Annotated in this window: 49 protein-coding genes and 2 pseudogenes (2 of these 51 running past the window's edge); 33 read left to right on the top strand and 18 right to left on the bottom strand. The window is 63.2% G+C overall.

Annotated elements, in window-relative coordinates:
* The 3 genes from NCR93_RS22465 to NCR93_RS22455 all read right to left on the bottom strand — a co-directional run.
* On the bottom strand, positions 1-2,867 hold the 5' portion of the coding sequence (locus NCR93_RS22465) for an efflux RND transporter permease subunit (RefSeq protein WP_250532285.1). Its footprint begins 349 nt before the window's first position; only the first 2,867 of its 3,216 coding nucleotides appear in the window; its start codon is at positions 2,865-2,867; its stop codon lies beyond the left edge, outside the window.
* A 43-nt stretch (positions 2,868-2,910) separates the two neighbouring features.
* Positions 2,911-4,173, bottom strand: coding sequence for an efflux RND transporter periplasmic adaptor subunit (locus tag NCR93_RS22460; RefSeq protein ID WP_008348475.1), 1,263 nt, complete (start codon positions 4,171-4,173; stop codon positions 2,911-2,913).
* Between the two features lie 536 nt (positions 4,174-4,709).
* Entirely contained in the window at positions 4,710-6,119 is a 1,410-nt protein-coding gene (locus tag NCR93_RS22455; RefSeq protein WP_175981168.1) for an aminotransferase-like domain-containing protein, read from the bottom strand.
* Between the two features lie 280 nt (positions 6,120-6,399).
* Between NCR93_RS22455 and NCR93_RS22450 the strand changes: the two genes are divergently transcribed.
* The 8 genes and pseudogenes from NCR93_RS22450 (at position 6,400) to NCR93_RS22415 (ending at position 16,044) form a co-directional block, all read left to right on the top strand.
* Positions 6,400-7,827 (top strand): amino acid permease, encoded by a 1,428-nt coding sequence (locus NCR93_RS22450; RefSeq protein ID WP_175981166.1) that lies wholly within the window; start codon positions 6,400-6,402, stop codon positions 7,825-7,827.
* Positions 7,827-9,059, top strand: coding sequence for an NAD(P)/FAD-dependent oxidoreductase (locus NCR93_RS22445; RefSeq protein WP_175981268.1), 1,233 nt, complete (start codon positions 7,827-7,829; stop codon positions 9,057-9,059). The genes NCR93_RS22450 and NCR93_RS22445 overlap by 1 nt, the downstream gene beginning before the upstream one ends.
* 11 nt (positions 9,060-9,070) lie before the next feature.
* Complete coding sequence (locus NCR93_RS22440) at positions 9,071-10,222, top strand: branched-chain amino acid ABC transporter substrate-binding protein (RefSeq protein WP_008348467.1); 1,152 nt, start codon at positions 9,071-9,073, stop codon at positions 10,220-10,222.
* Positions 10,219-11,598, top strand: coding sequence for an ethanolamine ammonia-lyase subunit EutB (locus NCR93_RS22435; protein WP_175981164.1), 1,380 nt, complete (start codon positions 10,219-10,221; stop codon positions 11,596-11,598). Before NCR93_RS22440 ends, NCR93_RS22435 begins: the two co-directional genes overlap by 4 nt.
* Positions 11,598-12,365: an ethanolamine ammonia-lyase subunit EutC gene (gene eutC / locus NCR93_RS22430; protein WP_175981162.1), complete on the top strand. Its 768-nt coding sequence runs from the start codon at positions 11,598-11,600 to the stop codon at positions 12,363-12,365. Before NCR93_RS22435 ends, eutC begins: the two co-directional genes overlap by 1 nt.
* 127 nt (positions 12,366-12,492) lie before the next feature.
* Positions 12,493-12,798: a DUF485 domain-containing protein gene (locus tag NCR93_RS22425; protein ID WP_086969236.1), complete on the top strand. Its 306-nt coding sequence runs from the start codon at positions 12,493-12,495 to the stop codon at positions 12,796-12,798.
* Positions 12,795-14,456, top strand: coding sequence for a cation acetate symporter (locus NCR93_RS22420; RefSeq protein WP_008348460.1), 1,662 nt, complete (start codon positions 12,795-12,797; stop codon positions 14,454-14,456). Before NCR93_RS22425 ends, NCR93_RS22420 begins: the two co-directional genes overlap by 4 nt.
* A gap of 131 nt (positions 14,457-14,587) precedes the next feature.
* Positions 14,588-16,044 (top strand): annotated as a pseudogene (locus tag NCR93_RS22415) (NAD-dependent succinate-semialdehyde dehydrogenase).
* A 13-nt stretch (positions 16,045-16,057) separates the two neighbouring features.
* Here NCR93_RS22415 and NCR93_RS22410 read toward each other — a convergent pair.
* From NCR93_RS22410 to NCR93_RS22400, 3 genes and pseudogenes are all read right to left on the bottom strand, one after another.
* The gene (locus tag NCR93_RS22410) at positions 16,058-16,504 is read right to left on the bottom strand and encodes a universal stress protein (protein ID WP_008348456.1); all 447 of its coding nucleotides are present in this window, start codon (positions 16,502-16,504) and stop codon (positions 16,058-16,060) included.
* Between the two features lie 245 nt (positions 16,505-16,749).
* Positions 16,750-19,491, bottom strand: a complete 2,742-nt coding sequence (locus tag NCR93_RS22405; protein WP_175981160.1) for an MGH1-like glycoside hydrolase domain-containing protein — start codon at positions 19,489-19,491, stop codon at positions 16,750-16,752.
* Positions 19,492-19,590: 99 nt separating this feature from the next.
* Positions 19,591-20,427: pseudogene (locus NCR93_RS22400) on the bottom strand (cation:dicarboxylate symporter family transporter); the annotation flags it as partial.
* Positions 20,428-20,520: 93 nt separating this feature from the next.
* Here NCR93_RS22400 and NCR93_RS22395 point away from each other — a divergent pair.
* Together NCR93_RS22395 and NCR93_RS22390 are read left to right on the top strand one after the other, a co-directional pair.
* Positions 20,521-20,871, top strand: coding sequence for a UTRA domain-containing protein (locus NCR93_RS22395; protein WP_239294853.1), 351 nt, complete (start codon positions 20,521-20,523; stop codon positions 20,869-20,871).
* Between the two features lie 305 nt (positions 20,872-21,176).
* The gene (locus NCR93_RS22390; protein WP_008348449.1) at positions 21,177-22,112 is read left to right on the top strand and encodes a LysR substrate-binding domain-containing protein; all 936 of its coding nucleotides are present in this window, start codon (positions 21,177-21,179) and stop codon (positions 22,110-22,112) included.
* On the opposite strand, the gene NCR93_RS22385 is transcribed toward NCR93_RS22390, so the two are convergent.
* The 3 genes from NCR93_RS22385 to NCR93_RS22375 are packed head-to-tail and all read right to left on the bottom strand — an operon-like array spanning position 22,109 to position 25,306.
* Positions 22,109-23,287 carry a CaiB/BaiF CoA transferase family protein gene (locus NCR93_RS22385; RefSeq protein WP_175981158.1) on the bottom strand — a complete coding sequence of 393 codons (1,179 nt, stop codon included), beginning with the start codon at positions 23,285-23,287 and terminating at the stop codon, positions 22,109-22,111. The genes NCR93_RS22390 and NCR93_RS22385 overlap by 4 nt on opposite strands.
* 12 nt (positions 23,288-23,299) lie before the next feature.
* On the bottom strand, positions 23,300-24,463 hold the full coding sequence (locus tag NCR93_RS22380) for an acyl-CoA dehydrogenase family protein (RefSeq protein WP_175981156.1): 1,164 nt from the start codon (positions 24,461-24,463) through the stop codon (positions 23,300-23,302).
* Between the two features lie 27 nt (positions 24,464-24,490).
* A complete protein-coding gene (locus tag NCR93_RS22375) occupies positions 24,491-25,306 on the bottom strand; it encodes an HTD2 family dehydratase (RefSeq protein WP_175981154.1) in 816 nt (271 codons plus the stop codon).
* A gap of 214 nt (positions 25,307-25,520) precedes the next feature.
* On the opposite strand from NCR93_RS22375, the gene NCR93_RS22370 reads away from it, so the two are divergent.
* Positions 25,521-26,387, top strand: a complete 867-nt coding sequence (locus tag NCR93_RS22370; RefSeq protein WP_175981153.1) for an NmrA family NAD(P)-binding protein — start codon at positions 25,521-25,523, stop codon at positions 26,385-26,387.
* Here the strand turns inward: NCR93_RS22370 and NCR93_RS22365 are convergent.
* Positions 26,378-27,499: an MBL fold metallo-hydrolase gene (locus NCR93_RS22365; RefSeq protein WP_175981151.1), complete on the bottom strand. Its 1,122-nt coding sequence runs from the start codon at positions 27,497-27,499 to the stop codon at positions 26,378-26,380. The genes NCR93_RS22370 and NCR93_RS22365 overlap by 10 nt on opposite strands.
* A gap of 95 nt (positions 27,500-27,594) precedes the next feature.
* On the opposite strand from NCR93_RS22365, the gene NCR93_RS22360 reads away from it, so the two are divergent.
* The 3 genes from NCR93_RS22360 (at position 27,595) to NCR93_RS22350 (ending at position 29,348) form a co-directional block, all read left to right on the top strand.
* Entirely contained in the window at positions 27,595-28,239 is a 645-nt protein-coding gene (locus tag NCR93_RS22360; RefSeq protein WP_008348435.1) for a TetR/AcrR family transcriptional regulator, read from the top strand.
* Between the two features lie 164 nt (positions 28,240-28,403).
* Entirely contained in the window at positions 28,404-28,670 is a 267-nt protein-coding gene (locus NCR93_RS22355) for a hypothetical protein (RefSeq protein WP_175981149.1), read from the top strand.
* 117 nt (positions 28,671-28,787) lie between these two features.
* A complete protein-coding gene (locus NCR93_RS22350; RefSeq protein WP_175981146.1) occupies positions 28,788-29,348 on the top strand; it encodes a ProQ/FinO family protein in 561 nt (186 codons plus the stop codon).
* A 171-nt stretch (positions 29,349-29,519) separates the two neighbouring features.
* Here the strand turns inward: NCR93_RS22350 and NCR93_RS22345 are convergent, their stop codons facing one another.
* Positions 29,520-30,674, bottom strand: coding sequence for a porin (locus tag NCR93_RS22345; protein WP_175981266.1), 1,155 nt, complete (start codon positions 30,672-30,674; stop codon positions 29,520-29,522).
* A 484-nt stretch (positions 30,675-31,158) separates the two neighbouring features.
* On the opposite strand from NCR93_RS22345, the gene NCR93_RS22340 reads away from it, so the two are divergent.
* The 4 genes from NCR93_RS22340 to NCR93_RS22325 all read left to right on the top strand — a co-directional run bounded on the left by NCR93_RS22340 (position 31,159) and on the right by NCR93_RS22325 (position 33,610).
* Positions 31,159-31,776, top strand: coding sequence for a hypothetical protein (locus NCR93_RS22340; RefSeq protein ID WP_175981144.1), 618 nt, complete (start codon positions 31,159-31,161; stop codon positions 31,774-31,776).
* Between the two features lie 38 nt (positions 31,777-31,814).
* Positions 31,815-32,096, top strand: a complete 282-nt coding sequence (locus tag NCR93_RS22335) for a hypothetical protein (RefSeq protein ID WP_235366229.1) — start codon at positions 31,815-31,817, stop codon at positions 32,094-32,096.
* An 87-nt stretch (positions 32,097-32,183) separates the two neighbouring features.
* Positions 32,184-33,044, top strand: a complete 861-nt coding sequence (locus tag NCR93_RS22330) for an oxidoreductase (protein ID WP_008348423.1) — start codon at positions 32,184-32,186, stop codon at positions 33,042-33,044.
* A 2-nt stretch (positions 33,045-33,046) separates the two neighbouring features.
* Positions 33,047-33,610 carry a M48 family metalloprotease gene (locus tag NCR93_RS22325; protein WP_239294852.1) on the top strand — a complete coding sequence of 188 codons (564 nt, stop codon included), beginning with the start codon at positions 33,047-33,049 and terminating at the stop codon, positions 33,608-33,610.
* 255 nt (positions 33,611-33,865) lie between these two features.
* Here the strand turns inward: NCR93_RS22325 and NCR93_RS22320 are convergent, their stop codons facing one another.
* A complete protein-coding gene (locus tag NCR93_RS22320; RefSeq protein WP_175980852.1) occupies positions 33,866-34,033 on the bottom strand; it encodes a hypothetical protein in 168 nt (55 codons plus the stop codon).
* A gap of 293 nt (positions 34,034-34,326) precedes the next feature.
* Here NCR93_RS22320 and NCR93_RS22315 point away from each other — a divergent pair, with 293 nt between their 5' ends.
* Genes NCR93_RS22315 through NCR93_RS22300 form a run of 4 tightly spaced genes read left to right on the top strand, consistent with a single transcriptional unit; the run spans position 34,327 to position 37,622 of the window.
* Positions 34,327-35,106: an acetoacetate decarboxylase gene (locus NCR93_RS22315; protein WP_034473154.1), complete on the top strand. Its 780-nt coding sequence runs from the start codon at positions 34,327-34,329 to the stop codon at positions 35,104-35,106.
* A gap of 21 nt (positions 35,107-35,127) precedes the next feature.
* Entirely contained in the window at positions 35,128-35,910 is a 783-nt protein-coding gene (locus NCR93_RS22310) for a 3-hydroxybutyrate dehydrogenase (RefSeq protein WP_175981140.1), read from the top strand.
* Positions 35,911-35,925: 15 nt separating this feature from the next.
* Positions 35,926-37,182, top strand: a complete 1,257-nt coding sequence (locus NCR93_RS22305; RefSeq protein WP_008348413.1) for a DUF3734 domain-containing protein — start codon at positions 35,926-35,928, stop codon at positions 37,180-37,182.
* Between the two features lie 59 nt (positions 37,183-37,241).
* Complete coding sequence (locus NCR93_RS22300) at positions 37,242-37,622, top strand: VOC family protein (RefSeq protein WP_008348411.1); 381 nt, start codon at positions 37,242-37,244, stop codon at positions 37,620-37,622.
* A 4-nt stretch (positions 37,623-37,626) separates the two neighbouring features.
* On the opposite strand, the gene NCR93_RS22295 is transcribed toward NCR93_RS22300, so the two are convergent.
* On the bottom strand, positions 37,627-38,562 hold the full coding sequence (locus tag NCR93_RS22295; protein ID WP_175981138.1) for a LysR family transcriptional regulator: 936 nt from the start codon (positions 38,560-38,562) through the stop codon (positions 37,627-37,629).
* 168 nt (positions 38,563-38,730) lie between these two features.
* Here NCR93_RS22295 and NCR93_RS22290 point away from each other — a divergent pair, with 168 nt between their 5' ends.
* From NCR93_RS22290 to NCR93_RS22265, 6 genes are all read left to right on the top strand, one after another.
* On the top strand, positions 38,731-40,098 hold the full coding sequence (locus tag NCR93_RS22290; protein ID WP_249798684.1) for a M20 family metallopeptidase: 1,368 nt from the start codon (positions 38,731-38,733) through the stop codon (positions 40,096-40,098).
* A gap of 26 nt (positions 40,099-40,124) precedes the next feature.
* Complete coding sequence (locus NCR93_RS22285; RefSeq protein WP_175981264.1) at positions 40,125-41,402, top strand: MFS transporter; 1,278 nt, start codon at positions 40,125-40,127, stop codon at positions 41,400-41,402.
* A 234-nt stretch (positions 41,403-41,636) separates the two neighbouring features.
* Positions 41,637-41,945 (top strand): DUF4148 domain-containing protein, encoded by a 309-nt coding sequence (locus NCR93_RS22280; protein WP_008348405.1) that lies wholly within the window; start codon positions 41,637-41,639, stop codon positions 41,943-41,945.
* A gap of 270 nt (positions 41,946-42,215) precedes the next feature.
* Positions 42,216-44,000 carry a DNA-binding protein gene (locus NCR93_RS22275; RefSeq protein WP_175981135.1) on the top strand — a complete coding sequence of 595 codons (1,785 nt, stop codon included), beginning with the start codon at positions 42,216-42,218 and terminating at the stop codon, positions 43,998-44,000.
* Between the two features lie 13 nt (positions 44,001-44,013).
* Entirely contained in the window at positions 44,014-44,409 is a 396-nt protein-coding gene (locus NCR93_RS22270) for an SRPBCC family protein (RefSeq protein WP_008348401.1), read from the top strand.
* Positions 44,410-44,489: 80 nt separating this feature from the next.
* Positions 44,490-45,725: an NYN domain-containing protein gene (locus NCR93_RS22265; RefSeq protein WP_175981133.1), complete on the top strand. Its 1,236-nt coding sequence runs from the start codon at positions 44,490-44,492 to the stop codon at positions 45,723-45,725.
* A 12-nt stretch (positions 45,726-45,737) separates the two neighbouring features.
* Here NCR93_RS22265 and NCR93_RS22260 read toward each other — a convergent pair whose 3' ends face one another.
* From NCR93_RS22260 to NCR93_RS22250, 3 genes are all read right to left on the bottom strand, one after another.
* A complete protein-coding gene (locus NCR93_RS22260; protein ID WP_175981131.1) occupies positions 45,738-47,150 on the bottom strand; it encodes an HdeD family acid-resistance protein in 1,413 nt (470 codons plus the stop codon).
* Between the two features lie 151 nt (positions 47,151-47,301).
* Positions 47,302-48,084: an alpha/beta hydrolase gene (locus NCR93_RS22255; protein ID WP_175981129.1), complete on the bottom strand. Its 783-nt coding sequence runs from the start codon at positions 48,082-48,084 to the stop codon at positions 47,302-47,304.
* 28 nt (positions 48,085-48,112) lie between these two features.
* Positions 48,113-48,460 carry a DUF4148 domain-containing protein gene (locus tag NCR93_RS22250; RefSeq protein ID WP_008348393.1) on the bottom strand — a complete coding sequence of 116 codons (348 nt, stop codon included), beginning with the start codon at positions 48,458-48,460 and terminating at the stop codon, positions 48,113-48,115.
* Between the two features lie 398 nt (positions 48,461-48,858).
* Here NCR93_RS22250 and NCR93_RS22245 point away from each other — a divergent pair, with 398 nt between their 5' ends.
* The gene (locus NCR93_RS22245; protein WP_175981127.1) at positions 48,859-49,236 is read left to right on the top strand and encodes a DUF3331 domain-containing protein; all 378 of its coding nucleotides are present in this window, start codon (positions 48,859-48,861) and stop codon (positions 49,234-49,236) included.
* A gap of 15 nt (positions 49,237-49,251) precedes the next feature.
* Here NCR93_RS22245 and NCR93_RS22240 read toward each other — a convergent pair whose 3' ends face one another.
* On the bottom strand, positions 49,252-50,877 hold the full coding sequence (locus NCR93_RS22240) for an ABC transporter substrate-binding protein (RefSeq protein ID WP_175981125.1): 1,626 nt from the start codon (positions 50,875-50,877) through the stop codon (positions 49,252-49,254).
* A 144-nt stretch (positions 50,878-51,021) separates the two neighbouring features.
* Between NCR93_RS22240 and NCR93_RS22235 the strand changes: the two genes are divergently transcribed.
* The 4 genes from NCR93_RS22235 (at position 51,022) to NCR93_RS22220 (ending at position 57,538) form a co-directional block, all read left to right on the top strand.
* Entirely contained in the window at positions 51,022-52,032 is a 1,011-nt protein-coding gene (locus NCR93_RS22235; protein ID WP_175981123.1) for a LuxR C-terminal-related transcriptional regulator, read from the top strand.
* 256 nt (positions 52,033-52,288) lie between these two features.
* Positions 52,289-54,088 carry an adenylate/guanylate cyclase domain-containing protein gene (locus NCR93_RS22230; RefSeq protein ID WP_175981121.1) on the top strand — a complete coding sequence of 600 codons (1,800 nt, stop codon included), beginning with the start codon at positions 52,289-52,291 and terminating at the stop codon, positions 54,086-54,088.
* 37 nt (positions 54,089-54,125) lie between these two features.
* Complete coding sequence (locus NCR93_RS22225; protein ID WP_175981119.1) at positions 54,126-55,448, top strand: phosphatase PAP2 family protein; 1,323 nt, start codon at positions 54,126-54,128, stop codon at positions 55,446-55,448.
* Positions 55,445-57,538, top strand: coding sequence for a S8/S53 family peptidase (locus tag NCR93_RS22220; RefSeq protein WP_175981117.1), 2,094 nt, complete (start codon positions 55,445-55,447; stop codon positions 57,536-57,538). The genes NCR93_RS22225 and NCR93_RS22220 overlap by 4 nt, the downstream gene beginning before the upstream one ends.
* Before the next feature lie 7 nt (positions 57,539-57,545).
* Here NCR93_RS22220 and NCR93_RS22215 read toward each other — a convergent pair whose 3' ends face one another.
* On the bottom strand, positions 57,546-57,671 hold the 3' portion of the coding sequence (locus NCR93_RS22215) for a hypothetical protein (protein ID WP_008348380.1). Its footprint extends 645 nt past the window's final position; only the last 126 of its 771 coding nucleotides appear in the window; its start codon lies off the right edge, out of view; it ends in the stop codon at positions 57,546-57,548.

The raw sequence follows: 57,671 nt of genomic DNA, 5'->3' as shown, positions 1-57,671 counted from the left end.
TCGCGATTCAGCACGGCGAACTCGAAGATGAGAATCGCGTTCTTCGCGGCGAGTGCGACGAGCATCGTCAAACCGATCTGGAAGTACACATCGTTGTTCAGGCCGCGCAAGAGGATCGCGAGCAGCGCGCCGAAGATCGCGAACGGCACCGCCATCAGCACGCCGAACGGCAGGCTCCACTTTTCGTACTGCGCGGCGAGAATCAGGAAGACCATGATGAGGCCGAATATGAACACGAGCGCCGACGAACTGCCCGACTGTTTCGCCTCGTAAGCCTCGCCGCTCCAGCCGATGCCGTAATCGCTCGGCAAGTCCTTCGCGATGTCTTCCAGCGCCGCGATCACTTGCCCCGACGCGTAGCCCGGCGCGGCGTTCGCCGTGATCTTCACCGCGGGGAAGTTGTTGAAGCGCGTGATGAGATCGGGACCGGTCACGTACTTCGTATTGACCACGGACTTGAGCGGCACCATCTCGCCGCTCTTGCTCTTCACGAAAATCTGCGTCAGATCGTCGGGCTTCAGCCGATACTGCGGCTCCGCTTGGAGAATCACCTGCCACAGGCGGCTCGATCGATTGAACTGCGACACGTACAGCGAGCCGAACATCGTCTGCATCGCGCTGTAGACGTCCTCGACGGGCACGCCGAGCGTTTCGGCCTTGTCGCGGTCGACGTTGGCGAGCAGTTGCTGCGACGACGCGTTGAACGTGCTCGTCACGCCCGTCAGTTCCGGCCGCGCTTTCGCCTTCGCGACGAAATCGTCGACGATTCCGGCGAACTGCGCGATGGTCGCGTCGCCCTTGCTCTGAATCCACATTTCGGTGCCGCCCGTCGTGCCGAGGCCCGGAATCGACGGCGGATTCAGCGGCACCACGATGCCCTCCCGAATCTGCGAGAGATGCTTGTAAGCATCGACGAGCACGGCGCGCGCGTTCTGCGTGCGGATATTCGCCGACGTATAGCGATCCTCGAAACTCTTGAAGCCGACGAAGAACGTCGACGAATTGTTCTTGTTCTGGCTGTCGAGAATGGAGAAGCCATCGACCGTTGTGATGCTGCCGACCGCCGGCTGTTTCATGAAGTATTCGGTCACGCGGTCGGACACGGCGCCGGTGCGGTCGAGCGACGCGGCATCGGGCATGATGACGGCGCCGAGCAGATAGCCCTGATCCTCGGGCGGCAGGAACGCCGTCGGAATGTCGCGCATCATCATGACGGCGAGCGCGATCATGCCGACAAAGAGCAGCAGCGCGATCGCGAAACGCTTGATGACGAGCCGCACGAGGTGCGTGTAGCCCCGCGTCATGCGCGCGAATTGATTGTCGAACCAGCGGAAAAAGCCCTTTTTCTCGTGATGTCCCGGCTTGAGCAGCAAGGAGGCGAGGGCGGGCGACAAGGTCAGCGCGACGAGGCCCGATATCACCACCGATATCGCGATCGTGATGGCGAACTGCTTGTACATCTGCCCCGTGATGCCGGAGAGGAACGCCACCGGCACGAACACCGCGCACAGCACGAGCACGATGGCGACGACCGGCCCGGCCACTTCGTCCATCGCCTTCTTCGCGGCGGTCTTCGGATCGAGCTTGTGCACCGTCATGTTGCGCTCGACGTTCTCGATCACGACGATCGCATCGTCCACGACAATGCCGATGGCAAGCACCATGCCGAACAGCGTCAACATGTTGATGGAGAAGCCGAGCGCTTCCATGCCCATGAACGTGCCGACAATCGACACCGGCACCGCGAGCACCGGAATGAGCGTCGCGCGCAGGCTTTGCAGGAACACGAACACGACGATCACGACCAGCACGACCGCTTCGAAGAACGTATGCACCACATCGGAGATGGACGCGCGCGTGAACTCCGTCGTGTCCATCGCGATTTCGTAGTCGATGCCCTGCGGGAACGTCTTCTTCATTTCCGCGAGCGACGCGCGCACCTGCTTGGACACATCGAGCGCGTTCGCGCCAGGCTGCTGATACACCGCGAGCACCGTCGCCGATTTGCCCTGAAAGCGGCTGCGGATCGAATAGTCTTTTTGTCCCAGCTCCGCGCGTCCCACGTCTTTCAGACGCACGATCGCCGCGCCGCCCGATTGCGCGCGGATGATGATGTTCTCGAACTCGGCAGGCTCGGTGAGGCGGCCCGTCGTCGTCACCGCGAAGGACTGTTCGACGGGCGCGCCAGTCGGCGATTGCCCGAGACGGCCGACCGCGAACTGCTGGTTCTGATTGGCGACGGCGCGTTGCACGTCGGCGGCGGTGATGCCGAGCTGCGCCATGCGGTCGGGCTTGAGCCAGATGCGCATCGCGTAATCGGGCGTGCCGAAGATCGCGCTCTGGTTCGCGCCCGGAATGCGCTTCAACGCGTCGAGGACGTACACGTTCGCGTAGTTCGCGATATACGTCGCGTCATAACGCTCGTCGGGCGAATAGATGGCGATGACCATCATGAACGCCTGCGACTTCTTCTGCACCTGCACGCCCTGCGCCGTCACCGACTGCGGCAGTTGCGGCAGCGCGAGGTTCACGCGGTTCTGCACGTCGACCTGTGCGAGTTCCGGATTCGTGCCGATCTGGAAGTACGCGTTGATCGTGAGATTGCCCGTCGACGAGCTGGACGAGCTCATGTAGATCATGTTGTCCGCGCCGTTGACCTGCTGCTCGATCGGCGCGGCGACGTTGTTCGCGACCACATCCGCGCTCGCGCCCGGATAAGTCGCGGAGATCGTGATCTGCGGCGGCGTGATGTCGGGATACTGCGCGGTGGGCAGCGCGAGCATGGTCAGCGCGCCGCCCAGCGTGATGATGATCGAAATGACCGACGCGAAAATCGGACGGTCAATGCAGAAATGTGAAATGTTCATTGGCCTCTTCCGCGCGACGTGCTTGTCGTCAGATCAAATCACTTCACTTTTCGGTCCCGCCGCTTGCGTTCTTCGCGTCTCCGAGCGACGCCTCCTGCGCGCCCGATGCCGCCGCGCCGCCCGCGGCCGGTGCGGCGACGACGCGAACCTGCGTATCCGCGCCGACGCGTATCGCGCCATCGACGATGACGCGTTCGCCCGCCTTCAGGCCGTTCGTGATGAACCAGTCGTCGCCGTGCCATTCGCCGACTTCGACGACGCGCTGATGCGGCTTCGACTGTTCGTCGAGCACCCACACGAAGTGACTCTTCGCGCCCTGCAGCACGGCGCGTTGCGGCACGAGAATCGCGTTGGGTCGCACCGCGCCCGCCACGCGCGCCTTGACGAACTGTCCCGGTCGCAACGTGCCTTGCGGATTCGCGAACACCGCGCGCACGAGGAACGTGCCCGTCTCCGTGCTGAACGCCGGATTCGTGAAGTCGATGCGACCGGTTTGCGGAAAGACGGAGCCGTCGGCCTGGATGACGGTCACATCGAACTTGTTGTCGGGCGGAAAGCGCAGTTCGCCTTTCTTGATCTGCTCGCGATAGCCCAGCAGTTCGTTCTCCGAGATGCTGAAGTTCACCCACATCGGATCGAGCTGGTAGACGTAGGTGAGCAGGCCGCCCTGCGTCGGCGTCACGTAGCTGCCTTCCTGGATGCGCGCGAAACTGGACAGGCCCTTGAGCGGCGAGCGGATCGTCGTGTAGCTGAGATTCAGTTCGGCGGTCTGCACTTCGCCTTTCGCGGCGATGACGGCGGCCTCGGCGCTCTTTTCGTTGCCGATGGCGTCATCGAGATCCTTCTTGCTCAATGCGTTCATCGCGGCGAGCGGCTTCACGCGCGCGAGATTCTGCTGCGTGACGAGCAGCCGCGCCTGCTGTTGCGCGAGCGAGCCTTTGGCCGTCTGCAGCGCGGCCTCGAACGGCCGTTTGTCCATGAGGAACATGACCTGATTGGCCGAGACGAGCGCGCCTTCGGTGTACATGCGCTTTTCGAGGAAGCCGTCGACGCGCGCGCGGATTTCGACCTCGCGCGAGCTTTGCGTCTGCGCGGTGAATTCGAAGTCGACGGGCGTCGATTGCGCCGTGACAGTCACGGCGGTGACATCGACGGCGGGCTTCTGCGCTGGCGGCGCCGGCTTCTTGCACGCTGCGAGCGAGAGCGACGCGAGCGCGGCGATCGCGCCCACGCGCAGCGCGCGCATGGAGCGCGAAGGTGGAGCGAACGAGCAGCAGTCCAGTACGTGTTCCGACACGAACGCCATGGGCGCCTCCCCCGTTGGGATGGCCGATCGTTGATGAGCGAACGCGCCAACAGAGCGCCTCGCCACGACAATGCTCGCGGTGTGCGTTTAGGCGGATGCGCCCGGAAAGCGTGCGCATTTCCGGTGCGCCTGCGCCATGCGATGAAATCGCGCGGGACAGGACTTAGGGCGACGTCAGCGAGCGCGAGCCTGATGCTTGTAATGTGGCGTAGCTGCCTCCGGTTTTGACGGTCGAGTTATAGCCAGAGAGATGCTCTTGGTTCGCCACCGAGTGGCGTGACGTGCGTGACGAGTCTACTAATAGCTGAACTCGGATGAAAACGCCATAGCGTTTATCGGCATTTTGACTGAATGGTGTGGATCGGGATGCGCAGCAATTACTGAACTGGCGTGCTGAATCGGCGGGGAAGGTATGGATGGCTTAGCGAGCCGTCGGATTCATCGTGACGATAAATGCAACGCCGAACCGAAATGTCGATGTCCTGACTTGGGCGCCGTGACGCCGCCGCCGTGCGCTTTCCGGCGGCGAGTCGGAATCACAAATGCCCGAACAGCGCCCGCGGCCGGTCCCTCAACGTTCCCGCCAGCATCCGCAATCCGCTGACGAGCTGATCCCGGCTTTCCGCGCACGCGAGATTCACGCGCACCCCATGCTCGATTTCCGACCGGTCGACCGCGAACGCCGACGAGGGCATTACCACGACGCCGCGCGCCTTCGCATTCGCGGCGAAATCGTCCGCGCGCCACGGCAGCGGCAGCTTCAACCACACGAACATGCACGCCGGATCCGATTGCAGGAATTCCTGCGGCAGCAACTCGCGCGCGAGATCATGCCGCGCGCGGATTTCCGCGAGCTGCGCATTCATGATGTGCTGCGCGGTGCCGTCCTCGATCCAGACGGTCGCGATCAGCATCGACAGCGGCGCGGGCATCCACGCCGTCGTACGCACGGCCTCCGCACATAGCGCGGCGTTGTCCTGCGGGCTTAGCAGATAACCGAGCCGCAAGCCGGGCGCTAGGATCTTCGACGTCGCCGAGATGTGATACGTCAGTTCGGGGCACAGACTCGCGAGCGTCGGCAGACGCTGCGCGACGAGCGGCCCGTACACGTCGTCCTCGATGATCGCGACGCCATGCCGCCGCGCGACATCGACGAGCGCCATGCGCCGTTCCAGGCTCATCGTCGTGACCGTGGGATTCTGCAGATTCGGCACCGTGAAAATCGCCTTCGCCGGCACGCGCCTGCACACGCGCTCGACTTCGTCGATCAGCAAGCCGTCGCGGTCGCTCGGAATGCCCACGATCTCGAACTGGAAGACGGGCGCGAGCGCCTTCAGCCCGTAATACGTGAGCTGATCCGCGAGAATCACGCCGTCCGTGCCGATCAGACTGTTGAGGACCGCATACAGCCCGTGCTGCGCGCCGCTCGTCACGACGACCTGATCCGGCGTCGGCGCGAAACCCGGCGCGCTCATCCAGCGCGCACCGGCCGCGCGCGCCCATGACGGCCCCTGCGGCGGCTGATATTCCTGCAATTGCGCAAAGCGCGGATCGCGCGGCAGTTCGCCCATTGTGCGCGCGAGGCACGCGAGGAATTCGCCGGTCGCGGGCCGGTTCACCGTCAGATCGATGACCGAGCTGCCCGTGCTCGCGGGCGGCATCTCGACGCTCGGCATCGCGCCTCCCGTGACGAGCGAGCCGCGCCGCTTGCTGCCGATCACGAGGCCGCGCAGCTGCAACTCCTTGTACGCGCGCGACACCGTCGACACGTTGATGCCCAGTTCGCTCGCCAGTTGCCGCTGCGGCGGCAGACGGCTGCCCGGCGGATACATGCCGCTGCGGATTTCCTTCTCGATGGAGCTCGACACCTCGATATAGGTCGATCGCTTCGTCGTGCCGTCGGCTTCGCCGTTTGCGCTCAGCGTCTGATCCTTGTCGGAAGCCATGAATCTGTGTCTCCATACAAACATTGCTTTGTCCGCGATTTGTGCGGAAGTCTGCCGATTCTAACTCAGCGCATCACCGACGCAATGTCTGTATGAGAGCTGAAACGCCTCTGCAAGTGCCGCTCCATCCTTCACTCAGGGAAAATCCCGGGACCACACAACCACGCTTTTAATTGCACACAAAAAAATATTGTGTGATTCTAGGATCAGAGTTTGTCTGGTGCGTGTCTCATCCCGCGCTTCCCGATTCATCCGATCTTTGTCCGCAGGAGATTCCCCGATGTCCTTGCCTGAAACCTCGCAACCCAAGCTAGGCTCCGCGCTGCGTCAGCGGCACGTCACGATGATCGCGCTCGGCGGCATCATCGGCGCGGGGCTGTTCGTCGGCAGCAGCGCGACGCTCGCGACCGTCGGTCCGGCGGCGTGCGTGTCGTATCTCGTCGCCGGCATCGTGGTGCTGATGGTCATGCGCATGCTCGGCGAAATGGCGCTCGCCGTGCCCGGCGTCGGCTCGTTCACCGAATATGCGCGCATCGGCCTCGGCAACTGGGCCGGCTTCACGAGCGGCTGGCTGTACTGGTATTTCTGGGTGATCGTCGTCGCGGTCGAAGCGGTCGCCGGCGCGGCGATATTGCAGCGCTGGATACCCGCGCCGGTTTGGGTCATCGGCCTCGTGCTGCTGTCCGTGATGACCGTCATCAATCTGCTTTCGGTCAAGTCGTACGGCGAATTCGAGTTCTGGTTCGCGTCGATCAAGGTCGCGGCGATCATCGTGTTCCTCGCCATCGGCGCGGGCTATCTGCTCGGCTTCGGGCACGCGGGCAGCGCCGTGGCGCATCTCACCGGCAATCGCGGCTTCCTGCCGTTCGGCGCGATGTCCGTGTTCGCCGCCGTGCCGACCGTCATCTTCGCGGTCGGCGGCGCGGAAATCGCGACCATCGCCGCGGCCGAATCCGACGATCCCGCGAAAAGCGTCGCCGCGATGACGCGCTCGGTCATCCTGCGCGTCATCACGTTCTATGTCGGCTCGCTGTTCCTGATCGCGTGCATCGTGCCGTGGGGCAGCATCATGACGGGCCACTCGCCGTTCGTCGCCGCGCTGGAGACGATGCGCATTCCCTACGCCGCCGACATCATGAACGCGATCGTGCTCGTCGCCGTGCTGTCCGCGCTGAACTCGGGCCTGTACGTGTCGTCGCGCATTCTGTTCCGTCTCGCCGAACGCGGCGATGCGCCGAAGTCGCTGCTCGAGCTCACGCCGAACAAGGTGCCGCGTCTCGCGGTGGTGCTGTCGAGCGTCGTCGGTTATGTGGCGATCGTCGCCGCGATCGTGTCGCCGCAGGGCGTGTTCCTGTTTCTCGTGAACGCATCGGGCGCGGTGATGCTGTTCGTCTATCTCGCGACGGCGCTGGCGCAAATCCGCATTCGCCGACGCATTCAACGCGAAGCGCCCGAGCGTCTCACGCTGAAGATGTGGCTCTTCCCGTGGCTGTCGTATGCCGTCGTGATCGCGATCGTCGGTGTGCTTGCGGCCATGGGCGCGGACCACGAACTGCGCCCGCAACTGATGGCGAGTCTCGCGAGCCTCGCGGCCGCATCGGCGGCGTACTTCTTCGCCGCGAAGCATCATCATCGTCATGAAGAGAGCGAATCGGCGACGGGCTTCCTGTCGCAAGACAATCGGCTCGCATGGAAGGGGCAGGACTGATGTCGAACGTGGCGATCATCGGCGCGGGGTTCATCGGCATGGCGAGCGCGGCCTGGCTTACGCGCGACGGTCACAGCGTGACGCTGTTCGATCCGTCGGGCGTGGCGCAGGGCGCGTCGTTCGGCAACGCGGGCACGTTCGCGCCATACGGATGCGTGCCGGTGAACAATCCGTCCGTATTCCGCGATATTCCGCGCTTTCTCTTCTCGAACGATAGTCCGTTCAGATTGCGCTGGCGTTATCTGCCGCAACTCGCGCCGTGGCTCGCGCGCTTTCTGATGAGCTCGCGACAAAAGAATTTCGAAGCGAGCGCGCAGGCGCTGGCCGCGTTGTTGTCGCGTGCGCAGGAAGGCTATGCACCCTTGCTCGACGACGATGCCTTGAAGCGCTTCGTCAAGCCGCGCGAATGCCTTTATCTGTATTCGAGCGCGGCTTCGTTCGACGCGTCGCGCGATTCGCTGGCATTGCGCGAGAGGCTTGGCGTCGGCTTCGATGTGCTCGACAGCGGCGCGATCCGCGAACTCGAACCGCAACTCGCGCCGATTTTCGCGCGCGGCGTGCTGTTTCGCGATAGCTGGCATTTCAGCGATCCGGCGGGCTTTCTTCAGGCCTTGCACGAGCGGCTCGCCGCCCGTGGCGCGCAACTCGAACGCAAGAAGGTCGACGCGATGGAGCCGGGCGTGCAGGACGTCGCGTTGCGCGTCGAGGGCGATGCGCGCCGCTTCGATCATGTCGTCGTCGCGACGGGCGCGCGTTCGCGCGAATTCGCGCAGCAATGTGGCGATCGCGTGCCGCTCGATACCGAGCGCGGCTACCACATCCGTTATGCGTCGGCATCGAACCTCATATCGCGGCCGTGCGGCTGGGCGGAGCGCGGCTTCTACATGACGCCGATGAGCGATGGCATTCGCGTCGCGGGCACCGTCGAACTCGCGGGTTTCATCGAGGAGCGCAATCGCGCGCTGCTCGATCTCGTCACCGTATCGTCGAAGCGCGCGTTGCCCGCGCTCGGCACGCCCGATCGCGAATGGCTGGGCTTTCGTCCGACGCTGCCGGACGGCGTGCCGGTCATCGGCGCATCGAAGGCGAGCGAGCGCGTCGTGTATGCGTTCGGGCATCAGCATCTTGGCTTGACGCTCGCGGGCGTGAGCGGACGCATCGTCGCCGATCTCATCGCGCGACGTTCGCCGCCACTCGATCTCGCGAGTTATCGCGCGTCGCGTTTTCACTGAGGAGCATGAACATGAATCGCCGTATCTTTCTTTCGGGCGTGACCGCGGGCGTGCTTGCCGCGTACATGCCGATGTCGTGGGCCGCCGATCCCGAGGTCGTGAAGATCGCGTTCGTCGGACCGTTGACCGGGCCGGTTGCGCGCGTCGGCAAGGACTTGCAGTACGGCGCGCAACTCGCGATCGACGAAGAGAACGCGAAGCATCCCATCGTCGGCGGCAAGCCCGTCAAGTTCGAACTGGAGGTGTACGACGATCAGGCCGATCCGCGCGTCGCGATTCAGGTCGCGCAGAAAGCGGTGGATAGCGGCATCGTCGGCGTGATCGGGCATTACAACTCGGGATGCAGCATTCCGGCATCGACCGTCTATCACCAGGCGAATGTCGCGATGATCACGCCCGGCTCGACGAATCCGCAACTCACGAAACAGGGCTTCAAGAACGTGTTCCGCACGATGGGCCACGATGGCGTGGGCGGCGTGGTGGCGGGGCGCTTCGTCGTCGAGCAGATGAAGCCGAAGCGCATCGGCATCATCGACGATCGCACGGCGTTCGGGCAAGGTCTCGCCGATGCCTTCGAGAAGGGCGTGAAGGAAGCCAACGGCAAGGTCGTCGCGCGCGAATACACGAACGACAAGGCCGTCGATTTCCGCGCGATTCTCACGACGATGAAGAGCCAGAACGTCGATCTGATCTTCTTCGGCGGACTCGATGAACAAGGCGCGATGCTCGTCAAGCAGATGCGCTCGCTCGGCATGACGACGCAGCTCTTCGGCGCGGGCGCACTGAAGAGCAACGCGTTCCTGCAGATCGCGGGCACATCGGGCAACGGCACGCAGGACCTCGAGCCCGGTCCCGCGCTCGACAAGCTGCCTTCCGCGCAGGAGTTCGGCAAGCGCTACAAGGCGCGATTCAATCAGGATGTCGAACTATATGCGCCATTCGCCTACGATGCAGCGCTCGCGATGATCAAGGCCATTCACGATGCGAACTCGCTCGATCGCGGCAAGATCGTGGATGCGCTCGCGAAGGTCAACGTCACTGGCGTGACCGGCAAGATTTCGTTCGATCCATATGGCGATCTCATCAAGCCTCCATACACGCTCTTTCAGGTCGAGCAAGGGCAATGGAAGAGTTTGAGGACGGTCGGCGGAAGCGGCGTATGAGCTTCAGCGAAACCGTAGGCGTTCGGACGTATCGTTTCGACGATCTCAAGACGCTATTGGCGAAAGCGAGTTCGCGACGTTCCGGCGACGAACTCGCGGGCATCGCCGCCGCGACGGAAGAAGAGCGCGCGGCGGCGAAGTTGGCGCTGTCGAGGGTGCCGTTGCGCGCGTTCATCGAAGAAGCGTTGATTCCGTATGAGGACGATGAAGTGACGCGCCTCATCATCGATGAACATTCGCGGGAGGCGTTCGCCGTCGTGTCGCATCTGACGGTCGGCGAGTTCCGCGAATGGCTGCTCGCCGATACGACGGATACCGCCGCGCTCGTCGCCGTATCGCAAGGATTGACGCCCGAGATGGTCGCGGCCGTATCGAAGCTGATGCGCAATCAGGATCTCATTCTCGCGGCGAAGAAGCGTCCGGTCGTCACGCGTTTCAGGAATACCGTGGGATTGCCGGGGCACATGTCGGTGCGCCTGCAGCCGAATCATCCGACCGACGATGTGCAAGGCATCGCCGCTTCGATGATCGATGGCCTCATGTACGGCTGCGGCGACGCGATGATCGGCATCAATCCCGCATCCGACTCGCCGCAGGCCATCGGCAAATTGCTCGCGATGATGGACGCGTTCCGCGAACGCTACGACGTGCCGACGCAAACCTGCGTGCTGACACACGTGACCAACACGCTTGCGGCGATCGAACACGGCGCACCGGTCGATCTCGTGTTCCAGTCGATCGCGGGCACCCAAAAGGCGAATGCGTCGTTCGGCATCTCGCTCGCGTTGTTGCAGGAAGCGTATGAAGCGGGTTTGTCGCTGAAGCGCGGGACGGTCGGCGAGAACCTGATGTACTTCGAGACGGGACAGGGCAGCGCGTTGTCGGCGAACGCGCATCATGGCGTCGATCAGCAGACTTGCGAAGCGCGCGCCTATGCGGTCGCGCGCAAGTTCGATCCGTTTCTCGTGAATACCGTGGTCGGCTTCATCGGTCCGGAATACCTGTACGACGGCAAGCAGATCACTCGCGCCGGACTCGAAGATCATTTCTGCGCGAAGCTGCTCGGCGTGCCGATGGGTTGCGACGTCTGCTACACGAATCACGCCGAAGCCGATCAGGACGACATGGACAATCTGCTTACGCTGCTCGGCGCGGCCAACGTGAACTTCATCATGGGCGTGCCCGGCGCAGACGATGTCATGCTGAACTATCAGAGCACGTCGTTTCATGACGCGCTGTATGTGCGCGACGTGCTCGGTCTGAAACGCGCGCCGGAGTTCGAAGCGTGGCTGCGCGCGATTCAGATCACGAATGCGCGCGGCATGCTTCAGACGCGCGCCGAGTGGCCCGCGCTGAACGACTGGATGAGGGCGTGATGAGCGTCAGCCGGAATCCGTGGAAAGCGCTGCGCCGTTTCACCGATGCGCGCATCGCGCTGGGACGCGCGGGCAACAGCGTGCCGACCGCGCCGCTGCTCGCGTTCAATCTCGCGCATGCGCAGGCGCGCGATGCGGTGCATCGGCCGCTCGATGTCTCGTTGTTGCTGGAAGAACTGGCCTCGAGGCGATTCGCATGTGCTTCGGTATGCAGCGCCGCTTCGGCACGCGATGTTTATCTCCGTCGTCCGGATCTTGGCCGCATGCTGAGCGACGACAGCGCCGCGAGTCTCGCGACCCACGCGACGGACGCGGATGTCGTGTTCGTCATCGCCGATGGACTGTCGTCGAACGCAGCGGCGACGCACGCGATACCGCTCATCGAAAGAACGATCGCGCGGCTCGACGGATGGCGCATCGGTCCGGTCGTCGTCGCGACTCAGGCGCGCGTCGCGCTCGGCGATTGCATCGGCGCGATATTGAGGGCGCGCATCGTCGCGGTGCTGATCGGTGAGAGGCCGGGGCTCAGTTCGCCCGCGAGCCTCGGCGTGTATGTGACTTACGATCCCGTGCAGGGCCGCAGCGATGCGGAGCGCAACTGCATTTCGAACGTGCGTCCTGAAGGACTTGCTTACGACGCGGCCGCGTTCAAGCTCGCGTGGCTGCTGAACGAAGCGCGCACGCGCAAGCTGACGGGCGTGAGCCTCAAAGACGACAGCGCGACGACGCTGCCCGGGCGAACGATGGATCGCCTATCGGGTGCATAGCAATGGACGATGCTTCGCGTAAACCCCGTCGAAAGAAAACGCTTCACGTAAGAAACGGGTAAGCGGACGCTTTTACCTTAGTCTCCAGCGCATCGTAAACGAGGCATTCATGCAGGAGACGACGGAAATGGATCTGAAGATCGTAGAGAAAATAAAGTCGAGCGCCGCTTACGGCGAACTGGTGCGAAAGCGCTCGAAGCTCGGCTGGACGCTGACGGCACTCGTGCTGATCGTCTATTACGGCTATGTGCTGCTCATCGCATTCAACAAGGATCTGCTCGCCGCGAAGATGGGCGCGGGCGTCATGACATGGGGCATGCCGATCGGCCTGTTCGTGATCGTGTTCACGGTCGTCATCACGGGGCTGTATGTGCGCCACGCCAACAGCACGTACGACGAACTCACCGACAAGATCAAGCGGGAGGCCGCATGAAGCCGCAACGCATCGTCACGGCGGGCGCGCTTTTCGCGGCGTCCGCGAGTTCATTTGCAGCAGGCGGCGATCTCGGTCAGGCGGTCAAGCAGGCGACCAACTGGACCGCGATCTGCATGTTCATCGCGTTCGTGATCGCGACGCTCTTCATCACCAAATGGGCCGCGAAGAAGACGCGTTCCGCGGCCGAGTTCTACACGGCGGGCGGCGGCATCACGGGCTTTCAGAACGGTCTTGCGATCGCGGGCGACTTCATGTCGGCGGCGTCGTTTCTCGGCATTTCGGCGGCGGTTTATAGCAATGGCTATGACGGGCTGATCTATTCGATCGGCTTTCTCGTCGGCTGGCCGATCATCACGTTCCTGATGGCGGAGCGTCTGCGCAATCTCGGCCGCTTCACATTCGCCGATGTCGCCGCGTACCGCTTCAAGCAGACGCCGATTCGCGCGTTCGCTGCATCGGGCACGCTCGTCGTCGTCGCGTTCTATCTGATCGCGCAGATGGTCGGCGCGGGACAGCTCATCAAGCTGCTGTTCGGGCTCGAATACTGGATCGCGGTCGTGATCGTCGGCGCGCTGATGATGGTGTACGTGCTCTTCGGCGGCATGACCGCGACGACGTGGGTGCAGATCATCAAGGCGTGTTTGCTGCTTGCGGGTGCATCGTTCATGGCGTTCATGGTGCTGTGGCAATTCCACTTCAGCCCCGAGGCGCTCTTCGCGAAGGCCGTCGACGTGCACGAGAAGAAGGCGTCGATCATGGGTCCGGGCAACTTCATCAAGGATCCGATTTCGGCGATCTCGTTCGGCATCGCGCTCATGTTCGGTACGGCCGGTCTGCCGCATATCTTGATGCGTTTCTTCACCGTGCCCAACGCGAAGGAAGCGCGCAAGTCGGTGTTCTGGGCGACGACGTGGATCGGCTACTTCTACATACTCACGTTCATCATCGGCTTCGGCGCGATCGTGCTGGTGAGCACCAATCCGATGTTCAAGGATGCGGGCGGCAAGCTGCTCGGCGGCACGAACATGGCGGCGGTGCATCTCGCGAGCGCGGTCGGCGGCAACGTGTTCCTCGGCTTCATCTCGGCAGTTGCGTTTGCAACTATCCTCGCAGTGGTGGCGGGCCTGACGCTCGCGGGTGCATCGGCGGTGTCGCACGATCTCTATGCGACCGTGTTCAAGAAGGGCAAGGCGTCCAGCAAGAGCGAACTGAAGGTGTCGCGCATCACGACGATCGTGCTCGGCATCGTCGCGGTCGTGCTCGGCATCGTGTTCGAGAAGCAGAACATCGCGTTCATGGTGTCGCTCGCGTTCGCGGTCGCGGCGTCCGCCAACTTTCCGGTGCTCTTCATGTCGGTCCTGTGGCGCGGCTGCACGACGCGCGGCGCGGCAATCGGCGGCTTTCTCGGCCTGCTTTCGGCGGTCGTGATGACGGTCCTGTCCAAAGCCGTATGGGTCGATGTGTTCCACTACGCGGATGCGCCGTTCCCGTATGCATCGCCTGCGCTGTTCTCGATGGCGATCGGTTTCATCGGCATCTGGCTCTTCTCCGTAACCGATCAATCGGCGCGTGCGCGTGTCGATAAAGCAGGCTTCGAAGCGCAGACCGTGCGCTCCGAAACGGGCATCGGCGCGGTGGAGGGCGCGAGCCATTGATGTGATGTTGAGTGAGCGGCGCGCGCAGTATTCGTATACCCGGGATGCCGCGCGCGTCCGAATGGCGAGTGGAAAATGCGTTAAGCTCGATGCACCTGATTGCACGAAGCGCCAACGCATTGGAGCGAGCCATGGAACTGCAGTGTCCCAGTCTTTTCGAACAATCGGCGTATATCGGCGGCGCGTGGATCGACAATACTTCGCTGCCGCGCGTGTCTGTCATCAATCCATCCACTAAAGAAATCATCGGCTCGGTGCCGCAGGTCACGGACGAGCAGGTGACGGAGGCCATCCAGTGCGCGCACGCGGCGCTGCAGGACTGGCGCAGCTGGAGCAGTCGCGAGCGCGCGTCGGTGCTGAGAGAGTGGGCGCGCCTCGTCGAACATCATCGCGACGATCTCGCCATCATCCTCTGCCGCGAACAAGGCAAGCCGCTGCACGAAGCGCGCTCCGAAATCACGCAGGCCGCGAATTATCTCGACTGGTTCGCCGAGGAAGCGCGCCGCATTTACGGCGACAACATTCCCGCGCCGCGACGCAATCAACGCATACGTGTGCTGCATCAGCCGATTGGCGTGTGCGGCGCGATCACGTCATGGACCTTTCCTTCGTCGATGGTTGCGCGACGCGTCGCGCTGCGCTCGCGGCGGGCTGCACGGTCATCCATCACCCCGATCCGCAGACGCCATTCTCCGCGCTCGCGCTGTGCGTGCTCGGCGAGAACGCGGGCTTGCCGCGCGGCGTGCTCTCCGTGTTGACGGGCGAGGGCGAACCGGTTCGCAGCACGCTGCTTGCGAGCCCCGACGTGAGGAAAGTATCGTTCACCGGTTCCATCGAGGAAGGCAAGCGGCTGATGACTTTATGCGCGCCTACCGTGAAGAAGATGTCGCTCGAACTGGGGGCGAACTGTCCGTTTATCGTGTTCGACGACGCGGACATCGACCTCGCCGTGAAGGGCGCGCTCGATGCGCGGTTTCGTCATTCGGGGCAGGCGGCGATGTGCGCGAACCGCTTCTTCGTGCATGAGGACGTGTACGAGACTTTCGTCGCGAAGCTCGTGTCCAAGGTCGCGTTGCTGAAAGTGAGCGACGGGCTGGACGAGGGCGCGCAGATCGGCCCGCTTATCGGCGATGCGGCGGTGACGCGCATCGAAAGTCTCGTCGACGAAGCGGTCAGGCTCGGCGCGAAGATCGCAGCGGGCGGCTCGCGCGTCGCGCCGGGATCGAACTTCTTCAGGCCGACGGTGCTGACGAACGTCGATCCGTCGATGAGCGTATGCGGCGACGAAGTGCTCGGCCCGATTGCCAGCGTGCTGCCGTTCAGGGACGAGGACGACGTCGTCACGCTCGCGAACGATACACGCACGGGGCTCGCGGCGTACTTCTATACCGCCGATATCAGCCGCGCATTCCGCGTCATGGAAGCGCTCGAATGCGGCGTCGTCGGCGTGAATGACAGCCTCGTGTTCAACGAAGTTGCGCCCTTCGGCGGGATCAAGGAATCGGGCATGGGGCGCGAAGGGGCATCGTCGGGAGTCGAGGAGTATCTCGAAGCGAAGTATGTCTGTTTCGGGAATCTGGAGCGGTAGGACGACGGACGCATCACTCCGGCGGCCTCACCACCAGAATCGGCAAATGACTATGCGTAAGCACTTTCTGCGTTTCACTCCCGAGCAATAGCCCGCGAATTCCGCCGTGCCCATGCGACGCCATCACGATGAGATCGCAGTGCCGCGCCTTCGCCGTATCGAGAATCGCCTCATACGGATGCGCGCCCGTCGGCGCTTCCGTATCGCAAGCGACGCCGGCCTGGGCGGCGATACTTCGCAGATTCTCGAGATATTGCCGCGCGCGGGCCTGATCTGCGGCGTGCGCCTCATCCTGACTCGCGCCGACCATCTCGGCGCTATAAACGGTCATATGAAATGGCCGTACCATATAAAGACCGGTGATGCGCGCACTGTTCTCTTTGGCGAGCGAGACCGCCATGCGGACAGCCGCTTCGGAGAGCGCGGACCCGTCAGTGGGAACCAGCAGATGGTTGAACATGATGACGTCCTCCGGTTCTCTGGGGACATGAAAGAAACACGCGAACCGACGATTCAAGTATAGGCGAGCGCCAGAATTTCCAGCGCGAAAATCAGATCCACGAGAATGTTTTCATCGTCCGCATCCGCAAGGTACAAACGTTCCGGCGGTACCCCGTGCACCAGAAAAATGTGTCGTCGAAAGCGACGGACAGGCGGCTTCTGTTTCGGCAGCTACGCATTCGAAGTCGAATGCTTCATGACGCGCTAGCGTCCCATCTCGGCGCTCGCTTCTTCATGCAGACGCACGGCCATGACGGGCGCTTCCGGCCCCACGTGCGATAACTTCATCAGACGCGGTTGCAGCAGCAGCGCAACGAGCCCGCTCCATCCAGTCTGATGCGACGCACCGACACCGCGCCCGTTGTCGCCATGAAAGTACTCGTGGAAGAGAATGAGATCCTGCGAGCGCGGATCGGCTTGCAGCATCGGATACGCGGCCATCACAGGACGCTTGCCTTCGGCGTCTTTCAAAAAGAGCATGCTGATGCGCCGTGAGAGATCGTCGGCGATTTCGCTCAGCGAATGAAACTTGCCCGATCCCGTCGGATGCTCGACGCGAAAATCATCGCCGTAGTAGCGATGAAACTCGTAAAGCGATTCGATCAACAAGTAATTGACCGGCATCCAGATCGGCCCGCGCCAGTTCGAATTGCCGCCGAATACGCGCGAATCCGATTCCGCGGGCAAGTACCGGATGCAGACGTTCACGCCATCATGATCGAACACATAAGGCTTGTCGCAATGCACGCGGGATAACGCGCGTACGCCATAGTCCGACAGGAACTCCGCTTGATCGAGCGTGCGGCGCAACAGCGCTTTCATGCGATGTCCGCGCAAGAGCGAAAGCAAAGTCGTGTTGCCTTTGCCAGGCTCGGTCCAGCGCGATACGAGCTTCGCAAGGTTCGGCCGATGATCGAGAAACCATACGAGGCGTTCACGCAGTCCGGGCAAGTCGCCGTACACGCTTTCCTCGAGCACATGAACGGCGAAGAGCGGAATCAGTCCGACGATCGATCGAATGCGCATGGGCACGCGCGCGCCGTTCGGCAGATGCAGTACGTCGTAGAAGAATTCGTCGCTGCCGTCCCATAGGCCGGTATTGCAGACTTCGCCGCAGCTCACGGCTTCCGCGATATACAGGAAGTGCTCGAAGAACTTCACCGCGATCTCGACATACGATTCGTTCGTCATCGCGAGTTCGAGGCCGATCTGCATGAGGTCGAGCGCGTAGGATGCCATCCATGCGGTGCCGTCGGCCTGATCGATACGTCCGCCGGTCGGCAGCGGCTGCGAGCGATCGAAGATGCCGATGTTGTCGAGGCCGAGAAATCCGCCCTGAAAGATATTGCGGTCGTCGGCGTCCTTGCGGTTGACCCACCACGCGAAGTTGAGCAGCAGCTTGTGGAACATGACCTCGAGGAACGCGTGATCGCCGATGCCGGTCATCTCGCGATCGAGCTCGAACACGCGCCATGTCGCCCATGCGTGAACGGGTGGGTTCGCATCGCCGAATGCCCATTCATAAGCGGGCAATTGCCCGTTCGGATGCATGTAGCGTTCTTTCACGAGCAACAGCAATTGCTTCTTCGCGAAGTCGGGATCGATCGTCGCGAACGCGACCGCATGGAACGCAAGGTCCCACGATGCGTACCACGGATACTCCCACTTGTCCGGCATCGATACGATGTCGCCGTTGCACATGTGCCGCCAGTCAGCATTGCGGCCATGCCGCCGTTCTTTCGGCGGCGTGGGCTGGCCCGGATCGCCGTCGTGCCAGCGCGTGACGTCGAACTGATAATACTGCTTCGTCCATAGCATGCCGGCGAGCGCCTGGCGTTGCACGAGACGCGCGTCGGCATCGTCGATATCGTGTTGCAGCGTCGCATAGAACTCGTCGGCTTCCGCTTCGCGACGCGCGAAAAGCTGGGCCAGGTCGAGCGGCGGATCGTTCGAAACCGATGCCGGACGCCAGCGCAAGTACATCACGGAACTTTCATGCGGTGAGAGTTGCAGATGCACATGCGCGGCGCAACGCGTGCCGCGATCGCGGCGTATCGCCTGTTCGTCGCCTTCGACGAGATAGTCGTTGAAGCCATCCTTGAACGGCCCCGCGCCTTCGATGCCGTATATGCGACGAACGTTCGTCTCGTTCTCGCAGAAAATCCATTCGACCGGCGCTTGCGCAGAAGCCGTGACATCCATCTCGCCATGCGACGGATTGTGCGCGATGACGCGGGCACCTTCGCGCGCATCGTGTTCGAGCTTCAGCGACGGCTTGCCCCATTTGCTCGACCACGCCCACCGGTTGCGCGCCCAGAATTGCGGCAAGAGATGAAGCGTCGCGGCTTCGTCCGCGCGATTCTCGACGGTCACGCGCATCACGATGTCATCGGGCGCGTGCTTCGCGTATTCGACGTAGACGTCGAAGTAACGGTCGCAATCGAATACGCCCGTGTCGGGCAGTTCGTATTCGGGCTGATCGGGACCGCGCCGTTTGTTCTCGTCGATGAGTTGCTGATACGGATACGCATCGTGCGGATACTTGTACAGCATCTTCATGTACGAATGCGTCGGCGTGCCGTCGAGATAGAAGTACAGTTCCTTTACGTCTTCGCCGTGATTGCCTTGCTCGTTCGTGAGACCGAAAAGCCGCTCCTTGATGATCGGATCGCGGCCGTTCCACAACGCTAGCGACACGCACCAGTCGAGCGGGTCGTTGCCGAATCCCGCGATACCGTCCTCGCCCCATCGATACATGCGGCTGCGCGCATGGTCGTGCGGAAAGTAGTCCCACGCCGTGCCGTATTCGCTGTAATCCTCGCGAACGGTGCCCCATTGACGCTCGCTCAGATACGGGCCCCAGCGGCGCCACCGGTCGAGCCCGGCGCCATGCAGACGGGAGCCTTCCTTCGTTTGCAGCAGATGGATTGCGCGTAGCGGTGGCATGCGACCTCCGTTGCGGTTGCTCATCCAGCACGTTCGATGCGCGGTTTTCCGATGATAAGCGAAGTGAAAAAAAGCGCGGCGATTGCCGCGCTGCGAGAATCATCGCGCCGTTTTTAGCGGGATACCGTCCGGATGAGGATTCGCGTCGTTCATGTCTTCGGGGAGAAGATTGCCGTCCGCGAGCCGCCGGTCTGCTTCGGCGATCTCCGGATAGCGCTCCGGATAAAGATGCCGTTCGCTGACGGCCGCATCGAACGTGCGCGACCACTTCGCGATGACGACCGTCGCAAGGCTGTTGCCGATGGTGTTGCACGTCGCGATTGCCATCGACATGAAGCGGTACACGCCAAAGATCAACGCGAGTCCTTCGACGGGAAGCATGCCCGTCGACGTGACGGTCGCTGCAAACACCACGAACGATCCGCCGGAAACCGTGGCTGCGCCTTTGGACGTCAGCAGCATCAGCAGCAGAATGCCGATCTGATGTTCCAGCGTGATCTGCACGCCATAAGCATGCGCGATGAACATGACGCCCATCGACATGAAGATCGACGTGCCATCGAGATTGAACGCATAGCCTGTGGGCAGCACGAGTCCGACCGTCTGCTTCGCGCAGCCGAGCCGTTCGAGCTTGATCAGACGACGCGGCAGTGCGCTTTCCGACGACGCAGTACCGAGCACGATGAAGATCTCGTCTCTGATGTAGCGCAGAAAGCGCCACAGGCTGAAGCCCGCGAGCTTCGCGATGATGCCCATGACGACGACGATGAAGAGTACGACCACCGCATAGAAACTCACGACGAGCTGCGCCAGCGCGATCAGCACTGCCGTGCCGTTGCTGCCCACCGAATACGCGACCGCGCCGAACGTGCCGAGCGGCGCGAGCTTCATCACGAGGTTGATGAACGAGAACAGCACTTCCGAAACGAGATCGAGCGTCGTGCAGTCGACGCAGCACATCGAAACCTCCGCGAAGCTCGCGAAGACGCTGCGCTGCGCACAGGCACGCCGTGGCTGCGCATATCGAGCGTGCGTATCGACGGCGACAAGGACAGTCCGCCCGTTGGCTGGACCGATGTGTATATCGATCCGGAATACGAGGACGTCGCGCAAGCCGCGAAGGAGAACCCGGATACGCTCATCAGCGCGCTGATCGAAGCGCGTTACGGACGCTGCATCGACGAAATTCAGCAGGACGTGCGTGCCATTGCCGTATCGGCGGAGATGGCGAGACGCCTGCGCGTCGAGGCGGGAACGGCGGCGCTGGAAATCGTGCGCCGCTATCTCGACGCGGGCGGCGCGACGTTCGAGATATCGGTGACGGTGCATCCCGCAGAGCGCTTTTCGGTGTCGATGCGTCTCAAGCGATCGCCGGGCTAAAATCGTCGCGGGCGTGCTATCGAAGTTATCCGGCGTACGTTTTCGAATAACGCAGAAGGAGGACGCCATGGGCAGGAACAGGGCGGCTACGCAAGCCATGAGCTTTAATCGGCTTGCGCGATAGCGGGCATCGGAAGCCGGCACAAACAGCACGCTCGTGTCGAGCTGCATCGAACCGAACGGACCGGGGCATTGATGCGCCCTGAGCGAAGCGAATCGATTCGTATGACGATGCGAGCTATAGAATAGGCGACCGGCGCCAGACGCTCACGAGCGCGCCCTGACTTCGATCCTCGCACCCTCATATGGATGTTCGCCAGCTTCGCTACTTCGTCAGCATCGTCGATTACGGCAGTCTCGGCAAAGCAGCGGAAAAGCTCTACGTGGCACAGCCTTCGCTCAGCCAGCAAATGGCGCGGCTCGAAGAGGAACTCGGCGTCACGCTCCTTCTGCGCAGCAATCATGGCGTCACCCCCACGGCCGAGGGCGACGCGCTCTATCGGCATGCACGCGTCGTGCTGCGGCAAATGGAGCAGCTCAAGCAGGAAGTGACGAAGGGCGCGGGCGCGGAATCCGGCACCGTGGCGGTCGGCCTGCCGACGACGATGGCATCCGTTCTCGCCGTGCCCCTGTTCGAGCGCATTCAGGACCGGTATCCCGGCATACGCCTGCAGTTCTTCGAAAGCATGAGCGGCTATCTGAACGAGTTGCTTGCCAATGGCCGGCTCGACCTCGCGATTCTGTTTCGTGAATCGGATACACCCGGCATCACCGCGTTGCCCGTGCTCGACGAAACGCTTTATCTTGCGGGCGAGCCGGGCGGCGGCATCTCGCCGCGCGCATCGACATGTCCGCTTGCGAAGCTCGCGGGCGTGAAACTCGTCGCGCCCGGCGCATCGAATGGCTTGCGCTTGCTGATCGAGCGCACGTTCGCGAGCGAGAAAGTCGAGCTGAACATCGTTGCGGATATCGACTCGTTGCCATCGCTTTTGCTTATCGCGCATTCGGGCAGAGCCTGCACGATTCTGCCTTCGTCCGCGATCGTGCAATGGAACGAGGCGTTGCTGCCGAAAATGCGCAGAATCGTCGATCCGATCATCAGGCGCCCGGCCAGCATTTGCTGGCCCAACGATGCGCCGATGAACTCAGCGACCGTCGCCGTGCGCGAGACGTTGATCGAGTTGATCGCCGAGCACATTGACCGCGATCGCTGGCAAGGCGTGACGATGCGACGAACCTAGATCGCCTTCGCCGCGCGCAAGCGTTCGATGGCTTCGCTATTCAGCCCCAGTTCGCGCAACACGGATTCCGTGTGCTCGCCGAGCGCGGGCACGGCGTCCATGCGCGGTTCATCGGCGCTGAAGCGTCCCGGCGGATAGAGCGCGGGAATCTTGCCGGCGGGCGTATCGACCTGTGTCCAACGATTGCGCGCTTCGAGCTGTTCATGCTTCCAGACATCGTGCATGTCGTTCATCCGCGCATTCGCGATGCCCGCTTCTTCAAGCCGTTCGATGACCTGTGCGGCCGTCAATGAGGCGAATGCATCGACGATGAGGCGCATCAACTCGTCGCGATGCTGCGCGCGAAGGCTGTTTGCACAGAAGCGCTCGTCGCGCTGAAGCTCGGGCATACGAAGAACGATTTCGCAAAACTTCTTCCACTCGCGCTCGTTTTGCAGGCCAAGCATGACGGTCTTGCCATCGCCTGCGGGGAAAGGGCCGTAAGGGAAGATCGTTGCGTGCGATGCGCCCGCCTTGCGCGGCGGCGTCTGACCGTCGATCGCGTAATAGAGCGGATAGCCCATCCATTCGACCATGCTTTCGAACATCGAAATGTCGATGCGTTTGCCGCGCCCGGTGCGTCCGCGTTCGATGAGCGCCGCGAGTATGTTCGTGTAGCCATACATGCCGGCGGCGATATCTGCGATCGAGCAGCCTGCTTTCGCCGGTGCGCCTTCCGAACCCGTGATGCTCAGAAAACCCGCTTCGCTTTGAATCATCAAGTCATACGCTTTCTTGTCGCGCATCGGGCCATCGGAACCATAGCCGGAGATATCGCACACGATGAGCCGCGAATAGCGCTCCTTCAACGCGTCGTAATCGAGGCCGAGCCGTTGCGTCGCGCCGGGCGCGAGATTCTGCACGAATACATCGGCATCGGCGAGCAGCTTGTGCACGACATCGAGTGCTTCAGGATGCTTGACGTCGAGCGTCACGCTTTCTTTCGAGCGGTTCGTCCACACGAAATGCGATGCGAGTCCCGACACACGTTCGTCATAGTTGCGAGCGAAATCACCTGTGCCTGGACGCTCGATCTTGATGACGCGCGCGCCGAGATCGGCGAGCTGACGCGTGCAGAAGGGCGCTGCAATTGCATGCTCGAACGTGACGACCTTGATGCCTTGCAGCGGGCGCATGACCGGCCTCCTTCAGAACGAACGCGGCAGGCCGAGGATATGCTCGGCGACGTAAGAGAGAATCAGGTTGGTCGAAATCGGCGCGACCTGATACAGACGCGTCTCGCGGAATTTGCGTTCGACATCGTATTCCGCCGCGAAGCCAAAGCCGCCGTGATATTGCAGACAGGCGTTGGCCGCTTCCCACGATGCATCGGCGGCGAGCAGCTTCGCCATGTTCGCCTGCGCGCCGCAAGGCTTGTGCGCGTCGAAGCGTTCGCATGCCTTGAAGCGCATCAGGTTCGCGGCTTCGACATTGACGTACGCGCGCGCAATCGGAAACTGCACGCCCTGATTCTGCCCGATGGGACGCCCGAACACGATTCGATCGTTCACATACTGCGTGACCTTGTCGATGAACCAGTAGCCATCGCCGATGCATTCCGCCGCGATCAGCGTGCGTTCGGCGTTTAGGCCATCGAGTATGTACTTGAAACCCATGCCTTCTTCGCCGATGAGATTCTCGGCAGGAATCTCCAGATTGTCGAAGAAGAGCTCGTTGGTTTCGTGATTCACCATGTTGAGGATCGGCTGCACCGTGAGGCCATTGCCGATTGCTTCACGCAAATCGACGATGAAGATCGACATGCCTTCGCTCTTCTTCTTCACGTCTGCGATCGGCGTCGTGCGCGCGAGCAGAATCATCAGATCCGAATGCTGCACGCGCGAGATCCACACCTTCTGGCCGTTTATCGCATAACGATCGCCTTTTCTTTCCGCGGTCGTTTTGATCTTTGTCGTGTCGGTGCCGGTGGTCGGTTCAGTCACGCCCATCGATTGCAGACGCAACTCGCCCGATGCGATCTTCGGCAAGTAGCGTTTCTTCTGTTCCGTCGAGCCGTGACGCAACAACGTGCCCATGTTGTACATCTGCCCATGACACGCGCCCGAATTGCCGCCCGAGCGATTGATCTCTTCCATGATGACGGACGCTTCGGTAAGCCCCAGACCCGAGCCGCCGTATTCCTGCGGAATCAATGCGGCGAGCCAGCCCGCTTTCGTGAGGGCATCGACGAATGCTTCGGGATAACCGCGTGCTTCGTCGATCTTGCGAAAGTATTCGCCGGTGAACTGGCCGCAGAGATCGCGCACGGCCTCACGAATGTCCTGATAAGCGTCGGATGTCGATTCGATCATGATGTGCCTGCGGATGTGTGGAGATCGTCAGCCGAGCGTGGCGCGCGCCGTCATGCCGAGCCAGCCTTCGTGATCCTTCGACCAGAGTTCGACAGTCCTGCCATCCGCCGATGGTTGCCCGCACAGATGCAGCGTATTGCCCGCGAAACACGGGCGCTGCGCCTTGAATGCGAAGTCGATGACGGTCGCGTCGGGCAACTCGCGGCGCAGCAGGTCCATCAATAAGGTGGCAATGAGCGGCCCATGCACGACAAGTCCCGGATAACCTTCGACTTGCGTCACATAAGGCTTGTCGTAGTGAATGCGATGCGCGTTGAAGGTGAGCGCCGAATAGCGCAGCAGCAATGTCTCGTCGGGAACGAGGTCGCGTTGCCATTGCGCATCGCGAGGCGCGGCGACCGGAGCGGGCGCGGGCGCACCGGGCGCTGCCGGCTCGCGATACACGATGTCGTGCTCTTCCTCGATCGCGGTCGCATCGCCGCGGTAAATGCGATGCCTGACTGTCACGAAGCCGAGCTTGCCGGTGCGTCCTTGCTTCTCGCTGACATTGAGAATCGTCGATTCGCGCGTAATGCGTTCACCGACGATCACCGGCGCGGGGAAGCGCAGGCGTCCGCCGGCCCACATGCGGCGCGGCAAACCGAGATCGGGCAGAAAGCCGCCTTTCTTCGGATGACCGTCTTCCGCGATGAGCGACTGTTTTGCAATGGGCCGGAAGAAGATCCAGTGCCACAACGGCGGAAGGGCATCCCCTTCATGTGGGGCGGCATCGTGATCGAGTGTGGCCGCGAGGGCCGCGACGGATGTGGGCGCAACGATATCGACGGCGCGCTCTGTTTTCATTGTGTCGTCTCCATTTGCCGGGCGGGGCCGGTGAATTACGACTTTAGAGAAATATCGGGCGGGGCGGAAATATCGCTTTCATGTGCCGGGCATAGGTTCAACCTATGACGTGGTGTCATCAATCTCATGACGCGCGGGCCATTTTTCTTCGCGACGCAGCGCCATAACATTCGATCCGTCGAAGTCAAACGCATCACGAGAAAGGAGCCGGATCATGTATGTCGTCACGGGAATCACAGGACAAGTCGGCGGTGCGCTCGCAAACGCGCTGCTGAAAGCGGGTAAGCCCGTACGCGCCGTCGTGCGCGATGAGAGGAAGGGCGCGGTTTGGTCGGCGCGCGGCTGCGAACTCGCACACGCCACGATGACCGATGCCGATGCGCTCGCTCGCGCCTTCGGAGGCGCGCAAGCCGTGTTCGTTCTGCCGCCGCCGGAATTCGATCCCGCGCCGGGTTTTCCGGAAGCGCGCGAAGTCATCGATGCGATCGTCGCGGCCATCGCGCGTGCCAGGCCGCGCCGGATCGTGTGCCTGTCGACGATCGGCGCGCAAGCCGCTCAAATCAATCTTCTGACGCAGCGCACGCTGCTCGAAGAAGCGCTTCGCAAGCAGCCTGTTCCCGTCACGTTTCTGCGGCCGGGCTGGTTCATGGAGAACTGCGCATGGGATGTCGATTCGGCGCGCAACGAAGGCATCGTGCATTCGTTTCTGCAGCCGCTCGATCGCGCGATTCCGATGACCGCCACCGACGACATCGGCGAACTCGCCGCGAAGCTCATGCAGGAAACATGGACGGGCATGCGCGTCGTCGAACTGGAAGGACCGCAACGCACAAGCCCGAACGATATCGCGGCTGCGTTTTCATCCGTGCTCGGCAAGCCGGTGCGCGCGCAGGCAGTGCAACGCGAGACGTGGGAAGGACTGTTCGCGAGTCAAGGCATGAAGCATCCGATGCCGCGCATTCAGATGCTCGATGGTTTCAACGACGGATGGATCGACTTCGAAGGGCGTAGCGAAGATATCGTCAAAGGCAAGACGCCCATCGTCGATGTGATCCGCAAGCTCGTCGGACGTCAATCGTGAACGCCCTCGGCCCGCGACGCGCACATCCGCCACGATGACGCCGGCTTCGGCGCATCGACGGTATCACGCCACCAGCGCTCGCCGCGATGCGGCGCTTCGAGATCGAGCCGCTCGCCCATGCGCGGTGTCGCCACCGCGACGCCTCGCGCGAGCGCCAGGCCCGTCACGCGCTCGAAAGGTTCTTGCCACGGATGCATCGCGAGATCGAACGTGCCGTTGTGAATCGGCACGAGCCAGCGTCCGCGCAAGTCGATGTGCGCCTGCACCGTCTCCTCGGGCTGCATGTGCACGTACGGCCATTGCGGATCGTACGCGCCGGTCTCGATCAGCGTGACGTCGAACGGGCCGAGGCGCTCGCCGATGGTCCCGAAGCCGTCGAAATAGCCGGTGTCGCCGCTGAAGAACACGCGCACGTCATCGTCGACGATGACCCACGACGCCCACAGCGTGCTGTTGCCATCGAAGAGACTGCGGCCGGAGAAGTGCTGCGCGGGCGTGGCGGTGAACGTCAGGCCGTCGATCTGCGCGCTTTGCCACCAGTCGAGCTGACGCACTTTTGCGGCATCGATGCCCCATTCGATCAAACGATCGCCGACGCCCAGCGGCGTGAGAAAGATCGCTGTCGTCGAGGCAAGCGCAAGCACGGTTTCGCGATCGAGATGATCGTAGTGATCGTGCGACAGGACCACGCCGCGCAACGGCGGCAGATCGCCAAGCGCGATGGGCGGCGCGTGAAAGCGCTTCGGCCCGACGTTCTTGAACGGCGACGCGCGCTCGCCGAACACCGGGTCCGTCAGCCAGTATTCGCCGCGCAGCTTGAGTAGCATCGTCGAATGGCCGAGGCGGAAAAGGCTGCGGTCGGGCGCGGCATCCAGATCGGCGCGGGTGAGGGTATCGACGGTCGGCGCTTGCGTCGGCACTGTGTTGCGCGGTTTGTGGAGCAGCATGTTCCACATGATGCGCAGCGTCTTGCCGAAGCCTTCGACAGGACGCGGCTTCACATTGCGAAAGCGCTCGCCGTCATGTTGCGGCGATGCGCTCGACAACGCGCGTCCGCGCTTTGCTGCGGCGAAACCCAGGGCACGGCTGATGCGATCGGCGAACGAAGTCATGAACGTGAAGGGACGTGAGCCCGAAGCGGAAAGTAGACTGCACAGTGTAGTTTAATTTTGAGAGAAAAGTAAACCGATCGGTGTAAAATGTGGGGATGGATTCAAGCGACATCAACGACATTCCCCAGCGTCTGACTGACCGGAAGCGCGCCGCGATCGTGAACGCGGCCGTTGCGGAGTTCATCGCCGCGGGCTACGACGCCACCAGCATGGACCGCATCGCCGCGCGCGCGGGCGTTTCCAAACGCACGGTCTATAACCACTTCGAGAGCAAGGAGGCGCTGTTCGCCGCGATCCTGCATCGGCTATGGGATACGAGCGAGACCGGCGATGCGGTGGCTTATAGCGCGAGCGAACCGTTGCGCGCGCAATTGCTCGCGATGCTCACGCGCAAGCTGCGCCTCATGAACGATGAGGCCTTTCTGTCGCTCGCGCGCGTGGCGATCGCGGCGGGCATTCACTCGCCCGAGCGCGCGCGGGATATGGTGGCGCGCATCGGCGAACGCGAGGAAGACGTGACGGCCTGGATTCGCAAAGCCGCCGCCGATGGCCGGCTCGCAGTCACCGACCCTGTTTTCGCAGGGCAGCAACTGCATGGCATCGTCAAGGGTTTCGCGTTCTGGCCGCAAGTGACGATGGGCCAGCCGCCGTTATCGAAGAGCGAGCAAAAGAAAGTGGCCGAAGCCGCCGCCGACATGTTTCTCGCACGCTACGAACGCGCTGCGCCCAAACACGGGTGACGCAGCATCCGCGAAGAAGCCGAACGTTCATGCGCGAACCCGAATAAGCAGATTTCGCCGCGATTAAGGTATAGGGTCTAAAAGTGCGCGGATTCTTGCGCACGGCGTTCATCTGGCGGTTTTTATCGTCGGGCAGCGGTAAGCCTTCGTCGAAGGAGAAAGTCATGAAGATCGTCCTCGTTACGACCACGCTCGTGGCCGCGTTTTCCCTCGTCACCCTCACTCAGGCGCAAGAGCCGAGCGATACCCTGCAGTCCATCCCCGCACCCGTTCAGCAGAACGCGCAGGGCGCCGCGTCGTCCGGCGACACGGCCTATGGCGGCGTGGCACCGGGGCAGAGCAGGAGCGGGAGAACAGCGAACTGGACCGGCGGCACGCAGAGCAATTGCAGTCCGCGACCGTTCTGCAACGTCTATTCGGGCGGACAGTAAGCGCGACGCTGAGAGGGCGGTTCTTTCGGACCGATGCTCGCCCGAAAAAGCCGCCCGCAACGAGGCCGTCACCGGAGGCTGTTAAAATCGCGATACGTTTTCTACGGGCACGATGTGATGGGCTTCGAACAACTCGCCGGACTGAAAGAGCAACTCGCAAAACAGGCTGCTGCCAGCAACGCAGCGAAGAAGAAGGCGCCGCGCGTGCGGCGTCCCGCGCCGGCGGGCGCGAAGGCGGCGGCTCCGTCCAAACCCGCGGCGGCCGCGTCCAGGCCTGCCGCGGCGCCATCGAAGCCGGTTGATCCTGTCGTGCATACCATCGGTAAGCTGCAGAAGCGTTTTCCGCTCGCATTTCCGAAGAATCCCGCGCCTAAGGTTCCGCTGAAGGTCGGCATTTTCGAAGATCTGATGAAACACGCGGAAGAACTCGGACTCAACGAGAAAGAACTGCGTGCGGCGATCAAGGTCTGGTGCCGCGGCAACCGTTACTGGACCGCGCTCGTGCAAGGTGCGCCGCGAGTCGATCTGACTGGCGCGCAAGCGGGCGAAGTATCGTCGGCGGATGCGGAACGCGCCGTTTATCTGGAAACGAATCGACTGGCGCGCTCGGCGTCGGCATCGGCTTCGGCCACCGCTTCCGCTCCGAAAGCCGCAGAGTCCGCGGAATCCGCCAAGTAACGCGAGACGCAACACCGCGCGCAGTTCGCATCGCGCGCGGGTTTCCCTTTTCCTTTCGCGCTAGTCCAAAAGTTCGTTATAGCGTGGCCCGAATGCTTCGCTATCCGAATCATAAAGGGCGCAAAAAACGCGACGCCTTTCAGCGTCGCGTTTCTTCGAATCAACCTTCGATCAGAACCGGTGACGCAGACCGACGCGCGTCACGAACTGCGTGTTCGCGCCCGCACTGCCGATGAACGACGCCGACGAGCCGATCTCCGCTTGCACCGGCGTGCCGTTGTTGCTGCCCGACGCCTTCTGATACGCGCCGTTCGCATAAACATCGGTGCGCTTCGACAGCGCGTAGTCGACCACGGCGTTGATCTGATGCCACTTGCCTTCGAGGTTGCCGCCGAGATCGGAGAACGTGTAGCCGAGGCCCGCGTTCAGCGCTGGCGTGAACGCGTACTTGCCGCCGATTTCATAGTTGTTCAGGTTCGACGATGCAGCCGTGATCGGCTCGAAGCGCGTATGCGTCCAATTCGCCCAGATCGTCGCGGCGGCGATCGTGTAACGCGCGCCGATACCGTACGTTTCCAGATCGCGCAGCCCTTGCGTGTTCACGTTCGCGATGCTCACGCTGAACGCCGGCGTCGCCCCATTCGGATAGCGGATGTTGGTGTACGCCGCGCCGATGCCGAACGGGCCTTGCGCATAGTTCAAACCGAAGCTGTACGCGCTGGAGGCGCCTTGCACGGCAGACGTGCCCGTTCCCGTCGTGGGCGAACCCGCGAAGTTCGTCGAGTTCGAGAAGCCATACATCGCGCCGAACGTCACGCCGTGGAAATTGGCGCTGCTGAACTTGACCGCGTTGTTGATGCGGCTCGACGTCAGCTGATCCAGATCGTTGATGTGATACGCGTAATTTCCGGCGGCCGTCTGGCTGCCCATCGTGTAGTTGCTGCCGAGATAGTCGGTCGAGAACGAGTATTGACGGCCGAAGGTCAGCGAGCCGAAATCGGTCTTCGCCAGACCGACATACGCCTGACGGCCGAACAACGCGCCGCCCTGGCCGAGCGTGCCGTCGCCGCTGTTGAAGCCGCTTTCGAGCACGAAGATCGCCTTGAGGCCGCCGCCCAGATCTTCCGTGCCGCGCAGGCCCCAGCGGCTACCCGACGCGACGCCGTCGCCGTACTTCACTAGGCTGTCGTGGCCGCTCGCGGTCGCGACTTTATTCGCATAGGTGATGCCCGCATCGATGATCCCGTATAGCGTGACGCTGCTTTGCGCGTGTGCCGCGATGCCGAACATGCCGAGAACGGCCGCCGCTACGATGTGCTTCTTCATTCTTCTTTCTTCCTTGGTGTTGTCCGCGTGAAGCGGATGCCGCTCGACGCGGCCCGGTTCAGGAATCGCCGCCACGCATTCGTTGAGCGCGAGCGCGGCCATCCCGGCTTCGCGAAGGAATTTCGCAAAGGTCGAGTGCTTCGTGATGGGTAGGGCACTTCGTCAGGCGAAACGGGCGATGTCCCGTTGCAAGAACGCAGGCAAGTCGCGTTGCCTCGGCACCTTCGGCCGGCGACTTACGCTATAGCCGATGGAATATAACGCTTCGTCAGGTATCGGTAAATTCCGCGAAGCGCCTTGTAGCGTTTCTTCCACAGCAGCGTCACGAGCGGCACCCGATTTTCCATGCACCGTCTGCAACTAACGGTCCATCCCGCCGCACCACGGCCTGCGAACAGGCGCGCGCATTGCAACGCAGGGCAGGCGATCATGCAAGCAACGCGGGTGTGTCTTTAGATCGAACTCAAAAAACAAGGGAGACGGTATGACCGAGCAAAAACACCATGACGCCTGCCGAGCGGGCGTCGCGTTCATCGACGCGCAATTGACCGCGATCCATGCCTACGCCAGCCTGCTGTCCGACTGGATCGAGCGCGGCGCGCCGCCGCCGGACTTCGCGAAGGCGCAGCCCCTACTTGCGCGCAAGCGCTCGCATCCGGAAGCGCACGCGCACAGCGAGGACGGCACGCCCACCAAAAGCCCGCCGCCGGAAGACGCGCGGTCGTGGCCATCGTTCGATACGGCCGATGCGCGCATCGCGTTCGCGCTGACCGTGCCTTGCTCGAATGCGATCCTCGCGGTCGCCGAATACTTCGATATCCATCGCTTGTCGGCGTCGCGCGCGCCCGAAGTGCAGTTTTTGATGCGTCTGCGCGATGCGGCCGTGAACGGCAATACGTTCAGCCTCGCCGGCGACGACTACATGCCGCACGCTGCTTACGCCGGCTTGATCGTCGATCACTCGCTCGACGGAACGTTGCTCTTCAGCGATGGTGTGAAGCCGGGTTTCATCGAATTCGGCGATACGGTCGGCCTATTGCGCTATCTGACGAAGCTGTTGAGGAGCATGCAAACCGCGATCAGCGCGGGCGATGCGGGATGAAGCATCCACGAACATGATCGGGCGCGAAGTTTGCGCGTATGACGGCGACACCTACCGGTCATACGAACATGGACGAATCGCTGAAACGCCTGCGGGAAAGAATCGCGAAGCAGATCGCCGAGCGCGAGGCCACGCTCGTCTCGATGCGTGAAAGCGCGACGCTCGCGCGCACGAATCACGATCGTGAACGCATTCTTCTGACGCTTGCCGTGCTCGACGAAGAGCTCGCCGGATGGAAAAAGATCGCGGCGCGTGTCGAGCAGGCGGTTCTGTTCGAGCCGCGGAATCATCGCGCCATTCGCATGCCGGCAATGCGATAAGTCACTGCCGTTCGACGAGGAGCCCGCAAGCACGCGCGTTGAAATTGCTTCAACATGTAGCGAGATCCGCTTACATGGAGAACCGCAATGACAGCTTCGAAAGGCAGCCACGATACGCCCGTCTGGTTCATCACCGGATGTTCGACCGGCTTCGGCCGCGAACTCGCTTCCGCCGTGATCGACAAGGGCTGGCGCGCTGTCGTGGCCGCGCGCAATCCGGATAGCGTCGGCGATCTCGTCGAGCGTGGCGAAGGACGAGCGATCGCCGTGCGTCTCGACGTCACGCGTGCCGATGAAATCAAGTCTGCAATCGCCGATGCCTACGCCGCCTTCGATCATATCGACGTGCTCGTGAACAACGCGGGCTTCGGCTATCTCTCGGCTGTCGAAGAGGGCGAGGAAGACGAAGTGCGCGCGATGTTCGAAGCGAACTTCTTCGGCGCGGCCGCGATGATCCGAGCCGTATTGCCGCGTATGCGCGAGCGCCGCTCGGGACATGTCGTCAATATCACATCCGTGGGCGGGCTGGTCGGCAATCCGGGCAGCGGGTATTACGCCGCGACGAAGTTCGCGCTCGAAGGTCTCGGCGAAGCGCTCGGACGCGAAACGGAAGGGCTCGGCATCAAGGTGACGGCGGTCGAGCCCGGCCCGTTTCGCACGGACTGGGCGGGCCGCTCGCTGAAGCAGACGCGCAATCCGATCGACGATTACGCGCAGACTTCGGGCACGCGGCGCGCGGCGATCGCGGAGCGCAGCGGCAAGCAGCCGGGCGATCCGGCGCGCGCGGCGCAGGTCATCATCGAAGCGGTCACATCGCCGGAGCCGCCGGGACATCTCGTGCTCGGCGGCCCCGGACTCGAACTCGTGCGCAACAAGCTCGCGAAGCTCAACGCCGATATCGACGCATGGCAGGCGCGCAGCCAGTGGGCCGATAACCCGGTGCAGTGATCATGAAGCGGCTCGCCGCGCAGGAACAGCGCATCCTCTCGCTCGTCGCCGACGATGCCGCTCTTCTGCACGTTGCAACGCCGCGCGTGCGCTTCGTGAATACGTCGAACGGACCGTGCTACGAAGCCTTGTTCAATCGCATCGAACTTGATCGCGCCACGCTCGCGTTGCCGGAGCCGTTGCTTCGTATCGTCGTGGCGCACGAAGTCGGGCACGCGACGCAACGCAAGACGATGCTGCTCGATTTCGCATGGACCGTGCTTTCAGTGATGATGCTGTTATCGGTACCGTGCATCGTCTTCGCGATTTCATCGGAAGATGATCTCTGGCGCATCACCTTTCCCGGTATCGGCTTCGCGTTCACTTTGTTCGTCTGTCTGAAGATTTGGAGCGTGCGTGCCGCAAAACGCGCCGCCGCCTTCGAACTCGATGCGGATGCGAAAGCCGCCGCGCTTTGCGGCCCTGAATCGGCCCTGGCTGCGCTCGAAGCAATGGCGGCGCGCGGACATGTCGATGCAGCGCGCCTCGATGCGATGCGTGCGCGCCTCGTATCGACGTCGCAATAGTTGCCGCGCGTAATGCCTCGATGGATAGCGTCGGGCTGGCGCTCGCGAAGCATCTCGTCGAATTGCATGGCGGCGCGATTTCCGTCGAAAGCGAAGGTCCGGGATCATCTCGTGAAGCCGGTCGATGGCGATGTGCTGGAACGCGTGCTGAATCTCGTGGCGCAACGAATCGAAGCGACCTGACAAGACGCGTCATCCAATGAAAAGGCACGGGCGTCCTTAACGGACGCCCGTGCCTTTATGAGCCGTGCCGTCTTATTGCGTCTGCGAAGCGGGCGGTGTCGCCGACTTCTTGTGATGATGCTTCTGGCCTTTCTTTTTATAGGCGGGCCGCGGCTTGTTGTCGGGATACTCCGCGGCCGCGAACGACAGCGTCGGCGCGGCAAACGCCGCCAGCACCAGAAGCACGAGAGATTTCTTCAAGGACGTTTTCATCGGGGACTCGCTTGGAGGAGATGGCCTTAGAAAGATGAATCGACATGCGCTTGAGAGACGCGCGGCATCGCCCGGTTCCTCGTCGTGTCGACGCCGCTGAGGCAACAGTATATTGCACAAAAAAAGGCAATTCATCAGTGGGCGGGCATAAGGCGTTGAAGCAGCGGGATTTTTGTCGATTCGCACTGCTTTCATAAACGCCGATCCGCTGCCTGCCGTCCGCGACAAATGTCATCAACTGCATCTACTATCGTGCCTGTTCTCAACTCAGGGACGATCCAGTGAAAGAAGACGACATCCGCAGGAATGCGTTCGCCATGCCTGTGCTCAATCCCGCTTATCCGCGTCCGCCGTTCCGCTTTCTCAATCGCGAGTACTTCATCATTTCGTACGAGACCGATCCCGACGCGCTGCGCGCCGTGGTTCCGGAGCCGCTCGAAGTGGATAACGGTCTCGTACATTACGAATTCATTCGCATGCCGGATTCATCCGGTTTCGGCGATTACACCGAAAGCGGCCAGGTGATTTCCGTCATCGATCCGGATGGCAAGAAGGGCAGCTATACGCATGCGATGTATCTCGACGACGAAGGTCCGATCGCGGGCGGCCGCGAAATCTGGGGCTTTCCGAAGAAGCTCGCGTCGCCGCGTCTTGGCGTCGATGGCAAGGACACGCTGCTCGGCACGCTCGACTACGGCACGCAACGCATCGCGACGGGCACGATGGGCTACAAGTATCGTCCGCTCGATCTCGAAGCCGAACGCAGGAAGCTCGCGGATACGCCGAACTATCTGCTGAAAGTGCTGCCGCATGTCGACGGCACTGCGCGCGTGTGCGAACTCGTGCGCTTCTTTCTGCGCGACGTGAGCGTGATCGGTGCATGGGAAGGTCCGGCCGCGCTCGAACTGCACGCTCATGCGCTCGCGCCGGTCGCTGATTTGCCGGTGCGCAAGGTCGTCGGCGCGCGGCATGTCATCGCGAATCTCACGCTCGATATCGGCGAAGTCGCATACGACTATCTCGCGCCGCCCGATGAACTCAAGCTCGCGGTCAACCAATAACAACGGCAAAGGAGTATTCACATGGCACTGCAAGGAAAAGTCGCGCTCGTGACGGGCGCTGCGAGCGGCATCGGCGAACAGACGGCGCGCAAGCTCGCGACCGATGGCGCGGCGGTCGTCATCGCCGATCTGAATCTCGCGAATGCGCAGAAGGTTGCGGACAGCATCGTCGAAGCGGGCGGCAAGGCGATCGCCGTGTCGATGGACGTGACGAGCGAAGATGCCGTGAACGCGGGCATCGAAGAAACGGTGGCGAAGCTCGGCGGTATCGACGTGCTGGTATCGAACGCGGGCATTCAGATCGTCGCGCCGATCGAAGAGTATGCATACGCCGACTGGAAGAAGATGCTCGCGATCCATCTCGACGGCGCGTTTCTCACGACGAAAGCCGCGATCAAACATATGTACGCGTCGGGCAAGGGCGGCTCGATCATCTACATGGGATCGGTGCATTCGCATGAAGCGTCCAAGCTGAAGTCGGCCTATGTGACGGCCAAGCATGGCTTGCTCGGGCTCGCGCGCGTCGTCGCGAAGGAAGGCGGTCCGCGCGGCGTGCGCGCGAATGTCGTGTGTCCCGGTTTCGTGCGCACGCCGCTCGTCGAAAAGCAGATTCCCGAGCAGGCGAAGGCGCTCGGCATTTCGGAAGAAGAAGTCGTGAAGAACGTGATGCTGAAGGAAACGGTCGATGGCGAATTCACCACGGTCGCCGATGTCGCGAACACCGTCGCGTTCCTCGCGGGCTTCGAATCGAATGCGCTGACCGGGCAATCGGTCGTCGTGAGTCACGGCTGGTTCATGCAATAACGACAAGGAGAATCCATGCGCCGCAGTCAACGCAACACACTCACGCAGGCGAATCACGTCGCGCTGCCCGACTACGATGACGTTTGCCTCGTGCTGCAAGGCGGCGGCGCGCTGGGTTCGTATCAGGCCGGCGTGTTCGAAGGGCTCGCCGAAGTGGGCGTGGATCCGACATGGACCTCGGGCATTTCGATCGGCGCGTTGAATACCGCGATCATCGCGGGCAACGCGCCCGAGAATCGCGTGGCCGCGCTGCGTGGGTTCTGGAACACGATCTGCCAGCCCGCGGATCTCGTCGGGCATGTGGGCGCGTTCATGCCCGCTGCGTTCGGCTTCGCGAATATCGGCCGCAAGTTTTCGAGCATGTGGGCCGCGGCGCGCGCGCTCACCGAAGGGCAGAAGGGCTTCTTCTCGCCGCGCGTGCATTTGCCTTTGACGCATGCGAAGAGCAGGCGCCCAAGCGACGTGAGCTTTTACGATACGTCCGCGTTGCGCGCGACGCTGCTGCAGTTCGCCGATTTCGACCGCATCAACGATGGCGCGATGCGTGTATCGGTGGGCGCGGTGAACGTACGCACGGGCAATCTCGTCTACTTCGACAACACGAAGATGCGGCTCGAGCCCGAGCACTTCATGGCATCGGGTGCGTTGCCGCCGGGCTTTCCGGCTGTGGAGATCGACGGCGAGTTCTACTGGGACGGCGGGCTCGTATCGAATACGCCGTTGACGGAGATCATCCGCGAAAGTCAGCACAAGGACACGCTCGTGTTTCAGGTGGACCTGTGGAGCGCGCGTGGCACGTTGCCCGGCGATTTTCTCGATGTCAGCGAGCGCACGAAAGACATTCAGTATTCGAGCAGAACGCGCGCCATCACCGATTTCGTTTCGCATAACCAGAAGCATGCGCGGCTCATCAAGGAGCTACTGGAGCATGTTCCGGAAAAGACGCGCCGCTCGCATCCGCTGCTGCGCGAGGCGCAGAAGGTCGCGGATGGCGGCGCGGTGAACGTCGTGCATCTCATCTACAAGAACAAGTTTTTCGAAGGGCACTACAAGGATTACGAGTTCAGTAACGATACGATGGACGAGCACTGGGCGAGCGGTCTGGAAGACATTCGCCGTTCGTTCGGACATCCGGAGTGGTTCGAGGTGCCGAGTCACGATCTCGGCTTCGTGACGCATGACGTGCATCGTTACGAACCCGCGCCGCAGGCGACCGCTGACATGCCGAAGGCGGCGGCGAACAAACTGGATGACGTGGTCGAAGGCGTTTGAAGCGTTGCGGCGTTTGAATTACTCTGGTTAGCCTCGTCACAACGCCTGCGAGGCAAGCCATGCCCGACTGGAAACCCGCGACTTACGCGTCCGTCAGTCCCTATCTCGTCTGCGCAAACGCGCCGGCGATCATCGCATTCCTCGAACGTGTCTTCGATGCACAACTGCTGCGCCGCTTCGATCGTCCCGATGGCTCGCTGATGCACGCCGAATTGCGTATCGACGATAGCGTCGTGATGATCGGCGGCGGCGCGACCGATCAGCAATCGCAGGGTCCGCACATCCACGTCTACGTGCGCGATGCGCAAGCCGTCTACGATCGCGCGCTCCGGCACGGCGCGCAAAGCGTGCAGGCGCCCGCGCGCAAACGCGACGACGACGACTTTCGCGGCGGCTTTCGCGATGCCGCCGGAACGACGTGGTGGGTCGCGACGCAATGACGGGTCAGCGCTTTTTTCGCTTCGCGCGCGCGGCCGGCGCACCGAGACTTTCGCGCAACGCATCGGTCAGCGTCTTGACAAACTGATCGACGGCAGGCGGCAGACGCCGCTCGCGCATCACCGTGACCTGCAGCAGGCGCTCGTTGAGCAAAGGCTCGTCGATGGGCGTCGCGACGAGCGTCGGCGGGCCCGGATCGCCTTCGAGCGCGACCGCGCTGCCGAGCGTGATCGTGCCGGTGAGCGCGGCGAAATGATGCATCGCGCTCGAGTTGTTGCTCGTCAGAACCGGCTCGAGATGCACGCCGCGCGCCGAGCAGCACCAGTCGATCAGCTGGCGCACCGTCGTCCCGCGATCGAGCACGGCGGTCGGGTACTGAAGCACGTCATCGAGCGTGATGCTCGCCTTGCCCGCCAGCGGATGCGTCGGTGGCAGCAGCGCGCAGACCGGCGCCTTCACGCTGTATTCGACGCTCAGCGCGGTAGATGTCGATGTCGAAAACGCAAGGCCTACATCGACTTCGCCGCTCGCCACCCAATGCTCGACCTGTCCCGGCGTACCCGAACGCATCACGAAACGCGTGCCCGGATGCGCGCGATAGTGCGACGCCATCACGCTCGGCAAAAAGCAGCGCGTGAAACCCTCCGTGCAGCCGATACGCACGATCCCGAGCCCGAGCGCATGCATCTCCGATATCTCCGCGAGCACCGCGTCGCCGTCCATGAGCGCGCGGCGCGCGTGCTGCACGAGCAACTCGCCCGCTTCCGTCAGGATCATGCCGCGCGGCATGCGCTCGAATAGCGGCGTGCCCGCCTGTTCCTCCAGCTTCGCGATCTGCCGGCTGATCGCCGACACCGCGACGTGAAGCTGTTCCGATGCCGCCGCCAGCGAACCCGAGCGCGCGACTTCTACGAAGTATTTGAGAGCGATGCCATGCAGCACGATGCCTTCCTGAGCGTTGCCTTTTTGGCAATGCTAGTCGCAAATTTTGAAATTGTCGCGAATTTTTGGCGTTTCTAGACTGGCCGGAATGAGTAGCCACAATTGCCCGGAGACGTCGTGAAAGAACATCAAGAAAGTCGTGAAGCCGCCATCGCCATCGCTTGCAAGATGTTCGATTCGGGCGCGTTCTTCGCGGATCTGCAGCGCCGCGTCGCGTTTCGCACCGAGAGCCAGAACGGGCGGAATCCCGCGCTGAATGCCTATCTCACCGATGAGATCAGCGACACGCTCGCGCGCGTCGGTTTTACGGCGCGCGTCGTCGAGAATCCGGTCGCGGGCGGCCCGCCGTTTTTGATCGCCGAACGCCACGAATCCGACGACTTGCCGACGGTGCTGACCTACGGTCATGGCGACGTCGTGCGCGGCTACGACGAGCAATGGCGCGCGGGCCTGAAGCCGTGGGACATCGTCGTCGACGAAGACCGCTGGTACGGCCGCGGCACCGCCGACAACAAAGGCCAGCATTCGGTCAATTTCGCGGCGCTCGCCGCGGTGTTGCAGGCGCGCGCAGGCAGGCTCGGCTACAACGTCAAGGTGATCTTCGAAACGGGCGAGGAGGTCGGCTCGCCGGGTCTCGATGAAGTCTGCGCCGCGCACAAGAATGCGCTCGCGGCGGATGTATTCATCGCGTCGGACGGGCCGCGCGTATCCGCCGAACGTCCGACGCTCTTTCTCGGCTCGCGCGGCGGCGTGCCGTTCGAACTGACGGTGAACCTCCGCGAAGGCGGACATCACTCCGGCAACTGGGGCGGCGTGCTGCGCAATCCGGCCGTCGTGCTGTCGCATGCGATCGCGAGTCTCGTCGACCGCAACGGCAGCATCGTCGTCGAAGGATTGCGGCCGCCGCCGATTTCCGATGCGGTGCGCGAAGCCCTCGCCGATATCGAACTGGGCCGCGACGAAAGCTCACCCGAAATCGATCCGACGTGGGGCGAGCCGGGCCTGACGCCGACCGAACGCGTGATCGGCTGGAACGCGCTCGAAGTGCTCGCGATGAAATCCGGCAACGCCGATGCACCCGTCAACGCGATTCCGCCGTTCGCGAAAGCGGTGTGCCAGTTGCGCTTCGTCGTCGGAACGGATTGGCAGAACCTGCAGACGCATCTCGAACGTCACTTCGCGCAGCACGGCTTCACCGAAGTGACCGTCAAGGCGACGCGCGGCACGCCCGCGACGCGCCTCGATCTCGACGATCCGTGGGTTCACTGGGCACTCGATTCGATGCGCGCGACGACCGGCAAGAAGCCCGCGCTGTTGCCGAACCTGGGCGGCACGGTGCCCAACGATGTCTTCGCGAAGACACTCGGCCTGCCGACGCTCTGGGTGCCGCATTCGTATCCCGCGTGCAACCAGCACGCGCCGAACGAACACGTGCTCGGCTCCGTCATGCGCGAATCGCTCGGCGTGATGGCGGGCCTCTGGTGGGACCTCGGCGAGATGGGCGCGGCGATCGTCGCCACGCGCGACGCGCATTGATCGAACGCCACTCATGACACGCTGACATCATGAACAAAAAGCCCCTGAGCCTGACGCAAATCGTGCTCGCGACTTCGGTCGGCAACGCGCTCGAATGGTTCGATATCGCGATCTATGCGTTTTTCGCGGTGTATATCGCGAAGAACTTCTTCCCGGCCGCGAACGAGACGGCGTCGATGCTGCTCACGTTCGGCTCGTTCGGCGCGTCGTATCTGGTGCGGCCGATAGGCGGCATGGTGCTCGGCGCATACGCCGACAAGCGCGGGCGCAAGGCTGCGTTGATGATGTCGGTCGGGCTGATGATGATCGGCACGGCGATCATCGCGGTGATTCCGCCGTATGCGTCGATCGGATTGATCGCGCCCGCGGGGGTGTTCATCGCGCGCCTGATCCAGGGCTTTTCGGCGGGCGGCGAGTTCGGGGCGTCGACGGCCATGCTGATCGAGCACGCGCCGGATCGCCGTGGCCTGCTCGCGAGCTGGCAATTCGCGACGCAGGGGCTCGCGACCTTGCTCGCGTCGATTTTCGGCTTCGCGCTCGCCAAGCTGATGCCCGCCGCCGAGCTTGCCGCATGGGGCTGGCGCATTCCGTTCTTCTTCGGCTTGCTGATCGGACCGGCGGGTCTTTTCCTGCGCCGCTATCTCGAAGACGCGGCCGATTACACCGAAGCCGAGCACACGTCGACGCCCGTGCGCGATGTATTCACGCAGCAAAAGGCGCTGCTGCTCATCTCGATCGGCGCGCTGACGGTATCGACGGCGGTGAACTATCTGCTGCAATACGTGCCGACGTTCGCGATCCGCGAACTGCATCTCGATGCATCGACGGGTTTCGCCGCGAGCACCGTCGCGGGCCTGATGCTGACGCTGGTGACGCCTTTCGCGGGGCATCTCTCGGACAGGATCGGCCGCGTGAAGCAGATGTCGACGGCGGCGCTCCTGCTCTTCGTGACGGGCTATCCGGCGTTCGCGTATGTCGTTTCGCATGTGTCGGTGGCGTCGCTGTTCGCGCTCGTCGCGTGGCTCGCGCTGCTCAAGGCGATCTATTTCGGCGCGCTGCCGGCGTTGATGTCGGAGATCTTTCCCGTGTCGACGCGCGCGACGGGCATGTCGATCGGCTACAACATCGGCGTGACGGTGTTCGGCGGCTTCACGCCCGCGATCATCATCTGGCTTCTGAGCGCGACGGGCAGCAAGGCCGCGCCGAGCTTCTACATGATGTTCACGGCGGTGATCAGTCTCGCGGCGCTCGCGGCGGTGAGCCGCGGCAAGGTGCAGATGCGAGCGGCGAGCGCGGCCGCCTGAGTCCGCTTCTCTTTTTGATACGAGCGCGCCGATTGCCGATGACATCGACAATCGGCGTTTCGCTTTGTATCGCACTGTATCCGCACCGAACCCCGACACACGGCGTTTCATAATCCGCTTTTCGCGAAACAAGCCAGATACGTCCGCGAGTTCAAATACCTCCAAGCCGAACGATTCGCAACACACGGCGAATCGCCAAGACGGCCTTCCATCAAAATTCACTGGAGGTAAATCATGAAAGTCATCCAATCGCTGATCGTCGCCGCTGCCGTCGCGCTTCCGGTTCTTTCGTTCGCTCAGTCGAATCAGCCGATCACCCGCGCCGAAGTGCGTGCGCAACTCGTCGAGCTGGAAAAGGCGGGCTACGACCCGGCAAGCGATCAGACGCAATATCCGCAAAACATCCAGGCCGCGCAAGCGCGCGTGGACGCCGCGAAGGGCCTGACGGCATACGGCGCGCCGGCGAACGGCAACGTCGCGTCGGGCACGCGTTCGGCGGATACGGATGTCATCGGACTCGGCCCGGTTTTCGCGAAGCCGTAATCGCACGGATTTAACGAATTAGAAAGCCCGGACGAAATTGCTCGTCCGGGCTCGACGCGTTTCTGTCAATAACGTATTACGCCACGGTTTCAAGGTCCCGCAGGCGATACACTCTCGCTACAAAATCCTATTTTCGACGGCATGCGACGTGCTTCGATTGGTCGAGCGCGGAAAATGGGTATCATCCATCTCCGCCCCGCGCGGATTTAGCCGAACGTAACAATGTATCGCAGTGTTTTGAGTGCGACGCCACTGATTTTCGAGGCGCTTATGCCCACAGACGTAGACAACATCACCGACGAGCAAATCGCGTCGATCGCCGATCGACTGACCGAAGAAGGTCGCAAGGTTTCTCCCTTGACGGTTTGGGCGGAGGCCGGAAACGGCTCCGTCGTCGCCATCGCGGCCGGCCTGCAGCGCTGGCGCGAGGCGCGGTCCCCGGACATGCCGCAGCAGCAGGCGCCGACCGGACTGCCCGACGACCTTGCCGAGACGCTCGTGAATGTCGCGCGGCGGCTTTGGACCGTCTCGCGCGACGAAACCGAGCGGATGTCCGGTCAGCGGCTGTCCGCCGTGAGCCAGCGGCTCACGACCGCGCTTGCGGAGCGCGACGAGGCGCTCGCCGAATTCCAGAAGACCGGCGACGAGGCCGCGAAGAACCGCCAGCAAATGATGGAAATGCTGAGCGCATTGCGGGCGTCCGAGGAATCGGTCGTTCGACTGCGCGAAGAGGCCGATGCAGCCACGATACGCGCGCAGACCGCCGAGACGCGCATCGAGGAAGCGGCGCAGCGCGCGTCGGCGGAGCGGGCCCAATTGGAAACCGTGAACGCATCGCTCGAAGAAGAGCGGCGGGCGAAAGAAGCGCTGAACGCGGCGCTGGCGGCCAAGGACGAGGACATCGCACGCATCGCGCAAGAGCGCGATCAGGCACGCGAGCAGCAGGCGAATCTGCATGCGTCGCTTGCGGGCAAGGACGAGGAGCTTGCGCGCATCGTTGACGAGCGCAATCAGGCACGGCAGCAGCACGAGCAATTGAGCGCGTCGCTTGCGAGCAAGGATGAAGAACTCGCGCGTATCGCGGAAGAGCGCGATCAGGCGCGGCAGCAGCACGAGCAGTTGAGCGCGTCGCTCGCGAGCAAGGATGAAGAACTCGCGCGTATCGCGGAAGAGCGCGATCAGGCGCGTCAGCAGCACGAGCAGTTGAGCGCGTCGCTTGCGGCCAAGGATGAAGAACTCGCGCGCATCGCCGAGGAGCGCGATCAGGCGCGTCAGCAGCATGAAGCGCTTGGCCTCGTATCGCAGGAAAAATCGGCGGAAGCCGAGCGCCTGTTGCAGGACCTCAACGCGGCGTATACGCGCGCGCAGGCCGCCGAAGCGCAGGCGAGCGAAAACCTCGCCCGCATCGCCGCGCTGGAAGCGGAACTGAACGACGCGCGCAGCGCACTGGCAGCGGAGCGCGAAAGCGCGGCTGCGCGCGGCGCGGAAGTTTCGGCGCAGCGGGAACATGCCGAGCGCATCGGCGCCGAGCTGGACGAAGCCCGCAAGCAGGTCAGCGCACTGATGGAAGAAAAGGCCGAGCAGGGCGCGGAACTCGCGCGCGTATCGAACGATGTCAACGCGTTGCGCGAACGCGCCGAAGCCGCCGAGAGAAACGCGACCGATCTCGCGAAGCGTCTCGTCGAAAAGGAGCAGGGCGACGAGTCCGAGCTGGCATCGCTGCAGCGTCAGGTGGCGGCGCAGGCGAAGGCGCATTCGAAGGCCTACGACGACCTTCGCGCCAATGCCGAGCAGTGGGTCACGTACGCGAAGGACCTGCGCCAGCGCCTCGACGTGGCGAACGAGAAGATCCTTTTCATCGATGCCCGCAGCACCGGCGAGGTCGCGCTGATGCGGCGGCTCGCGGTCGAACTGGAGCGCCTGAAGCCCGATCACGAGCTCGTGTTCCGCGAGGCGCAGCAGAAGCTGATCGGCGACAAGATGGCGCAACAGCTCGCGCAGAAGGGCTATCGCTACGATCCGGCCACGGCGGTGATGTCGAAGATCGAAACGTGACATCGGCGTGACGATGCATACGCGGACCCTCACCGTCACCGTCGATCGCGACTGGCGCGAGCTTTACGACGCGATCTGGCGTCCGGAAGTCTTCCCGACGTGGGCGTCCGGACTGGCGCAGTCGACGCTCGAAGACATGGGCGATCACTGGCGCGCACGCGGTCCGGCAGGCGAAGTGACGATCCGCTTCACCGAGCACAACGCGTTCGGAATCATGGATCATCGCGTCGGTCTGCCGGATGGCGGCGAGGTCTACGTTCCGTTGCGCGTGTATCAGAACGGCGCGGGCGCCGATATCGCGCTCACGCTGTTCCGCCAGCCCGGCATGTCCGATGACACATTCGCCGCCGACGCCGACTGGGTCCGCCGCGATCTCGCCGCGCTTGCGGCCCGTTACGGCAAGCGCTGATTTTCGCGTATCCCTTCCAGTCAACGCCGGCAAGCTATCATGTGGTCATTCCAAACATGCCGCACGGGCTGGAGAACCATATGGCTGGACCTCAGGAAAGCGTCAGCATGGCGTTGTTCTGCGACTTCGAGAACGTCGCGCTCGGCGTTCGCGATGCGAAGTACGAGAAATTCGATATCAGACCCGTGCTCGAACGCCTGCTGCTGAAGGGAAGCATCGTCGTCAAAAAGGCTTATTGCGACTGGGACCGCTACAAGGGCTTCAAATCGGCGATGCACGAGGCCAGCTTCGAGATGATCGAGATTCCGCACGTGCGTCAGTCCGGCAAGAATTCCGCCGATATCCGTCTCGTCGTCGATGCACTCGATCTCTGCTACACGAAAGCGCACGTCGATACGTTTGTCATCATCAGCGGCGATTCGGACTTCTCGCCGCTCGTGTCGAAACTGCGTGAGAACGCGAAGAAAGTCATCGGCGTGGGCGTGAAGCAATCGACGTCGGATCTGCTCGTCGCGAACTGCGACGAGTTCATCTTCTACGACGACCTCGTGCGCGAGCAGCAACGCGCCATCGCCAAGCGCGAACAGCGCGATGCGAAGCGCGCGTCCGACGAAGAGCGGCAACCGAAGCAGGAGATGGAATCGCGCAAGTCGCACGCGATCGCGATTACCGTCGAGACCTTCGAGGCGCTCGCATCGGAACGCGGCGAGAGCGGCAAGATCTGGGCATCGGTGCTGAAGAGCGCCATCAAGCGCCGCAAGCCGGGTTTCAGCGAGACGCAATACGGCTTTCGCGCGTTCGGCAATCTGCTCGACGAAGCGCAATCTCGCGGTCTGCTTGAAGTCGGCCGCGACGATAAATCCGGCGCGTTCGTGTTTCGTTCTGCTCACACGGCTCAGGTCGCGCCGATGGACGTGAGACCGAGCGACCCGCCAGCGGTCGCGCCCGCAAAAGAACACGAGGGAGCGGCGAACGGCCGGCGCAAGGAGAAACGCGGCGGGAGAAAGTCTGCACGCGTGGCGGCGCCCGAACCTGTGTTCGTCGTCGAAGAAGCGCCGGCGCCCGTCGAGGTCGAAACGCCCGAGCCGTCGCAGGAACACGCGCCCACTCCCGAGCCCGCACCGAAAAAGCCCGCCGCGCCGCGCCGGTCGCGCAAGACCGCGGCGAAACGAAGCGCCGCCGCCGACGTGCCGCATGAAAGCGCCGCGCCCGTCGCCGAGCCCGATGCCGAAGCGAAGGCGGAGAAGCCATCGCGCACGCCGTCAGCGCGGGGCAACCGCTCGCGCAAGACTGCCGACAAGCCGGTCGAATCGTGATGCCACGGCGCGTCAGCCGGTACGCTGCTCCGCCGTCGCCGACGCATCTTGCTCTTGAACGCGCACGGCGGCGTGCTCTTCGGCGCGCCAGCGCTGCCGCGAGCGATACATCGTCGCGACCGCGATGCGCGCCATCTTCACCCAGCCCGAGTGACGCGGGTCCGCGAGCATGCTGAGCGCGCGCGCATAGTCGAGCGTGAGGCCGGGCGTCCAGGCCATCGTCGCAGCGCGTTTGCGAACTTGCGCGGCGACCCACAACTCGGGCGTCGTCATGATACGCACGAGCGGCTTCCATCCGCCGCCTTTGCCCCACACGCGCGCCGACGCGCCTTCGATCGCCGCTTCCAGCGCCCGCGCCACGGAACTCGAACAGTTGCGGTACGTGAGGTTGTACGTCGTGTCGCGCCGATACTCCTGCCAGAAGCGCGCGAGCCGCGCCGGATCGTAATTGCGGATACGCACCTGCTGCGTCGACGGACACCACGCCTTCGATTCCGTTTCGTAGTTCGGCTGAAAGAGGCCGGGCACGTCGTTCTCGCGCGTCGCGCGCAACGTGCGTGAGAATTCGTCCGGCGACCGGTCGATTTCGACCGCCGGATAGAGGCTGATGTACACGCCCTCGGGCGTCTCCAGCGCCGCATGGCCGGTCGAGATCGTGCCGTTCCTGTCGACGGCGGCGATATAGCGATCGATGATCAATTGCCTGCGCGGTTGCGACTTCGCCGTGCCGACGGGCGTCCACACATGCACCGTCAGCGCGGCTTCGCCGGGCGCGGGCGGGCCGTCCCAGACCGCGCCTGCGAACGATGGCGCGGCGGGCTTCGCGTCGTCGTGAGCGGAGTTGGTTGCACCGTCATCGACGGCGGGATTCGCCGCCATGCGCCGCACGCGCGCCGCGAGCAGGATCATGTTCCAGCCGCCGAAGAAAAGCCCGAACGCGACGCAATACGCGACCGTGCCCGCATAGTGATCCGGATACGGCTGATAGAAGAAGATCGCGATGGCGATCTCGAGCACGCCGCCCGCCATCGCGATACGCCATTTGCGAAAGCGGACCACGCGCGCGGAAATGATCTGGAGCGCGCCATCGACGAGAAAAAGCGTGCCGAAGATGAGCGACAGCACGAAATTGCCGTGCTCGCCGCCGAACAGCACGAGCAGCGCCGAGAGGCAGAAAGTCGCGCCCTTCACGTAGCGCAGCTTGCGCTGGCCGCCCATGCCGGTCCACGCGACGGCCAGCGTGGCGAGGCCTTCGAGCAGCATCAGCAGCACGAAGGGGACGATGGGAAAGTACAGGGAACCGTCGAGCGCGTCGATGAAGATGACGCCGCCGAGCGCGATGCTGAGCAGGCCGAGCGTCATCACCGAGCGCCAGCGCGTGCGCAGATAGTCGACGCCGAGAAGAATCATCACGAGCCGAACCATCGCTTCCTCCGTCTGGTCATTCGACGCCTCGTGCGCGACACGCGCGGCCACACACTATATAAGCCATGGACGGCGGATACGGCAAGAAGCGCAAACCCCAGACGAATGCGCGCGGCGTCATGCGTGCTGCACGACGCCGCGCGATTTTCACCTACTGCACCGCATGCTTCGCGGCATCTTCGATCACGGCCGCGACCTGCTGCGGCTTCGATTCGTACACGGAATGGCTCGCGCCCGGAATGACCGTGATGTGACTGTGCGCGCGTTCGTAGTACCAGCGTTCGAGATCCGGATTGATGATCTTGTCGCCGCCCGCCACGATGCCCCAGCTCGGTTTCGTCGTCCACGCCGCGGCGGAGAGCGGCGTCGTGAAGACTTGCGCCGCAGTCAGGATCTGCGAGCGCGATTCGAACGTCGCTTGCCTGAGCGGAAGATCGGCGGCGAAGTCTTTCGGGAAGACGGCGGGATTCAGATACGTATAGCCGTCCGCGGTCTTTTCGACGGCGTTCGTCTGCTTCGCGAGGAAGCTCGGCGTCTTCTTGCCGAGCGCGCCTTCGTCCTCGCCGACGTTCGGCGCATGCGCCGCGACATAGACGAGCCCGGCGACGTTCGGATGCACGCCCGCTTCCGTGATGACCGACCCGCCGTAACTATGACCGACGAGAATCGTCGGACCGTTCTGCAGGTCGAGGACGCGCTTGGTCGCGGCGACGTCCGCGTCGAGCGAGGTGAGTGGCTCCTGCACCATCGTGACGTGATAGCCGTCGCGCGTCAGGATGTCGTAGACCGGCTTCCATCCCGAGCCGTCGACCCATGCGCCATGCACGAGGACGATGTTCTTGATCGGCGCATGCGTTTGCGCGGATACATTCGCCGATGCCAACACGCCAGCCGATAACGCCAGTGCCGACGCGACTTGCAAAATTCGCTTCATGAAAGACTCCGCTAGTGCGAACGATGGATCAGCTGCCGAAGAACGGCTGGCAGAAGTCGGCCGGACCGACGCACGCGTTGTTCATCGCGGCATGCTTCGACGCGCTCGCTGCCGATGCGCTCGTGCCGGTCCGTACGCCGCCATAGGCTTGCGATGCGTCGGTGTGTTGCGCGGCGATTTTGCCTTCCGCTGCCTGAATGTCCGCCGGGTAATACGGATCGCTCGCGATCGCGGGGTTATAGCCGGCTTGCTCGACGGCGACGAGATCGGCACGGACTTGAGCGCGCGTAACGGGGCCGTTCGATTGCGCGAATGCGATCGCGGGCGCGGCGAGCGTGGCGACAACGAGAGAGAGGCTGACGAGGTACTTGTTCATGATCGACTCCGAGGTGGATTGAGTGATGCGATTGATCGGGTATCCGAAATAATTGATGTTCTTCGGTTTCCCTCGATAAGGCCGTTGGTCTGCGTTCGCGTTTCGACCTTGACGACACTGTATCGGCCACGGAACGGCTCGACTACACCTACGAAGGAGCGTGCGTGCACCAACCTTCGATGCATCGATTAAACGTTCGCGTGGCGTGCGCGCCGTGCATCCAGCCGTCTGTCTGATGCGCTCATACGAAGGTGTTAGTTTTCGCGGGCGCAGCCGCCGCGCGCATTAAACCTTGATATAGGCCGGCGCAACCATCGGGCAGTTGGCGCGCGATTTCGGTTTCATTACCTTGGAGTGGCGATGCCGATTCCACGCATTTCTTCGACAAGGAGCCGAACATGGCTGAAGCTGCACTCGCCCTCGATCCGTGGGCGCGAACGATCTTCCTGCTGACATCGTTGAGTGATGGCGCGAGCTTCGATGCGCCTTCGCCGAGGCGTCCTTTCGCGCAAGGCGGCGATCAACGCGTCGCGGTGAAGCTGATCGAGCGGCCATCGAGCACGACGGCGACCATCGAATGGCGCGACTCGACGCGCTGCTGTTATGGCGATCAGGTGTGGCGTGCGATGCGCGCGCGCACCGTCGGCGTATGCGCGATGAGCGGCGTCGAGATTCGTCGCGGCGATCGTGTTTATGCGCCGAATCCGCGTCCGGTTCCGGGCAATGCGGGCGCGATGATTCTCGCGTCGGTGCTCGATGAGCTGACACCGTCCTGAACTCGTCAGACGAAATCAGTCGATGCCGACGCCCCAGAAACGCGTCATGCCGAATCGATCGATCCTGAAGCCCATCACATTGCGCGCGACCGGCTGATAAACGGTCGCGTGCGCAATCGGCGTGAACGGAACCTGTTCCTTGAAGATTCTCTGCGCTTGCTGATAGCGCGCGGTGCGTGCATCGATATCGAGCGTGGCCCGCGCTTCCTTGATGAGATCGTCGTAGGGCTTGTAGCACCACTTCGCGAAGTTGCCGCCCTTCACGGCGTCGCAGCCGAGGAGCACGCCGAGCCAGTCGTCCGGATCGCCATAATTGCCGCTCCATCCGATGAGTAGCGCGTCATGCTCGCCGGCGCGCGCACGGCGTACGTACTCGCCCATTTCGTACGTGACGATCTCCGCCTGCACGCCGATCTTCGCCCAGTCCGCCTGAATCATCTCCGCCATGAGCCGCGCGTTCGGGTTGTACGCGCGTTGCACCGGCATCGCCCATAGCCTGAGTTTGAGTCCGTTCGCGTGACCCGCTTGCGCGAGCAACGCTTTCGCGCGTGCCGGATCGTACGGCGCGTCGCGAATGCCGAAGTCGTAGCCCCATTGCATCGGCGGCATCGGATTGGTTGCGGCGCGCGCGGTGCCTTGATAGACGGCGTCGAGTATCGCGTGCTTGTCGATCGACATGTCGAGCGCGCGGCGCACGGTCACGTCGTCGAGCGGCGCTCTGGACGTGTTGTAGGCGAGATAGCCCAGATTGAACCCCGGCTGATTCACGTCTTGCAGGCGCGCGTCTTTCCTGATCGACGCGATGTCGGCGGGACGCGGATAGCTCATCACCTGACATTCGCCCTGCCTGAGCTTTTGCAGGCGCACCATCGGATCGGTGGTGATCGAAAACGTCAGCGATTTCAGCCGGACGACGTTCGCCTTCCAGTATTGCGTGTTGCCCGCGAAGCGGATCGTCGCGTCTTTCGCGTAGTCGATAAACACGAAAGGACCGGTGCCGACCGGATGCCAGTTGATGTCGCTCGCGCGGCCCGCGGCGAGCAGCTTGTCGGCGTATTCGCGCGAGAGTATCGACGCGAAGGGCATCGCCATTTTCTGCAGGAAAGGCGCATCGATTCGTGCGAGCGTGAAGCGCACCGTATAGGGATCGGGCGCGTCGATGCGTTCGATGTTCGTCGCGAGACCGAGGTCGCGGAAATACGGAAACGACACGGGATAAGCGCGGCGAAACGGATGCTGTGCATCGCGCATGCGCTCGAACGTGAACACGACGTCGTCGGCGTTGAATTCGCGCGTCGGCGTGAAGTAGCCAGTCGTATGAAACTTGACGCCGTGGCGCAGATAAAACGTGTATTGAAGGCCATCCGGCGAGCGTTCCCACGACTGCGCGAGCCCCGGCTCGATATCGCCGTTTTCCCGATCGAACTCCACGAGCCGGTTGTAGACGGTATAGCCCGCCGCGCTCGCTTCGATCGACGACGTGAATTGCGCATCGTCGAATCCGGCGGGGCTGGCTTCGGAGCAGTACACGAGGCTTTTGTCGGGCACGCGCTGCTGCGCGGCGGCGAAATCGGCGATGCAGGCTTGCGCGACCAGCAGCGCATGAATCGCCCGCCATGCGTGCTTGCTTTTGCCTGTCATATGCGTGGCCTCGCAGTGTGCCGATGGCGAATGCAGTATAGGCAGCGCAGCACGCTCTTACAATTTGCGCACGGCATGCGCGCTTCGCATGACGAACGTTCGACCATCGCGCATGAGCGCGCGAGTCGGTATAGCATGCATCGCATGAAGATACTGTTGACCGGACCGGCGGGGCTGTTTCGCGAGGGCGTCGCGGCGCTCCTGCGGGGATTCGCGCAGGATGCCGAAGTGCACGCGGCCGACCGTCTTCCCGATCGATGGCCGGACGAACGCAAGCCCGATTGCATCGTCATGGACGGCGATCGTCTGAACGATGTCCGCGCGCAACTCGACGCCGCGCGCGAACGTGTCGGAACGACGCCCGTGATCGTGCTGTTGAACATGGCCACGCGCGAGCAAGTCGATGAACTGATCGCGACGGGCGTCGCCGGATGTGTCGAGAAATCCGCTTCGGCAGAGCTTCTTTTTGGTGCGATCGGCCTCGTGCTGGCAGGCGGCGTTTCGCTGCCGCGCTCGCTGCTTTCGTCGGAGAGAAGCGAATTGCGCATGCCGTCCGGAAACGTCGCGCCGGACCCGAACCTGCATCTGACGCCGCGTCAGCTCGAAGTGCTCGCGCTGCTCGCTCGCGGACGCTCCAACAAGACGATCGCGCGCGAACTCGATGTCGCCGAGGCCACGGTCAAGACGCATCTCACGACGATATTCAAGGCGCTGAACGTATCGAGCCGTGGCGAAGCGAGCGCGGTTGCGGCGCGCATGGCGAAGATCCGCGAGACGCAGGTCGATCACGCCATCAGCGGTCAGCTTCCGGTCGCGCGCCTGCTCGCCAGAATGGAAAGCCAGCGTTTCCGGCCCGGCGAAGTGCTGTTTCGCAAAGGCGATCCGAGCGGCCAGATGTTCTACGTCGAGAAGGGCACGGTGCGGCTTTCGGAGCTCGGCATCGAACTGGGCGCGGGCACGGTCCTCGGCGAAATCGGGCTCTTTTCGCCGGAGCATCGGCGCACGTCGACGGTGATCTGCAAGACGGACTGCGAGATGCGAACCGTTTCCGCCGCCGATGCCATTCGGCTCTACTATCAGGAGCCCGAATTCGCGCTTTATCTGGTGCAGCTCATCGCGAGCCGGCTGCAGGCCGACAAGGATCGAGGCGCTTAGGAACGCTTCCGTACATAGTGCGGAAAAGGCGCCTTGCTATTCACCGATGCAATGACTACGTTATGGTGTGCGGCAGACATTTCGTGACCCGAAACATCGGACGCGAGTAAAAGATGCCGGGCGTCGCGGCCATTCAAATCATCATCAAACACCGCGCGAGACCCGCGTCTGCCGTCCTGCTGCGCTTGATGCGATCTCGGTGAGAGCATGGGCCATCCGTTATCGAACGGACGCGCCGTCGATCGGTCTTGAAAGTATGAACGCGGAACTTGCCGGTACGGCCAATGTGTTGCAACGCGTCGTGCGTACGATCCTGTTCGCCGATCTCGTCGAGTCGTGCCGGCTCGCCGAAGCGGACGAAGCGGGAACGGCCGCGCGCTGGCGCAATCTGCGCGCGGTCATTGAAAACCGCATCGTGCCGGAGCATCAGGGGCGGCTGATCCGCACCGAAGGTGACGGCCTCATGATGCTGTTCGAGCACGCGTTGCCGGCGGCGCGTTGCGCGCTCGACATTCAGGCGGCGTGCAGGGCGAGCGCGGCCGATCGCGGCGACGGCAACGCCGCGGCCGAGCCGCTCATGTTGCGCGAGAGTCTGCACGAGACCGAGCTTTTCGCGGACGAGCGCGACGTCTACGGACGCGGCGTGAATCTGGCCGCGCGTCTCTACAACCTCGCCGGACCCGGCGAAATCGTGATGTCGGATTGCGTGCAGGCGCGGCTCGCGGGCGTTTTCGACGCGTGCATCGAGGATCTCGGCGAGTGTCATCTGCGGCATCTGGCGCATCCGGTGCACGCGTTCCGTCTCGGCGGACCGGGGCCGCGTCCGGTGATCGCGCCGAACGCCATCGGCGCGGCGGTGCTGCGGCCTTCGATCGCGGTGATTCCGTTCGCGTCGCGCTGCCTCGACGCGAGCCATGACGTGCTCGGGGAGATTCTCGCCGACGACATCATCATCGGTCTCTCGGGCAGCGACGAACTGCGCGTGATCTCTCGGCTATCCACGAGCGCGTTGCGTGACCGGAGCGCGAACGCGTCGCAGGCGGGCGCGCTGCTCGATGCGCGCTACGTGCTGTCGGGCGCGTATCGCACGCATGGCGGCAAGATCGTGCTCGCCGTCGAACTCGCCGATACCAAACTCGCTTGCGTCGTCTGGGGCGAAACGCTCACCGACAGCATCGACGCCGTCATCGCGGGCGAAAGCACGCTCGTCGCGCACATTCATACGTCGGTTGGCACGCGGATCGTGTCGCACGAGCTCGAACGCACGCGCAGCCAGTCGCTGCCGACGCTCGAAAGCTCGACCTTGCTGCTCGGCTCGATTGCGCTGATGCATCGCGGCGTGCGCGACGAATTCGAGCGCGCCGGCCAGATGCTCGACGTGCTCGCGGAACGCGCGCGCGGCCAGGCGACGCCTTACGCATGGCTCGCGAAATGGCATGTGCTGCGCTTCAATCGCGGCTGGACGACGGACCGCGTCGGCGAGGCGCATTCCGCGCTCGCCTGCTCGCGGCGCGCGCTCGACGCCGATTCGCGCTCGTCGATGGCGCTCGCGGTCGAAGGTTTCGTCCGCACGAATCTGCTCAAGCAGCTCGATGCCGGCGAGGATTGCTACGAGCGCGCGCTGGAGGCGAATCCCAACGATTCGCTCGCGTGGCTGCTCAAGGGAACGCTTCATGCATTCAAGGGCGAGGGCGACGAAGCCGTCGCGGCGACGGGACATGCGCTCGCGCTCTCGCCGCTCGATCCGCTGAAGAGTTTCTACGAGTCGCTCTGCGCGACGGCGGCGCTTTCCGCGCGCCAGTACGAGCGCGTGATCGAACTCGCGGAGCATTCGCTGCGCAACGGGCCGAATAACACGTCGACCTTGCGCGCGCTCGCGATCGCGCAGGCGGAACTCGGTCTCGTCGACGATGCGCGGCTCACGATCCGCAAGGTGCTCGCGATCGAGCCGCATCTCACCGTGCGCGGCTTTCTGGAGCGTTCGCCGAGCGCGGCGTTCGAGACGGGCCGCATCTGGTCGGACGCGCTGCGGCGCGCGGGTTTGCCGTTGCAGTAGCCCGCGGGCATTCCTGACGAAGCAAAGAGGTGAACAAATGGCGACTCTTGGCGGAGTGGGCGGCGTAGGTGGTGTCGGTGGCGTGGGCGGCGTCGGTGGCGTGGGCGGCGTCGGTGGCGTGGGCGGCGTCGGGGGAGTGGGAGGCGTCGGCGGAGTCGGCAGCGCCGACATGCTCGGCGGCGCCGAATCGCAGACGATGGGTCTCATCGGCCATCGCGACGGCATCTGCGGGCCGTGGCAGCCGGGTCAGCCGTTTGGGATCAATCCCGAAGAGGACGAATTCCGGACGGACGCGAACGGCAATCCCGTTCGCAATCTCGACGACAACGGCCAGCTCTGGCGCTGGGACGACTGGGTGCGGGCGAGCGTGTTCGACTTCGAACTGGTGTCGAATCTCGCCTTCACGCTCTCGCCAAAGGATGCGGAAGAGGAGGCTGGCGGGACCGGCGTGACGCTGTGGGATCGCGGTTTCAGGATCGACCCGAACGACACCGCGCCCAAGTTCGATCCGCCCAAGCTGATCGTTCAGATGCATCGGCCGGGCAAGGACGTGTTCGTCAAGCAGCTCACGTTTATGGATCGCTACTCCGACCTGCGCGCCGAACGGGCCAACGAAACGCTGCTGCAGATGGGACCGCAAGCAGCCTTCTGGAGCTCGATTCTTTTCCTGAGTCCGCAGCGCACGCCGAAGACGCTCGAACTGCTCGCGACGGCGGTGCGTTTCGCGATCGCCGTGGAAATGCGTTTCAAGCACGCGCTCGCGTGCAGCCGCGCGATCGACTATTCGCCGCAAGTTCAGCCGATGATCCCGACGCCCGGCCACGGCTCGCTGCCGAGCGGACATTCGACGCAGGCGTACATCGTCGCGGGCGTGATGAACGATTTCTTCCGAGATTTACGCAACGCGCCGATGGCGACCGGCGCGCAGCCGTCGACGGCGCTGCACACGCAGCTTTACGCGCAGGCGCGGCGCGTCGCGCTCAACCGCACGATCGCGGGCGTGCACTTCCCGGTGGACACGGCGGCGGGGCATCTGCTCGGGACGACGCTCGCGGAGTATTTCGTGCATCGCTGCAAGATTGACGGCGATCGGGGCACCTTCACGCCGCGCACGTTCCGGGGCGACCAGTTCGACGGCGAAGAGGACTTCAACGATCAGGAGCCGCTCCTCTGGCCCGCCAACGCCACCGCCGCGCAGCAGACCGATCCGCCGACGATGGTGTCCCCCGATTACCCGCATATCTGGCTCGGCAAGCCGAAGCCGACGGGCGCAGGCTCGCCGATTCTCGCCTGGCTATGGAACGAGGCGAAGAACGAGTGGAACGGCAAGGGCTTGAGCGGAAATCGCGTGCCGACATGAACGCGATCTGGCAGGTCCATTCGGATGCCACGCCGCTGCTGGACGAAACCGAAGCCGGCGTGCTGGGCGTAACGCGCGCCGATCCATACCTCGTGTGGGCCGTTCTCACGCGATTCGCAGACCTGGGCGGCCCGCCGCCGGGCTTCGTGCCGATCGCCATCGAGACGGCGCAGGGCACGACGGCGCGCAAGCTCGCCGAGACGGTGCAGGGCAAGAGCGGGATATGGATGTCGGCGCTCTATCGTCATCCGGCCGCGGGTCTCGAAAACACGCGCTTTTGCACCGCATTCGTGACGGCGGCGTTTCTCGAACATCTGAAGACCGATCTCGCCGACATGATCGAGCGCTTCACGCTCGCGATGCCGGTGCTGGCCGGCGAGCCGCCGCGCAGCGATCCCGTGCCGGTCACGAATCAGGACAAGCTCGCTCACGCGCCGCGTCGCCATGGCGCGCCCAAGGTCGTCGTGGTCGGCGCATGCGACGACGCCATCGCGTTCGCGCACGCGCATTTTTACGCCGATGCAGCCGGCACGGACTCGCGCGTGCGCTGTTTCTGGAATCAGGACGATCCGGCCAACGACGCGCAAGGGCTCGGATACGGGCGCGAGTTCCTCTCGGCGGACATTCACAAGCGGATGAACGACGCGCGGCGCGACGGCGTCATCGACGAAGAGGCGCTCTATCGCGATGCGGGCGCGACGGCGCTCGCCCGCGGATGGACGCACGGCACCGCGACGCTGGACCTCGCCGCGGGCGTCGATTTGCGGCGGCCCGATCTTTCGGCGCCGAATCCGAATCGAGCGCCGGATCCGCCGCCCGAACTGGTCGCCGTGCAATTCCGTCAGCCGGGCCGGACCGTGCGCGACACGTCCGGCCTCTGGCTCGACGCGCAGGCGCTCGATGCGTTGCGCTACATCATCGCGCGCACGCGGGACATTGCCGGCGATGTGAGCCGCGCGTTCATCAATATGAGCTATGGCTATTTCGCCGGTCCGCACGACGGCACGTCGATGCTCGAATGCGCGATGGACGAGCTCTCGCAAACGCAAGCCTGCTCGATCACGCTCCCGGCGGGCAACAGCAATCTCGACCGCTGTCACGGCACGCTGTCCATCGCAAAGGACGCGACAGAAGAACTGCGCTGGCGCGTGTTGCCCGAGTGTCTGACGCCGAGTTTCGTCGAAATCTGGCTGCCCGATATAGGAGATTCGAACATCGAAGTCGCGGTGCGGCCGCCCGGCGGCGGCGCGAGCGCGGGAATCCAGCCCGGCAGCGTCGCCGCCTGGACGCTCGGCAGCGAGCGCCTGTGCACGGTCGTGCATCTCGGCCGCGGCGCGCGCGGCAAACCGCCGATGATTCTCGTCGCGCTCGCGCCGACGATGACGCGCGACCCGAACCGGCGTCCCGCGCCGAGCGGCGACTGGATGATCGAGCTGAAGAATGCCAACCAGAACAGTGACATCGAAGTCCAAGCCTGGGTGCAGCGCAACGAGACGCCCTTCGGCTTCCCCGTACGCGGACGCCAGTCCCGCTTCGACGACGATGCTTACGTGCGCTTCGACAAATACACCGCGCCGCAGGACTACGACGGCCCCAATCCGCCGAGCTGGATCCGTCGCGAGGGCACGCTCAGTTCGATTGCGACGGGCTTTCAGACGTGCGTCGTCGGCGGCTATCGCAAGCAGGACCTGGCCACCGCGCCTTACTCCTCGTCGGGCTTCGACCGCGCGGGCAAGCCGCCCGATCGCGCCGGGCCCGACGTGGCCGCCGTATCGGATCGCTCGATCATCCGCAAAGGCGTGATGGCGGCGGGCACGCGCAGCGGCTCGGCGCTTGCGTTCGAGGGCACGAGCGCCGCCGCGCCGCAAATCCTGCGCAAGATCGCGGTGTCGCCGCCCGAGGGCGCCACCTTTTCGACGACGCCCCGTCAAGACACGCGCAACAAGGCGACGTTGCAGACGATCACGTCCGCCGGCGTCACCGAGCAAGGCCGCAAGCTCGACGCGGACGAGCGGGGCCGGCGCGTGTCGCAGGGCAACGTCGGCGCGGGCATCGTGAAAACGCCGCCGACGGACATCGAAGACCGCTGACGCCCGCTCATTCGTGCGCTTCTAGCGCGAGCAGATTCAGCACGATCAGGATCGCGTCGCGGTTCTCCGGCGCGATCGCGATGCCGAGCGTGTCCTCCATCCAGCGGCCGATTTTCGTCGCGGCGAAGGATTT

This window comes from Caballeronia sp. ATUFL_F1_KS39, assembly GCF_023630985.1.
Lineage (GTDB): Bacteria > Pseudomonadota > Gammaproteobacteria > Burkholderiales > Burkholderiaceae > Caballeronia > Caballeronia zhejiangensis.
Note: the sequence above shows the minus strand (reverse complement) of the source record. Positions and strands in the feature narration are given on the sequence as shown.

Excerpts from the sequence above, each read along its gene's own strand:
- NCR93_RS22260 (WP_175981131.1), bottom strand. The coding sequence starts at position 47,150 with ATGGTTCGGCTCGTGATGATTCTTCTCGGCGTCGACTATCTGCGCACG.
- eutC (WP_175981162.1), top strand. The coding sequence starts at position 11,598 with ATGAGCGTCAGCCGGAATCCGTGGAAAGCGCTGCGCCGTTTCACCGAT.
- NCR93_RS22325 (WP_239294852.1), top strand. The coding sequence starts at position 33,047 with ATGAAGCGGCTCGCCGCGCAGGAACAGCGCATCCTCTCGCTCGTCGCC.
- NCR93_RS22305 (WP_008348413.1), top strand. The coding sequence starts at position 35,926 with ATGCGCCGCAGTCAACGCAACACACTCACGCAGGCGAATCACGTCGCG.
- NCR93_RS22270 (WP_008348401.1), top strand. The coding sequence starts at position 44,014 with ATGCATACGCGGACCCTCACCGTCACCGTCGATCGCGACTGGCGCGAG.
- NCR93_RS22250 (WP_008348393.1), bottom strand. The coding sequence starts at position 48,460 with ATGAACAAGTACCTCGTCAGCCTCTCTCTCGTTGTCGCCACGCTCGCC.
- NCR93_RS22220 (WP_175981117.1), top strand. The coding sequence starts at position 55,445 with ATGAACGCGATCTGGCAGGTCCATTCGGATGCCACGCCGCTGCTGGAC.
- NCR93_RS22455 (WP_175981168.1), bottom strand. The coding sequence starts at position 6,119 with ATGGCTTCCGACAAGGATCAGACGCTGAGCGCAAACGGCGAAGCCGAC.
- NCR93_RS22365 (WP_175981151.1), bottom strand. The coding sequence starts at position 27,499 with ATGACTTCGTTCGCCGATCGCATCAGCCGTGCCCTGGGTTTCGCCGCA.
- NCR93_RS22335 (WP_235366229.1), top strand. The coding sequence starts at position 31,815 with ATGACGGCGACACCTACCGGTCATACGAACATGGACGAATCGCTGAAA.
- NCR93_RS22230 (WP_175981121.1), top strand. The coding sequence starts at position 52,289 with ATGAACGCGGAACTTGCCGGTACGGCCAATGTGTTGCAACGCGTCGTG.
- NCR93_RS22340 (WP_175981144.1), top strand. The coding sequence starts at position 31,159 with ATGACCGAGCAAAAACACCATGACGCCTGCCGAGCGGGCGTCGCGTTC.
- NCR93_RS22420 (WP_008348460.1), top strand. The coding sequence starts at position 12,795 with ATGAAGCCGCAACGCATCGTCACGGCGGGCGCGCTTTTCGCGGCGTCC.
- NCR93_RS22355 (WP_175981149.1), top strand. The coding sequence starts at position 28,404 with ATGAAGATCGTCCTCGTTACGACCACGCTCGTGGCCGCGTTTTCCCTC.
- NCR93_RS22460 (WP_008348475.1), bottom strand. The coding sequence starts at position 4,173 with ATGGCGTTCGTGTCGGAACACGTACTGGACTGCTGCTCGTTCGCTCCA.
- NCR93_RS22380 (WP_175981156.1), bottom strand. The coding sequence starts at position 24,463 with ATGATCGAATCGACATCCGACGCTTATCAGGACATTCGTGAGGCCGTG.
- NCR93_RS22330 (WP_008348423.1), top strand. The coding sequence starts at position 32,184 with ATGACAGCTTCGAAAGGCAGCCACGATACGCCCGTCTGGTTCATCACC.
- NCR93_RS22405 (WP_175981160.1), bottom strand. The coding sequence starts at position 19,491 with ATGCCACCGCTACGCGCAATCCATCTGCTGCAAACGAAGGAAGGCTCC.
- NCR93_RS22445 (WP_175981268.1), top strand. The coding sequence starts at position 7,827 with ATGTCGAACGTGGCGATCATCGGCGCGGGGTTCATCGGCATGGCGAGC.
- NCR93_RS22370 (WP_175981153.1), top strand. The coding sequence starts at position 25,521 with ATGTATGTCGTCACGGGAATCACAGGACAAGTCGGCGGTGCGCTCGCA.
- NCR93_RS22300 (WP_008348411.1), top strand. The coding sequence starts at position 37,242 with ATGCCCGACTGGAAACCCGCGACTTACGCGTCCGTCAGTCCCTATCTC.
- NCR93_RS22240 (WP_175981125.1), bottom strand. The coding sequence starts at position 50,877 with ATGACAGGCAAAAGCAAGCACGCATGGCGGGCGATTCATGCGCTGCTG.
- NCR93_RS22235 (WP_175981123.1), top strand. The coding sequence starts at position 51,022 with ATGAAGATACTGTTGACCGGACCGGCGGGGCTGTTTCGCGAGGGCGTC.
- NCR93_RS22360 (WP_008348435.1), top strand. The coding sequence starts at position 27,595 with ATGGATTCAAGCGACATCAACGACATTCCCCAGCGTCTGACTGACCGG.
- NCR93_RS22265 (WP_175981133.1), top strand. The coding sequence starts at position 44,490 with ATGGCTGGACCTCAGGAAAGCGTCAGCATGGCGTTGTTCTGCGACTTC.
- NCR93_RS22425 (WP_086969236.1), top strand. The coding sequence starts at position 12,493 with ATGGATCTGAAGATCGTAGAGAAAATAAAGTCGAGCGCCGCTTACGGC.
- NCR93_RS22255 (WP_175981129.1), bottom strand. The coding sequence starts at position 48,084 with ATGAAGCGAATTTTGCAAGTCGCGTCGGCACTGGCGTTATCGGCTGGC.
- NCR93_RS22225 (WP_175981119.1), top strand. The coding sequence starts at position 54,126 with ATGGCGACTCTTGGCGGAGTGGGCGGCGTAGGTGGTGTCGGTGGCGTG.
- NCR93_RS22350 (WP_175981146.1), top strand. The coding sequence starts at position 28,788 with ATGGGCTTCGAACAACTCGCCGGACTGAAAGAGCAACTCGCAAAACAG.
- NCR93_RS22440 (WP_008348467.1), top strand. The coding sequence starts at position 9,071 with ATGAATCGCCGTATCTTTCTTTCGGGCGTGACCGCGGGCGTGCTTGCC.
- NCR93_RS22390 (WP_008348449.1), top strand. The coding sequence starts at position 21,177 with ATGGATGTTCGCCAGCTTCGCTACTTCGTCAGCATCGTCGATTACGGC.
- NCR93_RS22310 (WP_175981140.1), top strand. The coding sequence starts at position 35,128 with ATGGCACTGCAAGGAAAAGTCGCGCTCGTGACGGGCGCTGCGAGCGGC.
- NCR93_RS22450 (WP_175981166.1), top strand. The coding sequence starts at position 6,400 with ATGTCCTTGCCTGAAACCTCGCAACCCAAGCTAGGCTCCGCGCTGCGT.
- NCR93_RS22385 (WP_175981158.1), bottom strand. The coding sequence starts at position 23,287 with ATGCGCCCGCTGCAAGGCATCAAGGTCGTCACGTTCGAGCATGCAATT.
- NCR93_RS22410 (WP_008348456.1), bottom strand. The coding sequence starts at position 16,504 with ATGTTCAACCATCTGCTGGTTCCCACTGACGGGTCCGCGCTCTCCGAA.
- NCR93_RS22345 (WP_175981266.1), bottom strand. The coding sequence starts at position 30,674 with ATGAAGAAGCACATCGTAGCGGCGGCCGTTCTCGGCATGTTCGGCATC.
- NCR93_RS22275 (WP_175981135.1), top strand. The coding sequence starts at position 42,216 with ATGCCCACAGACGTAGACAACATCACCGACGAGCAAATCGCGTCGATC.
- NCR93_RS22375 (WP_175981154.1), bottom strand. The coding sequence starts at position 25,306 with ATGAAAACAGAGCGCGCCGTCGATATCGTTGCGCCCACATCCGTCGCG.
- NCR93_RS22280 (WP_008348405.1), top strand. The coding sequence starts at position 41,637 with ATGAAAGTCATCCAATCGCTGATCGTCGCCGCTGCCGTCGCGCTTCCG.
- NCR93_RS22245 (WP_175981127.1), top strand. The coding sequence starts at position 48,859 with ATGGCTGAAGCTGCACTCGCCCTCGATCCGTGGGCGCGAACGATCTTC.
- NCR93_RS22435 (WP_175981164.1), top strand. The coding sequence starts at position 10,219 with ATGAGCTTCAGCGAAACCGTAGGCGTTCGGACGTATCGTTTCGACGAT.
- NCR93_RS22290 (WP_249798684.1), top strand. The coding sequence starts at position 38,731 with ATGTTCGATTCGGGCGCGTTCTTCGCGGATCTGCAGCGCCGCGTCGCG.